45 protein-coding genes and 2 pseudogenes are annotated in these 53,528 nt (G+C 69.5%); 25 read left to right on the forward strand and 22 right to left on the reverse strand.

Translation table 11 applies throughout. From position 1 onward, the window contains the following. The first annotated feature begins 96 nt into the window (after window positions 1–96). On the forward strand, window positions 97–705 hold the full coding sequence (locus EAO75_RS09715) for a sigma-70 family RNA polymerase sigma factor (protein ID WP_222723934.1): 609 nt from the start codon (window positions 97–99) through the stop codon (window positions 703–705). A gap of 78 nt (window positions 706–783) precedes the next feature. Here EAO75_RS09715 and EAO75_RS09720 read toward each other — a convergent pair whose 3' ends face one another. The 5 genes from EAO75_RS09720 to EAO75_RS09740 form a co-directional block, all read right to left on the reverse strand. Next, window positions 784–1,530 carry an SDR family oxidoreductase gene (locus tag EAO75_RS09720; protein WP_147994662.1) on the reverse strand — a complete coding sequence of 249 codons (747 nt, stop codon included), beginning with the start codon at window positions 1,528–1,530 and terminating at the stop codon, window positions 784–786. A gap of 98 nt (window positions 1,531–1,628) precedes the next feature. Then, the gene (locus EAO75_RS09725) at window positions 1,629–3,329 is read right to left on the reverse strand and encodes an FAD-dependent oxidoreductase (RefSeq protein ID WP_187284377.1); all 1,701 of its coding nucleotides are present in this window, start codon (window positions 3,327–3,329) and stop codon (window positions 1,629–1,631) included. A 109-nt stretch (window positions 3,330–3,438) separates the two neighbouring features. Next, complete coding sequence (locus EAO75_RS09730; protein ID WP_147994664.1) at window positions 3,439–3,936, reverse strand: Ohr family peroxiredoxin; 498 nt, start codon at window positions 3,934–3,936, stop codon at window positions 3,439–3,441. A 261-nt stretch (window positions 3,937–4,197) separates the two neighbouring features. Continuing rightward, entirely contained in the window at window positions 4,198–5,094 is an 897-nt protein-coding gene (locus tag EAO75_RS09735; protein ID WP_147994665.1) for an RNA polymerase sigma-70 factor, read from the reverse strand. A 37-nt stretch (window positions 5,095–5,131) separates the two neighbouring features. Further along, the gene (locus tag EAO75_RS09740) at window positions 5,132–5,956 is read right to left on the reverse strand and encodes a class I SAM-dependent methyltransferase (RefSeq protein WP_261989221.1); all 825 of its coding nucleotides are present in this window, start codon (window positions 5,954–5,956) and stop codon (window positions 5,132–5,134) included. Between the two features lie 179 nt (window positions 5,957–6,135). Here EAO75_RS09740 and EAO75_RS09745 point away from each other — a divergent pair, with 179 nt between their 5' ends. From EAO75_RS09745 to EAO75_RS09760, 4 genes are all read left to right on the forward strand, one after another. Then, entirely contained in the window at window positions 6,136–7,065 is a 930-nt protein-coding gene (locus tag EAO75_RS09745) for a UTP--glucose-1-phosphate uridylyltransferase (protein WP_147994666.1), read from the forward strand. A gap of 485 nt (window positions 7,066–7,550) precedes the next feature. Further along, the gene (locus EAO75_RS09750; RefSeq protein ID WP_147994667.1) at window positions 7,551–11,834 is read left to right on the forward strand and encodes a type I polyketide synthase; all 4,284 of its coding nucleotides are present in this window, start codon (window positions 7,551–7,553) and stop codon (window positions 11,832–11,834) included. Beyond that, entirely contained in the window at window positions 11,831–12,877 is a 1,047-nt protein-coding gene (locus EAO75_RS09755) for a hypothetical protein (protein ID WP_147994668.1), read from the forward strand. The genes EAO75_RS09750 and EAO75_RS09755 overlap by 4 nt, the downstream gene beginning before the upstream one ends. A 380-nt stretch (window positions 12,878–13,257) precedes the next feature. After that, window positions 13,258–13,575 (forward strand): hypothetical protein, encoded by a 318-nt coding sequence (locus EAO75_RS09760; RefSeq protein WP_147994669.1) that lies wholly within the window; start codon window positions 13,258–13,260, stop codon window positions 13,573–13,575. A gap of 362 nt (window positions 13,576–13,937) precedes the next feature. On the opposite strand, the pseudogene EAO75_RS09765 reads toward EAO75_RS09760, so the two are convergent. Continuing rightward, window positions 13,938–14,231 (reverse strand): annotated as a pseudogene (locus EAO75_RS09765) (nitroreductase/quinone reductase family protein); the annotation flags it as partial. A gap of 368 nt (window positions 14,232–14,599) precedes the next feature. Here EAO75_RS09765 and EAO75_RS47150 point away from each other — a divergent pair. From EAO75_RS47150 to EAO75_RS09795, 5 genes and pseudogenes are all read left to right on the forward strand, one after another. Continuing rightward, a pseudogene (locus EAO75_RS47150) lies at window positions 14,600–15,496 on the forward strand (aldehyde dehydrogenase family protein); the annotation flags it as partial. A 185-nt stretch (window positions 15,497–15,681) separates the two neighbouring features. Further along, the gene (locus EAO75_RS47160; RefSeq protein ID WP_261989222.1) at window positions 15,682–16,023 is read left to right on the forward strand and encodes an aldehyde dehydrogenase family protein; all 342 of its coding nucleotides are present in this window, start codon (window positions 15,682–15,684) and stop codon (window positions 16,021–16,023) included. Between the two features lie 93 nt (window positions 16,024–16,116). Next, a complete protein-coding gene (locus EAO75_RS09785; protein ID WP_147994671.1) occupies window positions 16,117–17,673 on the forward strand; it encodes a GMC family oxidoreductase in 1,557 nt (518 codons plus the stop codon). Beyond that, window positions 17,670–19,151 carry an APC family permease gene (locus tag EAO75_RS09790; RefSeq protein WP_187284370.1) on the forward strand — a complete coding sequence of 494 codons (1,482 nt, stop codon included), beginning with the start codon at window positions 17,670–17,672 and terminating at the stop codon, window positions 19,149–19,151. Before EAO75_RS09785 ends, EAO75_RS09790 begins: the two co-directional genes overlap by 4 nt. A gap of 343 nt (window positions 19,152–19,494) precedes the next feature. Next, window positions 19,495–20,592, forward strand: a complete 1,098-nt coding sequence (locus tag EAO75_RS09795) for a MerR family transcriptional regulator (RefSeq protein WP_187284378.1) — start codon at window positions 19,495–19,497, stop codon at window positions 20,590–20,592. Window positions 20,593–20,694: 102 nt separating this feature from the next. On the opposite strand, the gene EAO75_RS09800 is transcribed toward EAO75_RS09795, so the two are convergent. Next, window positions 20,695–21,603 carry an NAD-dependent epimerase/dehydratase family protein gene (locus EAO75_RS09800; RefSeq protein ID WP_147994672.1) on the reverse strand — a complete coding sequence of 303 codons (909 nt, stop codon included), beginning with the start codon at window positions 21,601–21,603 and terminating at the stop codon, window positions 20,695–20,697. On the opposite strand from EAO75_RS09800, the gene EAO75_RS09805 reads away from it, so the two are divergent. Continuing rightward, window positions 21,592–22,500: a TetR/AcrR family transcriptional regulator gene (locus tag EAO75_RS09805; RefSeq protein WP_261989223.1), complete on the forward strand. Its 909-nt coding sequence runs from the start codon at window positions 21,592–21,594 to the stop codon at window positions 22,498–22,500. The genes EAO75_RS09800 and EAO75_RS09805 overlap by 12 nt on opposite strands. Window positions 22,501–22,828: 328 nt before the next feature. Here EAO75_RS09805 and EAO75_RS09810 read toward each other — a convergent pair whose 3' ends face one another. Then, entirely contained in the window at window positions 22,829–23,491 is a 663-nt protein-coding gene (locus EAO75_RS09810) for a response regulator transcription factor (protein ID WP_147994674.1), read from the reverse strand. Then, window positions 23,488–24,816, reverse strand: a complete 1,329-nt coding sequence (locus EAO75_RS09815) for a sensor histidine kinase (protein WP_261989224.1) — start codon at window positions 24,814–24,816, stop codon at window positions 23,488–23,490. The genes EAO75_RS09810 and EAO75_RS09815 overlap by 4 nt, the downstream gene beginning before the upstream one ends. 78 nt (window positions 24,817–24,894) lie before the next feature. Here EAO75_RS09815 and EAO75_RS09820 point away from each other — a divergent pair, with 78 nt between their 5' ends. Both EAO75_RS09820 and EAO75_RS09825 read left to right on the forward strand, forming a co-directional pair. Further along, a complete protein-coding gene (locus EAO75_RS09820) occupies window positions 24,895–25,503 on the forward strand; it encodes a DUF308 domain-containing protein (protein ID WP_147994675.1) in 609 nt (202 codons plus the stop codon). 99 nt (window positions 25,504–25,602) lie between these two features. Continuing rightward, window positions 25,603–26,196: a hypothetical protein gene (locus tag EAO75_RS09825; protein WP_147994676.1), complete on the forward strand. Its 594-nt coding sequence runs from the start codon at window positions 25,603–25,605 to the stop codon at window positions 26,194–26,196. A gap of 312 nt (window positions 26,197–26,508) precedes the next feature. Here EAO75_RS09825 and EAO75_RS09830 read toward each other — a convergent pair whose 3' ends face one another. From EAO75_RS09830 to EAO75_RS09835, 3 genes are all read right to left on the reverse strand, one after another. Continuing rightward, window positions 26,509–26,952: a nuclear transport factor 2 family protein gene (locus EAO75_RS09830; protein ID WP_147994677.1), complete on the reverse strand. Its 444-nt coding sequence runs from the start codon at window positions 26,950–26,952 to the stop codon at window positions 26,509–26,511. Window positions 26,953–27,443: 491 nt separating this feature from the next. Next, window positions 27,444–27,590, reverse strand: coding sequence for a hypothetical protein (locus tag EAO75_RS45700; protein ID WP_187284371.1), 147 nt, complete (start codon window positions 27,588–27,590; stop codon window positions 27,444–27,446). Between the two features lie 26 nt (window positions 27,591–27,616). Then, window positions 27,617–29,215, reverse strand: coding sequence for a glycoside hydrolase family 32 protein (locus EAO75_RS09835; RefSeq protein WP_147994678.1), 1,599 nt, complete (start codon window positions 29,213–29,215; stop codon window positions 27,617–27,619). A gap of 180 nt (window positions 29,216–29,395) precedes the next feature. Between EAO75_RS09835 and EAO75_RS09840 the strand changes: the two genes are divergently transcribed. Genes EAO75_RS09840 through EAO75_RS09855 form a run of 4 tightly spaced genes read left to right on the forward strand, consistent with a single transcriptional unit; the run spans window position 29,396 to window position 34,068 of the window. Next, window positions 29,396–30,805: an extracellular solute-binding protein gene (locus EAO75_RS09840; protein ID WP_147994679.1), complete on the forward strand. Its 1,410-nt coding sequence runs from the start codon at window positions 29,396–29,398 to the stop codon at window positions 30,803–30,805. Next, window positions 30,802–31,785: a carbohydrate ABC transporter permease gene (locus tag EAO75_RS09845; RefSeq protein WP_147994680.1), complete on the forward strand. Its 984-nt coding sequence runs from the start codon at window positions 30,802–30,804 to the stop codon at window positions 31,783–31,785. Before EAO75_RS09840 ends, EAO75_RS09845 begins: the two co-directional genes overlap by 4 nt. Window positions 31,786–31,807: 22 nt before the next feature. Next, window positions 31,808–32,680 carry a carbohydrate ABC transporter permease gene (locus tag EAO75_RS09850; RefSeq protein WP_147994681.1) on the forward strand — a complete coding sequence of 291 codons (873 nt, stop codon included), beginning with the start codon at window positions 31,808–31,810 and terminating at the stop codon, window positions 32,678–32,680. Next, window positions 32,677–34,068 carry a glycoside hydrolase family 32 protein gene (locus tag EAO75_RS09855; protein WP_147994682.1) on the forward strand — a complete coding sequence of 464 codons (1,392 nt, stop codon included), beginning with the start codon at window positions 32,677–32,679 and terminating at the stop codon, window positions 34,066–34,068. Before EAO75_RS09850 ends, EAO75_RS09855 begins: the two co-directional genes overlap by 4 nt. Here EAO75_RS09855 and EAO75_RS09860 read toward each other — a convergent pair. Next, on the reverse strand, window positions 34,031–35,095 hold the full coding sequence (locus EAO75_RS09860) for a LacI family DNA-binding transcriptional regulator (protein ID WP_147994683.1): 1,065 nt from the start codon (window positions 35,093–35,095) through the stop codon (window positions 34,031–34,033). The two genes, EAO75_RS09855 and EAO75_RS09860, sit on opposite strands and share 38 nt — an antisense overlap. Window positions 35,096–35,242: 147 nt before the next feature. On the opposite strand from EAO75_RS09860, the gene EAO75_RS09865 reads away from it, so the two are divergent. Beyond that, window positions 35,243–35,647, forward strand: coding sequence for a transposase family protein (locus EAO75_RS09865; protein ID WP_261989230.1), 405 nt, complete (start codon window positions 35,243–35,245; stop codon window positions 35,645–35,647). A 63-nt stretch (window positions 35,648–35,710) separates the two neighbouring features. Here the strand turns inward: EAO75_RS09865 and EAO75_RS09870 are convergent, their stop codons facing one another. Next, window positions 35,711–36,274 carry a DinB family protein gene (locus tag EAO75_RS09870; protein WP_147994684.1) on the reverse strand — a complete coding sequence of 188 codons (564 nt, stop codon included), beginning with the start codon at window positions 36,272–36,274 and terminating at the stop codon, window positions 35,711–35,713. 514 nt (window positions 36,275–36,788) lie between these two features. Between EAO75_RS09870 and EAO75_RS09875 the strand changes: the two genes are divergently transcribed. The 3 genes from EAO75_RS09875 (at window position 36,789) to EAO75_RS09885 (ending at window position 40,771) form a co-directional block, all read left to right on the forward strand. Continuing rightward, a complete protein-coding gene (locus EAO75_RS09875; protein ID WP_147994685.1) occupies window positions 36,789–37,763 on the forward strand; it encodes a serine hydrolase in 975 nt (324 codons plus the stop codon). A 393-nt stretch (window positions 37,764–38,156) separates the two neighbouring features. Then, complete coding sequence (locus tag EAO75_RS09880; RefSeq protein ID WP_147994686.1) at window positions 38,157–38,945, forward strand: SAM-dependent methyltransferase; 789 nt, start codon at window positions 38,157–38,159, stop codon at window positions 38,943–38,945. A gap of 641 nt (window positions 38,946–39,586) precedes the next feature. After that, window positions 39,587–40,771 carry a type III polyketide synthase gene (locus tag EAO75_RS09885; protein ID WP_147994687.1) on the forward strand — a complete coding sequence of 395 codons (1,185 nt, stop codon included), beginning with the start codon at window positions 39,587–39,589 and terminating at the stop codon, window positions 40,769–40,771. A gap of 94 nt (window positions 40,772–40,865) precedes the next feature. On the opposite strand, the gene EAO75_RS09890 is transcribed toward EAO75_RS09885, so the two are convergent. After that, complete coding sequence (locus EAO75_RS09890) at window positions 40,866–43,019, reverse strand: SpoIIE family protein phosphatase (RefSeq protein WP_147994688.1); 2,154 nt, start codon at window positions 43,017–43,019, stop codon at window positions 40,866–40,868. A gap of 380 nt (window positions 43,020–43,399) precedes the next feature. On the opposite strand from EAO75_RS09890, the gene EAO75_RS09895 reads away from it, so the two are divergent. After that, on the forward strand, window positions 43,400–44,284 hold the full coding sequence (locus EAO75_RS09895) for an NAD-dependent protein deacetylase (protein WP_147994689.1): 885 nt from the start codon (window positions 43,400–43,402) through the stop codon (window positions 44,282–44,284). 133 nt (window positions 44,285–44,417) lie between these two features. Here the strand turns inward: EAO75_RS09895 and EAO75_RS09900 are convergent, their stop codons facing one another. The 7 genes from EAO75_RS09900 to EAO75_RS09930 form a co-directional block, all read right to left on the reverse strand. After that, complete coding sequence (locus EAO75_RS09900) at window positions 44,418–45,083, reverse strand: dihydrofolate reductase family protein (protein ID WP_147994690.1); 666 nt, start codon at window positions 45,081–45,083, stop codon at window positions 44,418–44,420. Then, window positions 45,083–45,619: an SRPBCC family protein gene (locus EAO75_RS09905; protein ID WP_147994691.1), complete on the reverse strand. Its 537-nt coding sequence runs from the start codon at window positions 45,617–45,619 to the stop codon at window positions 45,083–45,085. Before EAO75_RS09905 ends, EAO75_RS09900 begins: the two co-directional genes overlap by 1 nt. After that, entirely contained in the window at window positions 45,603–45,965 is a 363-nt protein-coding gene (locus tag EAO75_RS09910) for an ArsR/SmtB family transcription factor (RefSeq protein ID WP_147994692.1), read from the reverse strand. The genes EAO75_RS09905 and EAO75_RS09910 overlap by 17 nt, the downstream gene beginning before the upstream one ends. A 136-nt stretch (window positions 45,966–46,101) precedes the next feature. Continuing rightward, window positions 46,102–46,587, reverse strand: coding sequence for a GntR family transcriptional regulator (locus tag EAO75_RS09915; RefSeq protein ID WP_147994693.1), 486 nt, complete (start codon window positions 46,585–46,587; stop codon window positions 46,102–46,104). Beyond that, a complete protein-coding gene (locus EAO75_RS09920; RefSeq protein WP_187284372.1) occupies window positions 46,580–47,374 on the reverse strand; it encodes a hypothetical protein in 795 nt (264 codons plus the stop codon). The genes EAO75_RS09915 and EAO75_RS09920 overlap by 8 nt, the downstream gene beginning before the upstream one ends. 194 nt (window positions 47,375–47,568) lie before the next feature. After that, the gene (locus tag EAO75_RS09925) at window positions 47,569–48,822 is read right to left on the reverse strand and encodes a low temperature requirement protein A (protein ID WP_147994695.1); all 1,254 of its coding nucleotides are present in this window, start codon (window positions 48,820–48,822) and stop codon (window positions 47,569–47,571) included. 376 nt (window positions 48,823–49,198) lie between these two features. Continuing rightward, a complete protein-coding gene (locus EAO75_RS09930; RefSeq protein ID WP_147994696.1) occupies window positions 49,199–50,041 on the reverse strand; it encodes a GntR family transcriptional regulator in 843 nt (280 codons plus the stop codon). 278 nt (window positions 50,042–50,319) lie between these two features. Here EAO75_RS09930 and EAO75_RS09935 point away from each other — a divergent pair, with 278 nt between their 5' ends. The 3 genes from EAO75_RS09935 to EAO75_RS09945 all read left to right on the forward strand — a co-directional run bounded on the left by EAO75_RS09935 (window position 50,320) and on the right by EAO75_RS09945 (window position 53,525). Beyond that, complete coding sequence (locus tag EAO75_RS09935) at window positions 50,320–51,576, forward strand: extracellular solute-binding protein (protein ID WP_261989225.1); 1,257 nt, start codon at window positions 50,320–50,322, stop codon at window positions 51,574–51,576. Window positions 51,577–51,660: 84 nt separating this feature from the next. Then, window positions 51,661–52,653, forward strand: a complete 993-nt coding sequence (locus tag EAO75_RS09940; RefSeq protein ID WP_261989226.1) for a carbohydrate ABC transporter permease — start codon at window positions 51,661–51,663, stop codon at window positions 52,651–52,653. Next, window positions 52,650–53,525: a carbohydrate ABC transporter permease gene (locus EAO75_RS09945; RefSeq protein ID WP_147994698.1), complete on the forward strand. Its 876-nt coding sequence runs from the start codon at window positions 52,650–52,652 to the stop codon at window positions 53,523–53,525. Before EAO75_RS09940 ends, EAO75_RS09945 begins: the two co-directional genes overlap by 4 nt. Window positions 53,526–53,528 lie beyond the last annotated feature (3 nt).

A 53,528-nucleotide genomic window follows, 5' to 3' on the forward strand; every position in this document is an offset into this window, starting at 1 on the left:
GGCTGTGGCGGGCGCGGACGATGCGGTGTCGTTGGTGGAGTTGCTGGATGAGCGACGGCCGTACGGGCGATTGCCGTACCGGACGAGGCGACGTCGGTGTTCGTCCAGGCCAGACCGGCGCTGCTCAAGATCGCCAACCGCATCGTGGGGGATACGGGCGAGGCGGAGGACGTCATCCAGGAGGCATGGCTGCGCTGGCAGCGGGCGGACCGCACGGTCGTCCGCAACCCGTCGGCGCTGCTCCGGAAGACCACCGTCCGGCTGGCCATCAACCTCGTCCAGTCCGCCTGGAAGCGCCGGGAATCCTGTGCCAGCCCGTGGCTCCCGGAGTCGACGGACATCGACGCCACACCGGAAGCCGTGGCGGAGCGGCACGACGCCGCCGACGGAGCGGTTCTGCTGCTGATGGCGACGCTGACGCCGAAGCAGCGCGCGGCGTACGTGCTGCGGGAGGGGTTCGGCTATCCGTACGGCCGGATCTCCGAGCTCCTGGGCATCGGGGTCGTCAACGCGCGGCAGCAGGTCTCACGGGCGCAGGAGCGTCTCGCGGCGCACCGGCCCAGGCAGCCCGTGGATGCTGTCGCGCACCGGCGGCTCGTGCAGGCCTTTCTCGCGGCGGCCGAGTACGGGGACCTCGCGCATCTGGAAGCGGCCCTCGTGACGGGCGTGGGCTGCGAGTCGATGCCGCACGGGGCGAGCGCGTAGACCGTACGGCCGCTTACGACCATGACCCGAATTCATGAACGAAGTGGCCCCTGCCGGCAGGGGCCACTTCGCCGCGTTCTACTGCTGTCGCGCGAGCCAGTCCGACAGCTTGGTCTCCGCGATCTGTGCGTCCGGCCCCGGCAGGAGCGTGGTCTCCTGGAGCTCGGCGCCGGAGTACGGGGCGTGCGGGTCCGTGACGACCGTGCGGGGGTCGTTCTCGGCGGCGAGCGTCTTGCGGATCAGCTCGTCGAGCTGGAAGACGTCGGGGCCCGCGGTCTCCACCACGCCGTTGACGGGCGAGCCGACCGCGGTGCGGCCGACGGCCGCGGCCACGTCGTCGGAGTACATGGGCTGGAACTTGGCGGCGGGCAGACGCACGGTGTCGCCGTCGGTCGAGATGTCCGCGATCCCCTTGATGAACTCGAAGAACTGGGTGGCGTGGACGATGGAGTAGGGCATGCCGGACGCCTTGATCAGCTCTTCCTGTGCCTGCTTGGCCCGGAAGTAACCGCTGTCCTGGAGGCGGTCGGTGCCGACCACGGACAGCGCGACGTGGTGCGTCACGCCGGCCTCGGCCTCCGCCTTGAGGAGGTTGGTCGTGGAGGTCCGGAAGAAGTTCATGACGGCGTCGTCCTCCCACGAGGGGGAGTTGGACACGTCGACCACGACCGACGCGCCCTTGAGGACCTCGGCGAGACCCTCACCCGTCAGAGTGTTGACGCCGGTGTTGGGCGCGGCCGCGACCGCCTCGTGCCCGTGCTCTTCGAGCTTGCCGACCAGCTTCGAGCCGATGAGCCCGGTTCCACCGATCACTACGACCTTCATGACGGATTCCTCTCGGAGAGAATTTCGATCTGCATTCGCTGCATTCGCTGTATTCGGTCTGCACTAGAAGAGACCGGGCAGAGGTTGTGGTTGTGACTTCATTCGACGAGCTTTCCCTCGGTGGAGACCTCCTGCATCAGAGAGGAAATCTCGTCCGGGACGTCCGGGATGCTCTCGCGGGTGACACCGGTCGTCGGGGACCACACGAGATTCACGCGCAGGGCGGGATCCAGGTCCGGGTGGTCGCTGCGGTTGTGACAGCCACGCGTCTCGCGACGCTCCAACGCCGATTCGAGCGTGGCCCGCGCGGCCAGTGCGGCCGACTTGAGATCGAAGGCGTGCGCGAGATCCTGATAGCCGGCGATGTCCGGGTGCACGCCGACGTCCGCCATCCGCTTCTCGATCACGGCGAGCTCCGCCAGCCCCGCACGCAGGCCCTCCTCGTCGCGTACGACGCCCGCGTGCTCCGTCATGGTGTTGCGGATGGCGCGTTGCAGCGCGCGCACGTTCTCCGGCCCGTCCGCCGTGAGCAGATCGTCGATCTCCGCGCGGGCCTGCGCTATGGCCGACGCCGAGCGCCGCTGCACCGTGAGGGACCGCGAGTAGGCCGCTGCCGCCTGCCCCGTGATGCGGCCGAAGACCAGCAGCTCGATGAGGCTGTTCCCGCCGAGGCGGTTGGCCCCGTGCAGGCCGCTCGACGCCTCACCGATGGCGTACAGCCCCGCCACATCGGTGCTGTGGTCCTGCGGCCGCACCCACACACCGCCCATCGAGTAGTGCGCGGTGGGCGCGATCTCGATCGGTTCGCGGGTGATGTCGAGCATCTGGAGATCGAGCATCGTCTGGTAGACGCGGGGGAGCCGAGTCATGATCGTCTGCCGGGGCAGATGGGAGACATCGAGCCAGACGCCGCCCTTGGGGGTGCCCCGCCCTTCCTTGATCTCCGTGTAGGAGGCCAGGGCCACGCGGWCGCGGGTGGACAGCTCCATCCGGTCGGGGTCGTAGCGGGCCATGAACCGTTCCCCGAGGGCGTTGCGCAGAATCCCGCCCTCGCCGCGGGCGGCCTCGCTGACCAGCGTGCCGGCCGCGTTCTCCGGCTCGATGATCCCGGAGGGGTGGAACTGGACCAGCTCGGCGTCACGCAGCCGGGCCCCGGCGTCCACGGCCAGACGGAAGGAGTCGCCGGTGTTCTCGTCGCGGCGTGAGGAGGTGCGCCGCCAGATCCGGGTGTGGCCGCCCGCGGCGAGGATGACCGCGTCCGCGTGGATCAGGTAGCGCCTGCCGCTCGCGAGGTCGAAGCCGTAGGCACCGAACACGGCGCCGTCATGCACCAGCAGCCGCGTGATGTAGACACCGTCGAGCACCGGAATGTCGAGCTGCTGGGCGCGCCTGACGAGCGTGCGCTGGATCTCCAGGCCGGTGTAGTCGCCGGCGAAGGCGGTCCGCCGGAACCTGTGCGCGCCGAAGAACCGCTGGGAGATACGGCCGTCCTCCTCCCGGGCGAAGGCCATCCCGTAGCGCTCCAGGTCGTCGATGCCCCGGGCGGCGCCCTGGGTGACGATCTCGACGGTGCGGGGGTCGGCGAGCAGATAGCTCTCCTTGATCGTGTCCGCCGCGTGCTGCTGCCAGCTGTCCTCGGGATCCATGGTGGCCAGGGCCGCGTTGATGCCTCCGGCGGCGAGTGCCGTGTGGGCGTCGTCCTTGGGGCGCTTGCCGACCGCGAGGACGTCGACACCGGCCTCGGCCAGTTCGATCGCCGCGCGCAGCCCGGCACCGCCGGTGCCGATCACCAGCACCATCGTGGACAGACGTTGTTCGGTGAGAGCCACGGTCGTCTCCGATCAGGGGGTTGTCACTCGTTACGACCGGGCTGCGGGCCGTTCTGTGACACGGCCCCGGCGCCGCCCGTCAGGGCGCGAGCGTGAGGGTCGTCGGTGTGCCCTGCCAGGCCATCCGCGCGTACGGGCACAGCGAGTCGGCCTTCTCCAGGAGCGGAGCGGCGATCTCGGGGTCGATGTCCGGCCACCTGACCACCAGGTCGATGTGCAGCAGGTAGCCGCCGTCGTCCGGATCCCGCCCGAAGGCCACGGTCGCTTCCACGCAGATCGGGGCGGGGTCGAGTTCCTCCTGGCGTGCCACCAGGCTCAGGGCACCGTGGAAACAGGCGGCGAACCCGGCCGCGAACAGCTGCTCGGGGTTCGTCCCGCGGCCGTCTCCGCCCAGTTCCGCAGGCATACGCAGGTCGATGTCGAGGACTCCGTCGGCCGAGCGCGCCCTGCCCGAGGCCCGCCCGTGACTGGCCGGCCCACCGCTCACCGTCACCGTGGTGGTGTAGATGGGGGCGAAGGACTCTCCGACGTAGTCCTTCTCGGTGGACAGGTCGGGCAACCGGAACGGCTCGCTCATCGGGCACCTCCCGCCGGGCCGTACGGCGGGACCGTCGAGCCGATCACTCCACACGCCATGTCCGATGCACCTTTGCCTCGTCGAGGTCTTCCCAGGCCGTCCGGGACAGCTGGTTGACCGACAAGTCACCGAACCTGTGACACCCGCCGAAGGCCGTCGACAGTCGCCGAAAGCCGCCGACACCCGCCGACAGTCGCCGAACGCCGTCGACAGTCGCCGAGGCGGCCGCCACCCGGGCACGGAAGCGGCGCGCGGCCGGCCTCAGCCGGTCAGGGACGCCACGTAGGGAGCCAGCTTGGCCGGATTCATGACCCACATGAGGCGTTCGATTCCCCGTGCGGATACGTCGACGCAGAGCAGGGCCACCGGGTTTCCCTCGGCCGACACGAGGACGGCCGGCCTGCCGTTGGCCTCGACCCAGCGGATCTCCGCCGGAGGCCAGAACCGCGGGGCGATGGCGGCGAGGAACTTGGACACGTGCGGACGTCCGACGACCGGGATCTTGGACGCCCCGCGGATCCCTCCGCCGTCGGAGTAGCTGACCACGTCCTGTGCGAGGACGTTCTCCAGCCCCGACAGGCTGCCGGTCCGGGCCGCGTCGAGAAAGACCTCCAGCAGGCGCCGGTGAGCGGTGGAGCTGACCGGCTCCTTGCGTTCCGCCGCCAGGTGTTTCCTGGCCCGGCTGACCAGCTGGCGCGTGTTGGCCTCGTTCGTCTCCAGGATCTCCGCGATCCGCTGGTACGGGTAGTCGAAGGCCTCCCGCAGCACGTAGGCGGCCCGCTCCACGGGGTTGAGCTTCTCCAGCAGGAGGAGCACCGCCAGGTCGAGGGCCTCGGCTCGTTCCGCACCCAGCTGCGGATCCGCACTGGTGTCGACCGGCTCCGGAAGCCAGGGCCCGGTGTACGACTCACGCCGCATCCTGGCGGACTGGGCGAGGTTGATCGCCAGCCGGGCGGTGACGGTCGCCAGGAACGCCGCCGGCTCCCGGATCTCGGCGCGGTCGGTCTTCTGCCACCGCAGCCACGCCTCCTGGACGATGTCCTCGGCTTCCACGGCACTGCCGAGGACGCGGTAGGCGATGCCGAACAGCTGGGGGCGCGCCGCCATGAACTGCTGGGCTGCCCGGTCGAGGGAGTCGGTGCCGTCCTCGGCGCGCATGGACGTCCTCCATGTCCTCCAGTCCTGGACGAACAGGCTACAAGCGGGCGCCGCCGGTCGCGGGGCCGGATTCGACTTCGCCCGGCGCCCGTCGATGCCGCCCGAGCCGCACCGCCAGCACCGCGGGATCGGCCCGCTCGGGCAGCGGAACGAACCCGGACCCCGCCAGCTCCCCGATCACCTCTGCGCGGGAGGCCGGCCACATCCAGAACGTCTCGGAGTACTCGCGCAGCACACCCCTCGCACCCCGCACCCAGTAGTCGAAGCGTGTCCGGATCCGGTCCGCGTCGGCCGACATCACCATGCGCCCTCCGTACACGTGCTGGCCGACCTTCTGGGCCGGGAGGACATGCGTGGCCTCGTCGTGGGGGAGGCGCTCGGGCGGGAGGTGGACGAGGAGCACCCCGCCGGGCACGAGCGCGCCGGCGACGGCGGGCCACAGGGCCCGGCGCGCGGCCGGGGGGAGACAGCCGATGGTGTTGTGGCATATCGCCACGTCGGCCACCGCGCGCAGCCCGGCCTCGTCGAGTCCCTGGGAGTGCACGGTGACGCGGGTCCTCAGGTCCACGGGCAGAGCCGCCAGGCGCGTCATCAGAAGGCACCGCATGGAACGCGTGGGCTCGACGGCGTGCACCGGAACCCGCGATTCGGCGAGGCTCATGAGTGTCACCCGCCCGGTCCCGGCGCCGACGTCCAGCACACCCCGGCGGGCGGTGCTCACGTCACGGCCGTAGAACCGGCGCACGCGGGCCCTGTCCCGGTCCGCCTGAAGGATGTCGTAGAACTCGGCACTGACCTCGTAGGCGTCCCGTGGCTCCGGGCGCGGAGCGTCAACGGTGACATCAGACAGCAAAGGGAGCATGTAGAGAAAGACAAGGCAGGTGGCTCGTCTGTGACAGTGGGTTCAAGGGCGGTGGAGATCACGTGCTGCCGTGACGGGCGCTCGCAGGAGCTCGCTCGGCAGGGCCACGACAGGCGTTGGTAGCGTCGACCACGCCGCGCCTGCCGGTGCGGTGCGTCCGATCGACCGAGAGAGATGCGATGTCCCCGACGATTCGCAGGGCTGTCATCCCCGCCGCCGGACTCGGCTCCCGTCTGCTGCCCCTGACGAAGGCGACACCGAAGGAGATGCTCCCGGTCGGCGACAAGCCGGTCATCGAGCACACCGTGCGCGAGCTGGTGGACTCCGGCATCACCGACATCACCATCGTGGTCTCCGGTGGCAAGAGCCTCATCCAGGAGCACTTCCGCCCCAACCCCGCCCTCGTCGAGCAGCTCCGCGAGGACGGCAAGGCGGCCTACGCCGACGCCGTCGAGGAGGTCGCGGAGCTGGCCCGCAAGGGCCACATCACCTACCTCGACCAGTACGGCCCGTACGGCAACGGCACCCCGGTACTGAACGCCGCCCGCTCCTTCGGCGACGAGCCCGTGCTCGTGCTGTGGCCCGACGACGTCTTCGTGGCCGAGGTCCCGCGCGCCCAGCAGCTGATCCGGGCCTACGAGCAGACCGGCTGCCCGGTGCTGGCCCTGTTGCCGATGGATCCCACCGAGTCGCAGCGCTACGGCGTCCCGATCGTCAAGGAGGACCTCGGCGGCGGCCAGCTGCGCATCACCGGTCTGGTCGAGAAGCCCGAGCCCGCCGCCGCCCCGTCGTCGTACGCGGCCATCGGCGGCTACGTCGTCACCCCCGGCATCATCGACGAACTGCGCGAACAGACCCGCCGCTGGTACGAGCACCGGACCGGCGAGGTGTATCTGACCGACGCAATCAACGCCTACGCCGCCACCCGCGCGGTGTACGGGCAGGTCATCAAGGGCCGCTGGTACGACACGGGCAACCCGGCCGACTACCTGGTCGCCCAGATGGCGTCCGCTCTCGCCCACCCCGAGTACGGCCCCCTGCTGCGCGGTCTGGTCGCCGGCCTCGACGACGACACCGCCGCCGCACACCGGCCGGAGAACGGCAGCTGACCCAGTCCCGTAGTCCCGTGGTCCCGCAGTCCCGTAGTCCCGTAGTCCCGTAGTCCCGAGAACTGAACCAGCCTCGCCCGCGTGAACTCTCCCGCGGGCGGGGCTTTCTGCTTCCGCCGCGTCTGCCGTGCCCCGCACCCGCCCGGTGTTCCGCCGCCCGGTGTGCCTCAACAGCCGTCCGCCACCGCGCGGTTACTAGGGTTTTTCCCGTCCCCTCGGATCGAGACTTTCGCCGTGCCGCATCCCAGAGAACCCGCAGAACACGCCGTCTGACCTGAGCCGACGCCCCGGCGTCCCGACCGGGGTCCCGGCCCGGGTCAATCCGACGGGGCGGCCGCCCATCCCCCGGGGCGGCCGCCCTCTGCGTGCACTCGCGTGCCCGCGCCCGTGCCCCCGAGCCGAGCGGACGCCCGGTCCGTGACCACACCGGCCCTGGCCCGGCCGACGACATCCCGCATCGGTAACCGCTGTCGAGGTGACTTGAGATGGACAACGAACACAAGCTCAGGGACTACCTGAAGCGGGCCACCACCGACCTGCGGCACAGCCGGCAGCGCGTCCAGGAACTCGAGGCCGCCGCCCACGAGCCCATCGCCATCATCGGGATGGCCTGCCGCTACCCGGGCGGGGTGAGCGACCCCGACGCCCTCTGGGACCTGCTCGTCGACGGCAGACACGGCATCGGGCCCTTCCCCGACGACCGCGGCTGGGACCTCGACGCGGTCTCGGCCGCCGCCTCCGGGGGCGGCTTCCTGCATGACGCCACCGACTTCGACGCCGAGTTCTTCGGGATCTCCGCGCGCGAAGCGGTCGCCATGGACCCCCAGCAGCGGATCGTGCTCGAATCCACCTGGGAGGCCATCGAGTCCGCGCACCTCGACCCCACCGCCCTGCGCGGCAGCGAGACCGCCGTGTTCATGGGCGCCATGGCCCAGGAGTACCGCGCCGGAGCGGAGGACGGCGCCCGCGGTCTGCACCTGACCGGCAACGCCGGCAGCGTCCTGTCCGGCCGTATCGCCTACACCCTCGGCCTGACCGGCCCGGCCCTCACCGTCGACACCGCCTGCTCCTCTTCTCTCGTCGCCCTCCACCTCGCCGCGCACGCCCTGCGCACCGGCGAGTGCACCCTCGCCCTCGCGGGCGGCGTCACCGTCATGTCCACCCCCTCCACCCATCTGGAGTTCGGCCGCCAAGGCGGACTCTCGGCCGACGGACTGTGCCGCTCCTTCGCCGACTCCGCCGACGGCACCGGCTGGTCCGAGGGCGTCGGCGTGCTGCTGCTGGAGCGGCTGTCCGACGCCCGCCGGAGCGGCCACCGCGTCCTCGCCGTCGTCCGCGGCTCCGCCGTCAACCAGGACGGCGCCAGCAACGGCCTCACCGCGCCCAACGGCCCCTCCCAGCAACGCGTCATCGAGCAGGCCCTGATCAACGCCCGCCTGTCCGCCGACCAGATCGACGCCGTCGAGGCCCACGGCACCGCCACCACCCTCGGCGACCCCGTCGAGGCCCAGGCCCTCCTCGCCACCTACGGCCGCGCCCGCACCGCCGAACACCCGCTGCTGCTCGGCTCGGTGAAGTCCAATCTCAGCCACACCCAGGCCGCGGCGGGCGTGGCCGGCGTCATCAAGATGGTGCAGGCCATCCGGCACGGCGTCATGCCCCGCACCCTGCACGTCGACGAGCCCAACACCCACGTCGACTGGTCGGACGGCACCGTACGCCTCGTCACCGGCAACACTCCCTGGCCCGACACCGGACAGCCCCGCCGCGCCGCCGTCTCCTCCTTCGGGATCAGCGGCACCAACGCCCACGCCGTCATCGAACAGGCCCCCGCCGACGACGCCCCCGACCCGGCACCCGTACCTCTCACCCCCGTACCGCTCGTGCTGTCCGGCCGTACCCCCCAGGCCCTCGCCGCCCAGGCGGCCCGTCTGCGCACCGCACTGGACCGTCCCGACGAAGCACCGCGCCTCGACGTCCTCGCCCGCGCCCTCGCCACCACCCGCACCGCCTTCGAGCACCGCGCCGCACTCGTCGCCGCCGACCCCGCAGCCGTCGAGGCCGCCCTCACCGCCCTGGCCGACAGCACCCCCGCGCCCGGTCTGCTGCGGCACACGGCGACCGACGCCCCCACCGCGTTCCTCTTCTCCGGCCAGGGCGCCCAACGCCTCGGCGCGGGCCACGAGTTGTACGACCGCCATCCGGTGTTCCGCACCGCCCTCGACGAGACACTCGCCCTGCTGCCGCCCGGCGTGCGGGACGCCATGTGGGGCACCGACGCATCCGCGCTGAACCACACCGGCACCGCCCAGCCCGCCCTCTTCGCCCTGGAGGTGGCGCTCTTCCGCCTCCTCGAATCCTGGGGCGTGCGGCCCGACTTCGTGGCCGGACACTCCATCGGCGAGATCGCCGCCGCGCACGTCGCCGGAGTGCTGTCCCTCGCGGACGCCTGCACCCTGGTCACCGCCCGCGCCTCGCTGATGGCCGGCCTCCCCGAGGGCGGCGCCATGACCGCCGTACGCGCATCCGAGGAGCAGGTGCGCCCGTACCTCACCACCGGCGTCGCCGTGGCCGCCGTCAACGGACCCGCCTCCGTGGTCCTCTCCGGCCCCGCCGACGCCGTGGCCGACATCGCCGCACGCCTCGCCGCCGACGGCCACCGCACCACACCGCTGCGGGTCTCGCACGCCTTCCACTCGCCGCTGATGGAGCCGATGCTCGACGAGTTCCGCGCGGCGATCTCGACTCTGCGCTTCCACGCGCCGCGCATCCCGCTCGTCTCCAACCTCACCGGCACCCTCGTCGCCCCGGACACGGCCGACTACTGGGTCCGCCACGTCCGCGAGACCGTTCGCTTCGCCGACGGCATCCGCACCCTCACCGAGCAGGGCGTACGCACCTTCCTCGAACTCGGACCCGACGCCGTTCTCACGGGCCCGGTCGCCGAGTCGGCATCCGACGACAGCGTCGCGCTCGCCACCCTGCGCAAGGACACCCCCGAGACCACCGCCCTCCCCACGGCCCTCGCCGCCCTGCACACCACCGGCGCCCACGTCGACTGGCAGCGCTACTTCGCCGACACTCCCGCCCACCCCGTCGACCTCCCCACCTACGCCTTCCAGCGCAGCCGGCACTGGCCCGCCGCGGGCGTCGGCGGCGCCGGGGACGTCCGCGCCATCGGTCTCGCCCCCGCCGAACACGGCCTCCTCGGGGCCGCCGTGTCCCTGGCCGACTCCGACGGCGCCCTGCTCGCCGGCCGCCTCTCCTTCGCCACCCACCGCTGGCTGGCCGACCACCGCATCGACGGCCGCGTCCTGCTCCCCGGTGCCGCCTTCGTCGAACTCGCCCTGCGCGCCGGCGACGAGTTCGAGGAAGGTGCGTACGCCCTGCTCGGTGAGGGTGCGGATGCCGTCGGCGAAGCGAACGGTCTCGCGGACGTGGCGGACCCAGTAGTCGGCCGTGTCCGGGGCGACGAGGGTGCCGGTGAGGTTGGAGACGAGCGGGATGACCGCTCGCTGCCCGTCGCCGTCAGCGTGCTGTGGCAGGGCGAACTGCGCGGCGCCATCACCATGGACCCGCCCTCGCCGCAGGCCGGCGAGAAGGTCACGGTGACCATGCGGCTGCAGACGCGTGAGGGCTACGAGATCAAGGACCCGCGCGACTACGAGGGACTGCGCGTACGCAGCGAGCTGACCGGCGACGGCTTCTCCCCGCTGGCCCTCGACCTCGCCGACAACGGCAAGGGGTCCGACCCCGACGCCAGCGACGGCACTTTCACCGGCACCGTAACGGTCCCTGAGGGCGCCGAGGGGACACTGCACGTAAGAGTCACGCTGACCGCTGCAGGGCTGAGCGCCGACACCCGCAGCGAGACCGGCCAGGTCGCACCCGGCGAACTGCCCGTCAGCGCCGCGTTCGAACTGCCCGGCGGGGACGCCCACCCCGGCGGCACGGTCACCGGCAGTCTCGCTGTCCGCAACACCACCGACAGCGAGCACACTCTGCGGCTGTCGGTCGCCGACGTGCAGGAGGGGCTCCTCTCTGTCGAGCCCGCCGAGATCACAGTGAAGCCCGGCGAGTCCGGCACCCGGAAGGTGACGGTACAGATCGCCCCCGCGGGTCTCTTCGGCGACCGCCTCGGCGACGGAGTGGACCTGACCGGCACGATCACCGTCACCGACACCACCGATCTCGACCGAACCCTCGAACGTTCGCCGCTCCCTGTGCGGGTCACACCCGAACCCGGGCTCTGGGAGGAGTACTGGTGGGGATTCATGTCCACGGCTGTCCTAGTCGCACTGGGCGGCGCAGTCGCACTTACCTGGGTACAGCAGCACAGCAGGCGCAGGGATCCGTTCGGGCTGGTGCTGCAGTTGGTCGCCGAGGACGGCCAGGTCCTCGACGAACACCGGGCCGGACACGGCAACAACAAGCAGTGGTACGAATTCACCGTCGTCGAGGCCCATGGCAGCCCGCGAATCGAACGGCGCGCGCACGGCCCGTACGCCGTCCGGCGCAGCCGCACGGGCGGAGCAGTGCTACGCAAGAGGGGCAACGGCCGGATTCTGCTCCCTGCCAACGGCGCAGTCCAGCTGACCGACACGCTCAGCCTCGCCCTCGTCGGCACCACGCTTCCAGGGCGACGCCCGCCATCGGCCGCCTACGCCCCAGGCGTTCTCCCAAGCCCCCCGGTCGGCCATACTCCGCCCGGCCCCAGTACCGGCTCCGACGACGACGAGTGGCCCGAGCCCACCAGTGAGTACCTGTGAGTGAGATCGCCAAAGGCGTGCTCGGCGGGGCCTGGACATTGCTGGTGGGATGGATCCTGCCTACCGCACTGAACCTGGCAGTCTTCCTGCTCGCTGTGGCCCCCAGTCTTCGCGGCATCACGCTCCTCGACCGGCTGCGCAGTGCGWGCGGTCTCACTGCTGGCCTTGTCCTCCTGACTGCCGCGCTCCTCCTCGGCCTCGTCGCCAATGCCTGCCAGAACGCGCTCTATCGGCTGTTGGAGGGATACTTGCTATGGCCAGCCCGAGCRTTCGAAGCGGGGTGCCGGCGTAGCCAGCGGAGGAAGAACTTCCTCGCTGACCGGCTGACCGTGCTGCGCTTGGAGCGTCGCGAGCACGAGCAGAGCCCCCTGCGAACCGAGGATGCGGAGCGGCTCACCCAATTGCTCTCCAACCCCGGCCTCGCCCGCGCCGCCGTCCGTGACCGGCGCCGAAGTACTACCCAACGCGCCCTACTGCGAGAGCTGCTTGCCCGCTTCCCGATCTCTGACGACCAGATCGCCCCGACCCGGCTCGGCAACGCCATCCGCCGCTTCGAGGAGTACGGCTGGGACCGCRACCGGCTCGATACGCAGCTACTGTGGAACGAACTCACGGGCTGCGTTCCGGACCAGGTCCGACGCCAGAGCGAACTCGCCAGGGTCAGCGTCGACTTCTTCGTAGCGCTGTTGTTCGGACATGTCGCCGTGGGCGCGGCCGCCGCGCTCGCCCTGCTTGGAAACCGGCCGGACAACCTGGTCCTGCTCAGCACGGCCGTCGTACTCACTGCTCTCGTGCCGCTTTGGTACCGGTCGGCGGTGACCGCGACCGACGAGTGGGCGGCCGCCGTGCGCGCCCTGGTCAACACCGGCCGCAAGCCCCTCGCGATCTCTCTCGGCCTCACGCTGCCGCAGTCGCTTGCCGAAGAGCGCGACATGTGGACGATGGTCTCGCGGCTGTCCCGCATCCCCTACCACGAGCGGGCTGCCGCCCTCGACCGCTATCGGGCAGAGCCCACCGCAGACCCGCCAGCCGCGGCGACCTAGGCTTGCTTTCCCTGCAGGGGGGCCGGACAGCAGCTGGCCGGACTCACCAGAACGACGTCGGCAAGCACACGGCGGCCGTTGTCTGCGGAGAGCAGCCCGGGGTGGCGTTTGAACGTCGGCAGCGACGGCACGGGCATGGCCGGTCAGCCGCAGGGCGATCGGCCGGTAGCCGCTGGCGGCGAGAAATCGTCACGCGAAATCAGCCCGCATATCACTGCGCTCAGGRGGTACGCGAACGGGACCTCTGAAGGGATCCGACCTGGAGAAAATGGGACTCGACTCTCTTCGGATAAGCCTCTCCCAGTCGGCCAATCGAGAGATAACTTTATGATCTACGGTATGGCGAAGATGCGATCGTAGACGATCTACAGGGAGCAACAGTGCCTTCTCGATTCACCCTATTTGGATCAAATGGATCCACCGTCGCCTATGTTGCACAGCTGATCGACGAGGCATTGGACACCGAACTCTCCCTGAGGGAGAGTTCGTTCAAGGGTGGAGAGTACTTCTTCAATCGCGACAACCAGGGGATGGAAATCTCTGTCGAGCGGCACATTCCTGACGAGGAGGGGGAATATGCGGAACCAGGATTTTCTGACTATGACGTCCTCGTCTACGTCAACTACGGAAGAAAGGCTACTGAGGAGAGAATCGCAGCACTCTCGGGCTTGCATCTTCTCCGTTTCGAAACCGTCTAAGCCTCAAAGGTAGGGCGGCTTCAACGAAAGCCGCAGGGCTTCCCCTCACCTGAGACTCACACTGCGGCGTCCGATCGCCGGCGGCGCCCTCGCGGCGCTTCGCCCGCTGGGGGCCAATTGAGACCTAGCGCTGCGCGCCCGACCCTGCTCACAGGCCGAGTTCGGTGAGTGCAGCCTGCCGTTCATGGCTGAGGCTGGAGCGACGGCCATGCTGGTTGCTTAGCCTCGCGCTTTCACGGAGTATGTTGTCCGACTAGTGGCCAGGCAAGCAGAGAGTGCCTCTGACCAGCGAGAACGAGGAATGTAGAGTCCTTGTTTGCGTACCAGCCGGAGGCACTTCCCAGGTGAAGAAGCGTCGGGTCCTACCCGCGCGCGGGCTCCAGCACGAAGACGGGGATCACACGTTCGGTCTTCTCCTGACATTTGGCGTACGGCGGATACGCGGCTGCCGCACGCTCCCACCACTCGGCTTTCTCATCCCCCGTGATCTCACGGACCGTCATGTCCCGGCGTACGGGCCCGTCCTGGAGCTCCACGTGCGGGTCGGACTTGACGTTGAAGTACCAGACCGGGTGACGTGGGAAGCCGCCCTTCGAGGCCACGGCCGTGTACCGCCCCTCGTGCTCCACGCGCATCAACGGGATCTTGCGGATCTTGTGAACGATCGAGGTTAGCCCGTGAACAAAACGAGGTGCATCGGGCGCCAGTCTTCCGCGTTGTGGCGTCGGCGTTCGAGTCGACTTCGTGGCGCGGACCCGCCGTGAACTCGCCTTCGCAGCGGCCCACCCCACGGATCAATTACCTGGTCACCATCCGAGCCGAGCCACTAGCCCACCCGAGTCCTCTGGGCCACCCGGACGCAATCCCCGCGGTGCGTCCCGCGGCCGCGGGCCGTCAGATGGGCCATGTTGTTGAAACGTCGAACTGATCGATCGGCCCCGGCCGGACGCGAAGGAGGCCCGCGGTGGGTGAGCTCTACATCGGCGGTGAGTGGACACAGGCTGCGGCCGGTGCGCGGCGGGAGGTGGTCAACCCCTACGACGCCTCCGTCGTCACCACGGTCGACGAGGCCGACGCCACCGACGTGGACCGCGCCGTGCGCGCTGCCCGGCGTGCCTTCGACGAGGGGGAATGGGCGAACGCACCCTCCCGGCGCCGGGCCGACCTCCTGCTGCGCGTCCGCGATCTGCTGCTGCGTGACAAGGAGGACATCGCCCGCACCGAGACACTCGACACCGGCAAGACGCTCACCGAGGGCCGGATCGATGTGGAGGACGTGGCGAATGCCTTCCGCTATTTCGCCGAACTCGCGGGCAAGGATGGCGGCAGGGTCGTGGACGTGGGCCCGGACGTCCTGAGTCGTGTCGTCTACCAGCCGGTTGGCGTGTGCGCGCTCATCGCCCCTTGGAACTACCCGCTGCTCCAGGCCTCCTGGAAGGTGGCACCGGCCTTGGCCGCCGGCAACACCTTCGTCCTCAAACCCAGCGAGATCACACCGCTCACCACGATCGCCATGGTCCGGCTCATCGAGGAGGCCGGCGCGCCACCCGGTGTCGCCAACCTGGTGCTCGGATCCGGTGCCACCGTCGGCGCCGCCCTCACCAGCCACCCCGAGGTCGACCTGGTTTCATTCACCGGCGGTCTGTCCACCGGGCGGTCCATCATGGCGAGCGCCGCCCAGGGGCCGAGGAACATCGCGCTGGAGCTGGGCGGCAAGAATCCCAACATCGTGTTCGCGGACGCCGACTTCGATGCCGCCGTGGACTATGCGCTGGACGCGGCCTTCCTGCACTCCGGGCAGGTCTGCTCGGCCGGTTCCCGTCTGCTGGTCGAGGACTCGCTGCACGACCGCTTCGTCGAGGCCTACGCCGACCGCGCGCGGGCGATCCGGCTGGGCGACGGCCTGGCGGAGGGCACCGAGAGCGGCCCGCTGAGCTCCGCCGAGCACCGCGWGAAGGTCGAGGGCTTCATCGCCGRCGGCCAGCCCGTAGCGGGTGTCGTTGGCCAGTTCGACGGCCTCGTCCTCGGTGCGGAAGCGCTCTACGGTCACCACCGGCCCGAAGACTTCCTCCTGGACGATGCATCTTCGCCGACTGCGACCGATCCATGCGCATCGTCCAGGAGGAAGTCTTCGGGCCGGTGGTGACCGTAGAGCGCTTCCGCACCGAGGACGAGGCCGTCGAACTGGCCAACGACACCCGCTACGGGCTGGCCGGCGGCGTGTGGACCTCCGACGCGAGCCGCGCCCAACGCGTCGCGCAGCGGCTGCGGCACGGCACCGTGTGGATCAACGACTTCCACCCCTACGTGCCGCAGGCCGAGTGGGGTGGCTTCGGCCGCTCCGGCGTCGGGCGCGAACTGGGCCCCACCGGGCTTCGCGAGTACCAGGAGGCAAAGCACATCTACCAGAACCTCGCCCCCGCTCGCTCCGGCTGGTTCAAGGGCTGACCTCGGGCTACTCAGCGCCCGTCCCTGGCGCGACGACCACCACAGACCTGCCGTGCGTCCCTTTGCGCGACAGCCGACGAAGAAGGGCACCGCATGGCCCCCACTACCGCGTACGGCGCCGAGTCCGCCTACGACTACGTCATCGTCGGCGGCGGCACCGCCGGCTGCGTGCTCGCCGCCCGCCTGAGCGAGGACCCCGACTGCCGAGTCTGCGTCATCGAGGGCGGCCCCAGCGACGTGGGCGACGAACGCATTCTGCGCCTGCGCAACTGGATCAACCTGCTCGGCTCGGAGTTCGACTACGGCTACACGACCGTGGAGCAGCCGCGCGGCAACTCCCACATCCTGCACTCACGTGCCCGCGTGCTCGGCGGCTGCTCCTCCCACAACACGCTGATCAGCTTCCTGCCGCTGCCGCAGGACCTGGAGGACTGGGTGAGCCGGGGCTGTGCCGGCTGGGACCCGGCGACGATCCTCCCGTACCGTGATCGGCTGCTGACCGAGATCGTCCCGGTGGCCGAGGCCGACCGCAATCCCATCGCCAAGGACTTCGTCACCGCGGCCGCCCGCGCTCTCGGCGTCCCCGTCGTCGACGACTTCAACGCCAAGCCCTTCGCCGACGGCGCCGGATTCTTCTCGTTGGCCTACCAGCCGGAGGGCAACCTACGCTCCTCCGCCTCCGTCGCCTACCTCCATCCCGTCCTGGACCGGCCCAACCTCACGCTCCTGCTGGAGACCTGGGCCCACCGACTCCTCACCGACGAGTCGGGACGGCTGACCCGCGTCGCCGTCCGGGGCGCCGACGGCGAGCCGGCCACCGTACGCGCCGAGCGTGAACTCCTGCTGTGCGCGGGCGCCATCGACACCCCGCGCCTGCTGATGCTGTCCGGTATCGGCCCGGCCGACGACCTGCACGGCCTGGGCATCGACGTACGGGCCGACGTGCCCGGCGTAGGCGAAAACCTGCTGGACCATCCCGAGTCGGTGATCATCTGGGAGACCGCCGACCCTCTGCCGCCCAACTCCGCGATGGACTCCGACGCCGGGCTGTTCCTGCGCCGCGACAAGGACCAGCCTCGCCCCGACCTGATGTTCCACTTCTACCAGGTGCCCTTCACCGTCAACACCGAGCGTCTGGGCTACCCCGTGCCGCAGCACGGAGTGTGTATGACGCCGAACGTGCCGCGTGCCCGCTCCACCGGCCGCATGTGGCTGCGCAGCTCCGACCCCGCCGAGCACCCCGCCCTGGACTTCCGGTACTTCACCGACCCTGAGGGCCATGACGAGCGCACCATCGTGGACGGACTCAAGACCGCCCGCGAGGTCGCGGCCACCGACCCGCTGAGCGACTGGCTGGTCCGCGAGGTCGCACCCGGCCCGGGCGTCGTCTCCGACGCCGACCTGTCGGAGTACGGCCGCCGTGCGGCGCACACCGTCTACCACCCGGCAGGTACGTGCCGCATGGGCGCTCCGGACGACCCGATGGCCGTCTGCGACCCGGAGTTGAGACTGCGCGGCGTCGAGGGCGTACGGATCGTCGACGCGTCGGTGTTCCCGACGATGCCCACCATCAACCCCATGGTGACCGTCCTGCTCGCCGCCGAACGCGCGGCCGACCTGATCACCGCGGGACAGGGGGCGCGGCCATGACCGGTACCCAACCCCCCGCACCCGCGTCCGGCGTCCCGACCGGGGAGCCCGGCTCGGAGTTCCGCAAGGACATGGGCCCCTGGGCCAACTTCGCCCTCGGCTTCACCTATCTCTCCCCGGTGGTGGGCACCTACACCCTCTTCGGCATCGCGATCGCCGACGGCGGACCGCCGATGATCTGGGCGTTCCTGATCGCCGGAGCCGGTCAGTTCCTCGTCGCGCTGATCTTCGGCGAGATCGTCGCCCAGTACCCGATCGCAGGCGGTGTCTACCCCTGGGCCCGGCGGCTGTGGGGCAAGCGCTGGGCGTGGATGACCGGCTGGGTGTACATGTGGGCGCTGCTGGTGACCATCACCTCCGTCGCCTACGGCGCCGGCCCTTACATCGCCATCCTCTTCGGCTTCAGAGCCACCGTGCACACCACCGTGCTGTGCACCGCCGTGCTCATCGTCGTCGCCATCCTCATCAACTACATGGGCACCAAGGCACTGTCGGCGGCGGCCCTCATCGGTTTCGCCGGCGAGCTCATCGGCGCCCTCGTCGTCGGCATCTACCTGCTGGCCACCCACCGTCACCACGGCCTCGGCGTCATCTTCGACACCTACGGCGTCGAGCAAGACGGCTCCTACCTCCCGGCGTTCCTGGCAGCCGCCATCATCGGCCTCTACCAGTACRACGGCTTCGAGGCGTGCGGCGACACCGCAGAGGAGGTCCCCCACCCCGGTCGGGTCATCCCCCGCGCGATGCGCCGCACCATCTACATCGGCGGCGCCGCAGCCACGTTCACCTGCATGTCGCTGCTGCTGTCGGTCACGGACTTCAACGCGATCATCTCCGGCGAGCAGGCGGACCCGGTGGTGGACGTGCTGTTCGACGCCATGGGCGAGACCGGGGCCCGACTGGTGATGGCCGTGGTACTGATCTCCTTCCTGTCCTGCACCATCAGCCTCCAGGCCGCCGCCGGACGGCTCATCTACTCCTACGCCCGAGACAAGATGATCGTCGGGCACCAGCTGCTACGTCGGTTCTCCCACGCCCGCGCGGTGCCGGGCTATGCGCTGTTCGTGTCCGCGGCGGTGCCGCTGCTCATCGCCTTCGCCTCACTGCTCTCCGAAGACGCCCTCACCAACATCGTCTCGTTCGCGATCCTCGGCATCTACGTCTCGTTCCAGATGGTCGTCCTGGCTGCGCTGCGCGCCCGGCTCAAGGGCTGGCGCCCGGCAGGAGAGTTCACCCTGGGCCGCTGGGGCCTCACGGTGAACGTCGCGGCGCTGGTCTACGGCATCCTCGCCATCATCAACATCTCCTGGGCCCGCAGCCCGGAGAAGGCATGGTGGGAAAACTGGATCGTCCTGCTGTGCGGCGCGGTCGTCCTGGTCACCGGCCTGCTGTACATGTTCACCACCCATCACTACGGCCGCGGGGACGCCCCCGCTGGTGACGCCGTACCGGAAAAGCGAGGGCTGTCCGCCGACTGACCTGCGGGGCGCCGGTTCAAGGCGATGGCGACCTCGTGCGAGGCAGGTCAGGTCGGAGAGGTTGTCGATGCTCCTCGCAGCGGCGCGCTGTTCATCGTTGACGTGCGAGCGTCTGGCCGGGTACTGCAAGATCTGCGGATGGTGGACAAAACTCCACTGCGGACGCCGGCGCGCCCCTGCGAAACTGAGATCAGGCCCCGTCGCGGAATCCCCCGTCGCGACGGGGCCGTCGTACGCCATCCTGAACCCATGCCTGCTGCTTCCCGCTTCACTGGTGAAGACAGGACTTGACCCTCACGTGGCGTCAGGCTGCACAGTCGCTCCCGTGGCGGATCACTGGACCGTGGGACGCGTAGCCGAGCTGGCCGGTGTCAGCGTCCGCACGCTGCATCACTATGACGAGATCAGGCTCGTTCGGCCGTCGGCGCGGACCGCGGCCGGGTACCGGGCCTATTCGGCGGGCGACGTGGAGCGGCTGCGGGAGGTGCTGGCCTATCGGCGGTTGGGCTTCGGGCTGCGGGAGGTTGCAGAACTGGTCGACGACCCGTCCACCGACGCGGTCGCCCATCTGCGCCGACTGCGCGGCCTGCTGCTGGAGCGGCGRGATCGCGCTGCCGCCATGGTCACGGCCATCGACCGGGAACTCGACGCACGGGCGAAGGGGCAGAACGTGACGCCGCAGGAGCAACTGGAGATGCTCGGTGCGCGGCTGTACGACGCGATCGGCGACGCTTACACCGCGACTCGGCATACCGACCCGCGGATCGCCGCGCAGATCTGGGACGCGCTCGGGGACGCGCAGGCGGTGCTGAACGTCGGGGCCGGCACCGGCTCCTACGAGCCTGCTGATCGCAACGTGACCGCGGTGGAGCCATCGGCGGTCATGCGGGGACAGCGGCCCGCCGGCTCGGCGCCGTGCGTGGCAGCCGCAGCGGAGAGCCTGCCGTTCGAGGATCGGTCCTTCGACGTCGCGATGGCCGTCTCCACCGTTCACCACTGGGAGGACCCGCTGGCGGGGCTGCGCGAGATGCGGCGCGTGGCCCGCCGCGTGGTGGTGCTCACGTTCGATACCGACGAGCCCGGATGGCAGGACCGATTCTGGCTTACCCGCGACTACCTGCCCGAGTTCACCGCAGTCCTCGCGGACTTTCCCTCACTTGCCGGGATGGCAGACGCGATCGGCGCCCGCGCAGAGCCGGTGCCCATCCCGTGGAACTGCGCTGACGGCCTGTTCGAGGCGTACTGGCGCCGACCGGGGGCGTATGTGGAGGATCACGTACGCCGTGCGATGTCGGTGTGGACGAGGGTCGGGCCGGAGGCCGAGCAGCGGGCGGTGCGAAGCCTCAGCGACGACCTCGAGTCCGGCCGGTGGACCGAGCGCAACAGCGATCTCACCGACCTCGACGCGGCAGATCTCGGCCTCCGCCTGCTCGTCGCTTGAACCGCGTCACAGTGTCACCGTCATGACGGCCTCCGGCCGACCCGCCGGTCATGTGCGGCGCTGAGGACTCGTACTCTCCTCGGCCGGTCAAACGCTGGGCAGTCAGGCGACCATCTCGCGAAGTGATTCTTCCAGCGGATTGGCCTCGATGCCGAAAGTGGTGGTCGTGGCCGAGGAGTCCAGTACGAACGGGCGGCGGAACTGGTATTGCGTCTCGCGGAGTTCGCGGACGAGCGGGTCGCGGAGCCCGCCAAGCCACAGCACGGCCTTGGGCATGGTGGACAGGCGCGGCGCCGGAGCTCCGGCCAGCGCGCAGGCCCTGGCGGCGAGTTCGCGCATGGACACCGGCGCTGCGCTGGGCACGTGCCACGGCCGGCCCCACGCCCGCCCGTCGGCGCCGGCGGCCACGAGGGTGCGGGCGACGTCTGCGGTGTAGGTCCAGCTGTGCGGGGCGTCCAGGTCTGCGGGGACGCTCACGCGGGCTCCGGCCAGCACTTTGGGCAGGACCAGCATGCTCAGCAGAGACTGGGTGTCGGCGCCGAGGTAGTCCGAGCCGCGGACCTCGGTCGCCCGGACCTCGCCGGCCTCGTGTGCCGCGAGGGCTTCGCGCCACAGCCGGGCTCGGAGTCGGCCCTTGACGCCCTTCGGGCGCTGTGGGGTTTGCTCGGTCATGGGGCCGTCGACCGGCCCGTAGCCGTAGAGGTTGCTCGTGGTGACCAGGACGGCGTCCGTGGCATGCGCGGCGGTCAGGCACGCCTCCGCCAGCGGCGGCAGATAGGTCGGCCACTGGTGATAGGGGGCGCCTGCGCAGTTGTACAGGACTGTCGCACCGCTGGCGAGCTTGGTGAGTGTGCTCGGGTCGGATGCGTCGGCCGCCACTTTCTCGATGGCCGCGTGGTCCGGTCCCGTACCCCGTCGCGTCACGATACGGACCTGCTCGCCCCGGTCGGCAAGCAGCCGCGCAGTTGTCGCGCCGACCGGCCCGGCCCCGACGATCACATGCAGAGACATGACAGCACACCCTCAAAGTACGGTGATCTAATTGGAGAACACTGTTCTCGCCTTTACTCCGAGGATGCGGCAGCGATCGCCCCATGTCAAGAACAGTGTTCTCCAATCGGTCGCTCGTTCTCGCGGCGTGCCAGAATCGGTGGGGTGACGGCAAAGACACTCCGCGAGCGCGTGCGCGCGGAAATGACCGAAGAGATCCGGGCGGTCGCCCGTCGGCATCTCGCGATCGACGGTGCGAACCTCTCCCTGCGGGCGGTGGCGCGCGATGCCGGCCTCGTCCCCTCCGCGCTCTACCGTTACTTCGCCAGTCGCGATGCCTTGCTCACCGCGCTGATCATCGAGGCATACGAGGCGCTGGCCGAGGCGGTCGAGAAGGCCGAGGCGGCCGTGCCGAGAGCGGACCTCGGTGGCCGGTGGCTGGCCGTGTGCCGGGCCGTGCGTGCCTGGGGGCTGGACAACCCCGCCGAGTACGCCTTGATCTACGGCAGCCCGGTACCCGGCTATGCCGCCCCGGAGGACACGGTGAGCCCCGCATCGCGAGTTCTCCTCACATTGAGCGCCATCCTGTTCGACGGTGCGGACGCCGGGCAACGCGCCGTGAGCCCTGCCAGACCGCTGCCGGCGGCGGTACGCGAGGACCTGGCCCGGCTGATGAACCACTGGCCAGGAGAACAGCCGCAAGAGCAGGAGCCGTCATCGCCCGAGGCTCTCCTCGCGATGGCGTTGACGCTGTGGACGCACCTGTTCGGCCTGGTCGGATTCGAAGTCTTCGGCAGGCTCAACACCATGATTGACGCACGCGAGGAGTACTTCGACCATCAGGCGCGGGTGATGGCGGACCTGGCCGGCCTCACCACTCCCACCGAACGCACCGACGGCGACACAGCGCCCGCCTGATCGCCGGCGCACGAGCGCTCTGCTCGGGCGGCCGTCTGATGTTGTGGGCAGCACCCGCGCGGCTCCGCTGCCCTCGAGGCACTCGCCGGATGCCCGCTGCCGCAATCCCTGCCGTGTTCGGGGGGCGAAGGCCTCGTCGACGATCCGCATGGCGCGCCGGCCCCTGCTCCAGGTCGTTGACGTACGCCAAGCGGGTGGCTGGGGTGTGCCCATGCAGTGCAGGGCCGTGAGGCGGGAGCTTCGTCCGCGTCGACGTACCCCATCCCGCCCGCCGCACCGCTCGGCATCGCCACGGCGGCCACCTGTTGCGAGGTTCTGCTCGGCAGACTCAGGGGTAGAGGCCGGCCCGGAAGGTGAACGAGACGAGTTGTGCTCGATCTCGTGCGCCGACCTTCGTCATGGCCCGCACCGCATGTGTCTTCACGGTGAAGGGCGACACGGACATCTGGGCCGCGATCTCGTCGTTGCCGAGACCGCTCGCGACGAGAACGACCACGTCCCGCTCCCTGGGTGTCAGTGCGTCGAAGCGTCGCAGCAGTTCCCGGTCGATCACCGGAGGCGGACTGTCGGTCATGTGACCGATGAGCGCGGCCGTCGCGGCGGCAGACAGCGCGCCGCCGCCGCCAACGACCTCGGTGATCCCGGCGACGAGTTCAGCCGGGCTCACGGTCTTGCTCAGGAAACCGTTGGCGCCCGCGCGAAGGGCGGCGAGAACGATGTCGTCCTGATCAAAAGTGGTCAGCACGATCACCCGCAACTCTTCGGGTGGGTGCTCTTTGCGGATCCGGCGGGTGGCTTCGACACCGTCGATGCCGGGCATCCGGATGTCCATCAGAACCAGGTCGACGGGATGGTCCCGGAGGAAGGGGATGACCTGGAGTCCATCGGAGAGATCACCCGCAACAACGAGACTCGGGTCGAGCCGAAGCATCGCTTTGATGCCGGCCCTTATCTCGTCCTGGTCGTCGACGATCAGAATCCGCGTCGTCATACGGCAGCGCCCAGGGGGCTGAATTCCGCGTGGACCCGGAATCGCCCATCGTCACTGTCGATCGTCAGCCGCCCGCTGGAGGACTCGACGCGTTCACGCATCCCTACAAGTCCGAGTCCGCTGCCGGAGCCGGAGCCGGAGCCGGAGCCACGTAGTGAGTGCCCGACGCGGTTCTCCACGGTGACGCAGACCCTGCCGTCGCGCTCGCGCACATCCACGGTCGCCGCACCTTCTCCGTGCCGATAGGCATTCGTGAGAGCTTCCTGAACGACTCGGTAGACCGTCACGCCGACGCTGGGCTCCACGAAACCTGCGGGGATGTCGATGGAGGGCCGCACGTCGAGGCCGATGCTCTCGAAAGAGGCGATGAGGCCTTCCAGACCGCTGAGCGCCGGGGTCGGCCGAAGCGCCTCGTCGTCGGAGATGTCGTCCCCGATGCGGAGGAGCGCGAGGATCCGTTGCGTTTCGACCACGACGGTGCGGGCGCTGGACCTGGCTGAGACGAGGGCCTGCCGGGAGGCCTCGGCGTCTTCGGGCAGCCCGATCTCCGCGGCACCGAGATGCAGGCTCAGCATCGCGACCTGGTGGCCGATGACATCGTGGAGGTCCCGGGCGATGCGCAGTCGCTCCTCGGTCACCCGTCGGGTGGCTTCGATCTCGCGGGTGGCGATGGCGCTTTCGGCCCGTTCCTCCAGGGTGCGCCAGTGCTCTCGATGGATGCGCAGCGCGGCCCCTGTCGCACCTCCTGCGATGGCTGAGAAGAGTGCGGCGGCTCCCACGATCGCGCCGCCCCTGAATCCTCCCAGCGTCATGAACGCCCCCAGGAAGAACGCCGCCACGATGCCGGTTCCGGCCAGCGGCTGCTTGCCGCCGAGGGTGACCGAGAACAGCACGAGCACCGCCATCATCCACACCGACAGGGGGTCGTGACCCACCGCTGTGACGGCGAAGGACGCCGCGCTCGTCACGACCAGTCCTGCCCACGGCCTCCACCACGACAGGGCGACACCGCCGCCGGCGAGGAGGACGGAGAGGGCCGTCGGCCAATCCGCCCCTCGCACAATCGCTGCCACGATCTGGCTGGTGAACACCAGCGCGGCCACCGAGTAGGCGACGAGGTGCAGTGCCTCGGGGCGGCGGACCCACAGGGGTGCCATGGGCCCGTCCTGATTGTTCTGCGCCTTGACCATGGCCTGATTCTCGTCCACGTGTGCGGCGGCCGTGTACTTCGAATGATGTAGACGGCGAGCCCGGGCCGGGCGATGGGGACGGCAGAACTCATTCGATTCGAAGTGGAGGGCAGAACTACTTCGCTCGAAGTACACGGCCCCTCCCGAGGCCGCTGAGACTCCTCATCGAGGCGACCGCCTCACACCGTCACGATCACAAAAACGGGACACCCGATGACTCAGACCACCCCGACTTCGAGCACGACCGCGACCACGACCACGCCGACGCCGACGCCATCCGGACTCCGATCGCTGCACCTGATCCGAGTCACCTTCTCCCTGATCTGGGCGGCACTCGTCGTCACGACCTCGGCCTCGCTCGTTTCGACGGACAAGCCCACAGTGATCGCGGRCGTGCTGCTGGTCATCTACCCCCTGTGGGACGTCATCGCCACGCTCCTCGAGCGTCGCATGACCGGCACCGGCTCCACGGACCGCGTCGGTACCACCAACATGGCTCTCGGCCTCGCCACCGCCGCCGGAATGATCATTGCCGTTTTCTCCACCATCGGGACGGCCCTGCTCGTGTTCGGCATCTGGGCCCTCCTTTCCGGAGCGATCCAGCTCGTCGRCGCGATCCGGCGCCGACGCACCGTCGGTGCCCAGTGGCCCATGGTCATCAGCGGCGGACTGTCCGTCCTCGCCGGTGCCTCCTTCGCTGCCATGTCCGCCTCGGCGACGAGCGGCCTGTCCTCCGTCGCCGGATACTCAGCCTTCGGTGCCTTCTGGTTCCTTGTCTCCGCCATCGCCCTGAGCGTCCGCGTCCGACACGAGCGGCGTTGACCACCGCCGCCGGAACCACCGCCTCTCCCTCCCGCCAGGCGCCGTCTTCACCAGAGGCCGGCCCACCCGGGCATTCGGCACGAATGACAGACTCGACCCATGTCCTCCTCAACATCCGCCCGCCTCAGGGCGCTTGCGGGAGCCGGCCTTGTGCTCGCGGGCGCGTTGACCCTCACTGCCTGCGGTGAGGTGCGCGCCCCGGGCTCAACGGCCGCAGCCACGCCTTCCGCTTCGGCGAGTGCCCGGGGAGCCTCACCGTACGTCGAGCCGGGGGCCGGTGACGGCGCTCCGCATTACAACGAGAACAACGCCTACCGCCAGTCCGGCGATATGTCGCCCGCGCATGCGAAGGACGCCGAGCGGGAGGCTGAGCGCATCAGGCCGGTGCTCAAGCAACTGTGGGAGCAGCGGAAGTGGGAACCCTCGGAAGTGCGCTCGGCCCTGCTGCGGCTCGGCTACGAGGAGGAACGCATCACGAAGGACGGCAAGCGGCTCGGCGGGACGCTCACCGTCCGGGATATGTTCTCGCGCTACAAGAACGACGGTTACGTCACGCCCGAGGGTTCCTTGGTCGCGCTGCGCGTCCATGACGACGCGTGCGTCTCTGCGTTCGTGCAGAAATCCAACTACGGCGTGGAGACCAACGGCCCGTACCCGGAGACAGGCTGCTTCGAGCCGCCCTACGGCCACTGAACGGCGTACCCGTCAGGTCCTTCTCCACCTCGTTTTCACCCTGCGGTGTTCCGGCCGGCCCGGGTCTCGGGGATGCACCGGGCCGTCCCACACCAATGCCACCCGTACCTGCTGATGGTCGTCACTCATGCCTGCGACTCTACGAACCTCCAGCGAACGCAACTGTGGCCCGTCCGTGGTCATGCCACTGCCGGCACTCGGGGCGGTGGACGTAGCCCTTCCACATGTGTATGGCCGCGCTGACGGCCCCTGGCTGCAGATGGTTGCGGGAACGTTCAAGACGGCGGACCTTCGCGACTGACCTGGTGCCCTTCACCGATTGTCCGCCTCGAATGCCTGGGCGACGGCCAGGCTGTCCTCGTAGACGTGGTGCCGGGTGACAAGTCCGTCTTCGACGGTGAGATGTAGAGCGAACCGCGCGTGATACGCACGTCCGGTGGGCCGTGCGGTCTGACGGATCTCGCCGAGCACGATCGCGTCGCTTCCGTCGATAAGGATGCGCTCGACCTCCGTCGCCACACACTCGGGCACGTGGTACTCGGCCAGCTCGCGATAGTGGGCGGCTGCGTCGGCCCGGGTGGACCGGTGACGGATCCACGGTGTGGCGCTGCGGCCGTGCTCTGCCTGCGGCCAGTTGAACTTCCAATCGCCCTGTTCGGCATACAGCTCGGCGATGCGCTCGGGGTCGCCCTTGCCAATCCTTCGCAGTAATTCCTCTACCGCAGTGCGCGTATTCGTAGGCGCGGCTGTTGACATGTCTGACCTCTTCGTCTGATCCGCGTCCTCTGACGCGGAGAGATCACCAAGCCTGCCAGTCCAGGCACCCCGAGACGATTACCACCGAGGTAAGACGTCATCCGCTTTCCGAACGTGATCGGTTGCTTCGGGGCGGGTGTAATTGAACTCCGGTCGGTGGCYGGAGAGATGGGCGTGATTCGTCCGCTCGTTTGGCTCGTGGAGGTGGCTGGTGACGTCGGTGCTCGGCCGGGTGGGCACGCACTGTCGGCAACTGGCCGTCGCGCTGGGACTGGAGGCCGTCCCGGCGAAGGTGGAAGGGACTGCGATCGAAGGCGAAGCGCCTGGTGGAGCGAGAGTGGGCACTCCAGGTGCGGTCGGGAGTGTTGGCTCGTGAACGGGGCTCGTACTCGCCCGCGGCGGATTCCCCTTCCCACGCGCAGGGGCTCCGCCGGGGCCAGGTCCGGGGAGAGCCACGTTCGCCCGGTTTGGTCTCGGAATGCGGTGGGAGGTCAGGACAGCGTCGTCGGCATGAGCCATACGACCCGGACGCGGAATACGTTCGGCTTCGCCGCGTCAGCGGGGCGGAGTGCGGATTCTTCCAGGACCGGGCGGCCCGTTCCGGTGTTGCCGATGTTGCCGATCGGGTTCACGCGCACGGTGTGCACCCGCGCCCTGGCCGGCCTCACACCGAGAACTCGCGTATCACCGTGTTGCGGAACACCGCGCTGCCGCCGATCGTGAACAGTGCGAGCCGGGTGTCCAGCAGGTACGGGAACACCTGGCTGGTATGCACGTAGCGGCCGTCGTCGACGAACATCTCCACCGACGTGCGGTCCACCAGGATGCGCAGCTTCACCGTGCCGGCGGACGGGTCGAACGGGGTGTGGCTCTCCTGCCACTTGCCGGACGTGTCGGCGTTCACCGTGTTGCGTCGGTTGAGGAAGGCGTAGTTGGTGTAGACACCGGCGTCGATGTGCCGACCGCCGCCGGGTGAGCGCCTCAACTGGAGTCCGGCGCCGGTGAGTTGGGACCAGGTGACCTCGGTCGTCACCTCGTAGGAGATACCGGTGTAGTCGAGCACCTTCGTGCCGTCCACGGTCACGTCGCCCAGGTTCACGGTGCGGGAGACATGCGAGTCGAGGCCGGCGACGGGCCGGGAGGCGAGGTAGTAGGTGGTGCCGTCGGATGCCTTCTTCAGGGTGATCTCGCGGACGATGGAGTCGGTGCCGTTGAAGCCGTCGCAGTCGATGGTGGGGGTGGTGTCGGCGTAGTCCCAGTTGTTCACCCAGCCGATCGCGTACCGGGCAGCCGCGTCCACCGCGCCGCTCGCGTCCCGCTTCTCGAAGGTGACGGCGCCGTACCAGTCCCAGCCGTGGTCGAGCCACTGCGGGTCACTCGCATCGGCGGTGAACGCGCTGCCGTCGAAGGAACCCGCCCAGTAGGCGTACGTGTTGGGCAGCCCCGAGCCCTTCCCATTGGCGCTCACGCCGAGCACCCATTTCACGGTGCCGTCCCCGGCGGTGATGCGGAACAGGTCGGGGCACTCCAGGACGCCGATGCCGTCGTGGACGAAACCGCTCACGTACGTCCAGGACTTGAGGTCGTCGGAGTGGTAGAAACCGATCTTGTCGTTCTCGGCGAGGGCCATCACCCAGCGGCCCCGGTCCTCGTCGCGGATCACCTTGGGGTCGCGGAAGTCGGCGACGCCAGGGTTGGGTAGGACGGGGTCGGTCCCGTAGTTGTCGAAGGTGAGACCGCCGTCGGTCGAGTAGTACAGGAACTGCTCCTGATGGTCGGTGCCGCCGCCGGGGGACATGGTGACGATGACGACCACCGCACCCGCACCGAACCCGGACGTGTTGCCGGTGTCGACCACCGCCGAACCCGACCAGAGATCGCCGTTGGGTGTGGTGTCCTTGGGCACGGCGACCCCGCGGTCGGTGAAGGAGACCAGGTCCTTGGTGGTGGCCAGGCGCCACGCGGTGCCGACGACGCCGGTGAAGTAGTCGGCGTTGTAGAGGTAGTAGTAGTGGTACTCGCCGTCGATCCAGACGGGCCGCTGCGGGTCGTTCTTCCACTGGTCGGGGACCGTGAAGTGGTACTCGGCGCGGTAACTCGCCCCGCTCGCCGCGGACTTGGTCCTGCTCTTGGCCGTGGCCCCGGGCTCGGGCTCGGGCTTCGGGGCGGCCGTGGCCGCCGCGGTGGGCAGCAGCGCGGCGGCGGTGCCCGCCGCCGATCCCGCGAACAGTGATCTCCTGGAAAGCCCCGATGTTCCGGGCATGACGCATCGTTCCTCTCGTGGCGGCTCACGACGCAGAGGGCGTGAAAAATCGGCTCAGGTGAACGAGGACTGTAGACCTAACTCGTTAAAGGTCAAGCGTTCCCGACCCTTGACAGGTCCGCTGCCCGGTTCCCATCATCTGGGGCATCACCCCTGAACTAACACGAGTTAGGCCCGTTGATGACTGACTCGCACCTCCCCCGCCGCACGCTGCTGCGGTACGGCGCATACGGCGCCGGAGCAGCCGCCCTGGCCGCGACCGCCGCGAGCTGGGACCGGCTCACGGGAGCCGACATCCCCGGCCGCGACGACGGCTCCCTCGTCGTCGCCACCCTCGGCTCGGCCTTCGACCCGGCCACCGTCGACGCCCTCACCAAGGGCTTCCACCGGCTCCACCCCGACATCCCACTGCGGGTGAACGCGGTGCAGGCCGTCGACTGGTCGGACTTCTTCGCGAAGATCCTCACCCAGATCGCCGCGGGCACCGCGCCCGACCTGGTGTATGTGGCCACCGAGGGCGTGCAGTTGTTCGCCCAGCGGCTCGGCGTGTCCCTGGACCGCTGGGTGCGGCGGGACGCGGCGGAGCTGCGTGAGTACTTCGCCGACGTCCACCCCTCGCTGGTGGAGTCGATGATGTACGAGGGCAACCTCTACCAACTGCCCATGGAGTTCAACGCCGCCGACATGTACCTCAACAAGCAGGTGCTGAAGCGGGCGGGCGCGGAGTCCCCGGCGGCCGACTGGAGCCGCGACGACTTCACCGCGCTGCTGCGGGAGTTGAAGCGTGCCGGCGGTGCGCACTTCACGCCGTACTTCTGGACCAACCGGCTGTGGGGCGGCGTGGTGCCCTGGCTCTTCGCGAACGGCACGAACCTGCTGAAGGAGTCGAAGGCGCCCGGCGGCTCCTGGCTGTGGGACACCTTCTACCCGGCCGCCGACCGGCAGGGGCGCGGCGGGGGCTTCCGCTGGACGACCCCGCAGGCCACCGCCGACCGGGTCGAGGAGGCGTACGACTATCTCGCCTCCCTCGTGCAGGAGAACCTGTGCAGCCGGCCCGAGGGCGGCAACGGCAACAACCTGGTCGGCGTGTTCTCCACCGGCCGCGTCGGCGTCACCCCGGCGGGCGGCTTCTGGGCGGGCGGCCTGCAGTTGGCCGGCATGCGGGCCGCCGACTACGACGTGCAGTACTTCCCGCGCTGGCGTACCCAGCGCCACCAGTTCGGCGCGGCGGGCTACGCGCTGCTGCGTACCTCGAAGAAGCAGGAAGCCGCCTGGGAGTTCATCAAGTACGCGGCCCGCAAGGACACCATGACCCGGCTGTTCCAGAGCAACCAGACCACCCCGGCCCGGCGTTCGATGCTGAACGCCGCACGCTACGCCGCGAGCGGCCCGGCGCACTGGCAGGTCTTCTACGACACCCTCGACCGGTTTCCCGACACCGGCCCGATCCCCGCGCCGCCGCAGGTCGCCGAGGTGACCGACGTCCTGCTCAAGTACACCGGCACCGCGCTGGCCTCACCGCGTGCGGTGGGTCCCGCGCTGCGCCGGATGCAGGGCGACCTGGAGCAGGCCATGGAGCGTGAGGTATGACGAACACCCAGGTCCCGAACTCCCAGGTCCCGAACTCCCAGGTCCCGGCCGTACGTCCGCGGCCCGCCACGCCATCCGCCGCCGCCGCAGTGCGGCCGTCCGTCCGCGACCGCGGCTCCCGGCTGCTGGCCGCGCTGTTCCTGGCGCCCACGGTCGTCGGCATCGTCGTCTTCACGGTCGTGCCGATCATCGGGTCCGCCGTGCTGAGCCTGTTCCAGTGGAACGTGATCGACCCGCCCCACTTCGTCGGCGGCGCCAACTACCGCACCACCTTCACGGATTCGACCGTCCTGGTCTCCTTCCGCAACACGCTCGTCTTCATGGTCCTCGCGGTCGCGCTGCAACTGCTGATCGCGCTGTCGCTGGCGCTCGCGCTGAACGGGCGGATGCCGGTGTGGCTGCGGTCGGTGTTCCGTTCGGCGTTCTTCTTCCCGCTGGTGCTATCCGCCGCTTCGATCTCGGTGGTGATGAAGTACCTGTTCAACCAGGACTTCGGGGTGGTGAACTGGCTGATCGGCCTGGTCGGCGTCGCGCCCGTGCCCTGGCTGACCTCGGAGCACGCGGCGATGGCCACGGTGATTCTGGTCTACGTCTGGCAGCAGTTCGGTTTCTCGTTCCTGCTGTTCGTCGGCGGTCTGAACAACATCCCCAAGGAGATCCACGAGGCCGCCGCCCTCGACGGCGCGACCGGCCTGCGCAAGCACCTCGGCATCACGCTGCCGCTGCTGTCGCCGACGCTGCTCGTCGCGTCGGTGGTCGGCATCATCAACGCCTTGCAGGTCTTCGAACAGCCCTACGTACTCACCGACGGCGGACCCGGCGACGCCACCCGCACCGTGGTGATGGTGATCTATGAGAGGGCCTTCGAGCAGCTCGACTTCGGCGAGGCATCCGCGGTGGGCGTGCTGCTCTTCGTGCTGATCATGGCGGTCACCGCCCTCCAGTTCCGGCTCAGCCGGCGTTTCGTCCACTACCAGTGAGCCGGTGAGCCGTATGAGCGCCATGAGCCAAGCAACCCCGCCCCTGAAAGCGACCCCGACTCTGAGTCGCGTACGTCACTCACTCGCCCCCTGGGCCAGGATCGCCGCGCTGACCGTGTGCGCCCTGCTGACGCTCGGCCCGGTCATCTGGACCGTCGCCACCTCACTGCGCACTCCGGCCGAGTCCTTCGACCTGCCCCCGCAGATCATCCCGACGCACCCGACGACCACGGCCTACCGCGGGGTCTTCCAGCAGATCGACGTGTGGCTGCTCGCCCTGAACTCCACGCTGGTGACGGCACTGATCGCCGTCGGCCAGATGATCACGGCGGGCCTGGCCGGATACGCCTTCGCGCGCCTGGAGTTCCGTTTCAAGAAGCCGCTCTTCGGCCTGGTCCTGGCGACCATGATGGTGCCGTTGCAGGTCACCATCGTGCCGGTGTTCCTGGTGCTGAAGTCGATGGGCCTCACCGACACGCTCCTCGGCCTGATCATCCCGGCCTTCCCGACCGCGTTCGGCACCTTCCTGATGCGCCAGTACTTCCTCGGTATGCCGAAGGACCTGGGCGAGGCGGCCATGCTGGACGGCGCTGGGCCCTGGCGGATCTTCCGCTCGGTGTACGCGCCGCTGGCCACACCCGGCCTGGCGATCGTCGGCGTGCTGGCCTTCAACTACCACTGGAACGAGTTCTTCCGCCCCTTGATCCTGGAGACCTCCGGCCAGAACTACACGCTTCCGCTGGGTCTGGTCTCCCTCCAGGGCAACCTCGGCACCGGGTCCATCTCGGTGGTCCTGGCCGGGGTCGTGCTCTCGATGCTCCCCGCCGTCGCCGTGTTCGTCGTCGGCCAACGCCCTCTGCGTGAGGGCATCACGTCCGCAGGAGTCAACCGTTGAGCAATGACCCCAACGTGCCGCGTTTCAGGGTCCGTCCGCCCGTCGGCTGGATCAACGACCCCAATGGGCCGTTCCGTTGGCGGGACCGCTACCACCTCTTCTACCAACACAACCCCGACGCACCGGTGCACGCGAACGTCCACTGGGGTCATGCCTCCAGCGCCGACCTCGCGCACTGGGAACACCACCCGATCGCGCTCACCCCGACACCGGGCGGCCCCGACGAGGCCGGTTGCTGGTCGGGCTGCGTGGTCGACGACGCCGGCACACCGACCGCCGTGTACACGGGAGTCGACCGTGCCCACGCCGGACTCGGCACTATCTGCCTGGCGCGGGCGGCGGACCCGGACGACGAGCGGCTGACCGAGTGGAAGCCGCTGCCGACGCCCGTGGTGGCAGGGCCGCCGCCGGGACTGGACGTGGTGATGTTCCGCGACCCGTTCGTCTTCCGCTGCGCGGACAGGCGCTGGGCCCTCGTCGGGGCCGGGCACGCCGACGGTACGCCGTCGGTCCTGCTCTACGACTGCGACGACCTGACCGAATGGCGGTTCGCCGGTGTGCTGCTGGACGGCAAGGACCCGGTGGCCGCAGGCGCGTTCGGCGACAAGGCGGTGGGCTGGGAGTGCCCGCACCTGTACCGGACAGCAGGCGGCGACCACGTACTTCTGGTGTCCCTGTGGGACGGGGATCCCTGCTCCACCGGATACCTGACGGGCCGTCTGGAGGCCGATGGCCAGGGCGGGTTGAGGTTCGCGCCGCGCGCCGGCGGCCGGCTCGACCAGGGGCGGGACTTCTACGCTCCCGCCGTGCTCCAGGAGCCGGACCGCGCACTGCTGTGGGGCTGGTCGTGGGAGGCCCGGCCGCAGGAGGAGATACACCGGGCCGGATGGGCAGGCGTACTCACCGCGCCACGGGTCGTCGACGTCCACCCCGACGGTTCACTGCGCGTGAGTCCGGCCCCGGAACTCGACCTGCTACGCCCGGCCGAGCCGTTCGTCACCGCGCCGGGCCGCGTTCCGCTTCCACAGGCCTACGACCTGACAGTCACCGCACGCGAACCGACCACGGTGAGCCTGCTCCGGGACGCGGCGGGCCGGGAGCTGACCGTCCGGGCGGACCCGGCCTCGGGGACCGTCGTCCTCGACCGCGGCGCCTGGCCCCGGACCGGCAGGGAAGGCTCCGCCCCGATCACCGTGCACGTGCCGAAAGCGCCGGAACTCACGCTCCGGCTGCTCGTCGACGGCTCGCTCGTCGAACTCTTCGTCGCGGAACGGGCCATGGTCACCGAACGCGTCTACCGGCGCCCCGGCGACATCGCCGAGCTGGTCGTCGACGGGCCGGGTGCCCGGGTCACCGGGTGGGCGCCGGACCCACGGAGGCCCGGCTGACCACAGGGCAGGCCAGGCGCCGGACGGTCGCGGGCGGCGTACGGCCGGCTTCGATGGCGTCCAGGAGCAGCCGGGCCGCCGCCTCGCCCATCGCCCGGTGCGGCAGCGCGACCGACGTGAGCGGCGGTGTGAGGAACGCGGCCATGTGCTCCTGGTCGTCGTAACCGACCACCGACAGATCGGCGGGCACGTCGATCCCGAGCCGGGTCGCGGCGTGCAGGACACCCGCCGCGACCCGGTCGTTGTAGCACAGGACGCCAGTGGGGCGACGGCCCGGCTCGACCCCGTCGAGCAGCCGCAGCGCCCCCGCGTATCCCGCGGAGATCTCCCCGCCGCCGCGCACGATCCACTCCGCGGGCACGGTGACGCCCTCGGCGCGCAGCGCGTCCCGGAAGCCGCGGGTACGTTCCACCGAGGCGATGTCGTCCAGACCGCCGATCACGGCGAGCCGGCGGTGGCCCGCACCGAGCAGCAGCCGGGCCGCGGTACGGCCACCGGCGCGCTCGGCAGGGACCACGGCGGGCAGGGAGTCGTCCTCGGGCAGGCAGTTGGCCAGCACGGAGTGGGTGCGGTGCAGGCCCTCGGGGACGCGGACCCGGCGCAGTGACATGGCCGCGTAGATGATGCCGTCCACGCGCCGGTCGAGCAGTTCCGCGACGGCCGCGTCCTCCTTGGCCGGGTCACCGCCGGAGTCGACGGTGAGGACGAGATGGTCCCTGTCCCAGGCGGTCTCCATGGCGCCGCGCAGCAGCCGACCGGCGAACGGTGAGGACGCGATCTCGTCGGTGACCAGCCCGATCACGGCCGTACGGCGACTGCGCAGCCCGCGGGCCACCGGATCGGGGCGGTAGCCCAGCTGGGCCGCGGCCTGCCGGATGCGTTCCTGGGTGGCGGGCGAGAGGTTGCCCTCGGCTCGGCCGTTGAACACGAAGGACACCGCGGTGTGCGACACGCCGGCGAGCCGGGCGACGTCCCGTGACGTCGGGCGCCCGGTGCCCGTGCTCCTGCTCTCCTCGGCACCGCCCACGCCGTCCGCCGCCCTCGCCCAGCCCGTCCCTGTCGATCACCGTCCACCCTATCCGCGGGGAGCGCCACGGCATACGGGAGATCCTCAGGGCGCCGCGGCGGGACGGCGAACCGGCCGAACTACTCCGGCAAACACCACCGCCACGGCCTGCACGTCCTCGCCCTCACCGACGAACGAGGCCGGATGATCTGGATCTCCGCGGCTCGGCCCGGCCGCACTCGCGACATCACCGCCGCCCGCCGTGACCGCATCCGGTCCCACCTACGCGCCGCCGGCCTAGGCGCCCTGGCCGATCTCGGCTTCCTCGGCCTGGACGACGACCCGGATGACCCCGTGGTCGTCGCCGGCTTCAAGGCCACCCGCGCCCGCAAGCTCACCACCAGCGAAAAGGAAGCGAGCCGGCGCTCGCCGCCGCACGCGCCCCGGTCGAGCACGGCTTCGCCCATCTCAAGAACTGGCGGATCCTCACCAAGCTCCGCACCGATCCCGCCCCGCGCGACCGCCCTGCTGTGCGCCCTGTTCGTCCTGACGAACCTCGAAGGAGCCCGCTGACAGATGATCTACACCCGAGCTCGATCGCCGGTCACCGGTCACCGGTCACCGGTCACCGGAAAGTCATATTCGGCGCGGTACGGCTCCGTCCTGCCAGCGGTAGAGGTCACGCAGCAGGGAAATCTCGGCGCCGTGATGGATCAGCTCCCTGTTGACGTGCAGGACCCTGTTCTCCATGGGAAACCGCTCGGGACCCACCGCGGGCGGATTCTCCAGGTCAGCGTCCGAGAGTTCGCGGACCCCCGCGTTCCATCTCCCATACATCTCATCGAGCTGCTTCAGCGCCTCGTCAGCGGTCCCCGCGTAGGCGAATGTCTCGGAGTCGACGTCCTGGCCGCCGAAGTACCATCCGACCCGATAGCCCAGGCACGAGACGATGATGTGCGCCAGCCGCCAGGCAATCGTGGTCACCGGCGCCGGCTCCGGGCCAGGAAACGCGAAGTCCAACGTCCATTCCCCCGAACCCTCCGACATCGGTGCGGCCGACGTGCCACGTGGGCGGATACTCCAGCAGCCGCGCACCGGCTCCCAGAAGTACTCCTCATCGGTAAGACCGTCCAACCGCGGCCGCAGGTTTTTGTGCCAGTACCAGTCCAGTTGCTCCGCGAGCCGCTCGCTTCTTGTCATTTCCGCACACTACATACAACGGAGACCTGGCTGCGCCCCTCGCGGACGCCGTCGCCGGCCGCGGGCCGCACCGGGAGGTGCCGATGGGGGCTGATGTGCCCTTCGGGCCGCACCGCAGCGAGCGGCTGTTTGACATTAACAACCCGGCTGGCTGGGTTGGGTTCATGAGCCGGAACAGGTCGCGGAGCGGTTGGACGGAGTCAGCGCACTCTGGTGCATCGCGGCCGGGTGGGCCTCGCCGCAGTGGACATGCACAGCCCTCCTGACGTTCGCGTGCACCGCCCGGAGTGTGGTCGGTGTCAGTCGCCGGCCGGTTTCCCTGAAGAACCACGCGGGACCGGGTCGGCATGAACTGGCTGGGCTGGGCTGGGGCCATATGTGTGAGGCTGCTCCGCCTTTCAGGTAACCGACCCGCCTGTCCGGGTGTCAGATCACCGCCTCCACATCCCGCTTGCCATATTTTCCAATTGCTCGCTGTCTTTCTCCCACAGAAATACCAAGGCCTGCCCCACCCATGCTCGACGGACCGAACCGGACGCATCCCAAGCGCGGCCTGCGCGCGCGCACGCTGAGGGTCTGCGCCGTGTGCGCCGCCGCCGCGGTTGCGGCGTCGCTCGTCGCCTGCTCCCCCACCGGCCCGCCCTCCCGGACACAAGACCCATCAGTACGCGCGGCGCCGCCGGCCCTGGGCCCGCCGCAAGGTGAGAGGCAGGGGCGGGGCGCGATGCTCGCGCGGGCGCTGAAGCCCCTCATGCCGGACGGTGACACGCGGCTGGCGGTGGCAGTGTTCGATCTGGACAGCGCCGACCAGGAGGTCGCCTCCTACGGGGCAAAAGACTCGTTCGTCACGGCCAGCATCAGCAAGCTGGGAATCCTCGCAGCGCTGCTGCTTCAGGCGCAGGATGAGGACCGTGCGCTGACGGCCGCGGAGCGCGGGTACGCCGAGGAGATGATCCGCACCAGCGACAACGAGGCAGCCAACTCCCTGTGGCAATCGATCGGCGAGGCGGTGGGCCTCGACGCGGCCCACGAACGGCTGGGACTGGAGGCGACCAAAGGCGGCCCCGGCACCAGTTGGGGCCTCACCCGGACCACCGCCAGAGATCAGGTCCAACTGCTGCGCGCGGTCTTCGCCCGGGGACCGGTGTCCACCCCGCGTCCGCCGAAGGGACTGAACCAAGCCTCCCGCGCCTACATCCGCCGACTGATGGGCCAGATCACCGACGAGCAGGACTGGGGGGTCTCTGCGGCCGGCTCCCCCGGCGACCAGTGGGCCCTGAAGAACGGCTGGATCCAGCGCAACACCACCGGCCTGTGGGTCATCAACAGCGTCGGCCAGGTCACCGTGCACGGCCACCACTACCTGGTCTCCGTCCTCAGCAGCGGCAACCCGTCGATGGAAAGCGGCGTCAAGCTGGTCGAACGCGCGGCGCGAGCAGCCATCGGCGCGGCCAGCGCCCACGTGCGGCCGTGGCCAGGTAAGCCCTGACAGAGTCTCGCCGGCCCACTGATGGAGGCAGCCCGCTGCGGACCCGACTGGCCGCGCACTTCCTACGTTCCCGCCCACGCGCCCTTGCCCCGGTGGCACCCGGGCCGACCGCCAGGCTCCAGCCGGCCCGGCCTTCACCGGCCTGCTGCGACAGACCAGCGGCTGGGTCCTCACCCCCGACCGGAACAACTGCGCCTCGTGGCGCACAGCACGACAGGCAGCGCGCTGTTGGGGGGCAGCGGGGACCACCGCCGCCGAGTCACGCTGAGCAGTCTGTCGGCGGTCGCAGCGAGTTGCGCTGTTCAACTAGGCCCGTGGGCAAGGAAGATGAGACACCCGAGTACGATCATGGCGAACTCCGACTGCATCTTTCACCTGCGCGATGGAGCTGTCATGACGACCAACCCACAGCCGTCTCTGCCGATCGACACCAGTAAGGCACACCCTGCGCGGGTCTATGACTGGCTGCTCGGCGGCAAGGACAACTACCCGGTCGACGAGGCGGTCGGTGAGATGCTGCCGCCCGAGGCGAGGGACGCTGCGCGGCAGAACCGGCAGTTCATGCACCGGGCGGCCGCGTGGCTCGCCGCGCAGGGCATCGATCAGTTCCTGGACATAGGCACGGGAGTTCCGACCGAGCCGAATCTCCACCAGATCGTGCAGAACGTCGTGCCGTCGGCCAAGGTTGTCTACACCGACAACGACCCGATCGTCCTGCGTCACGCAGAGGCGCTGCTGATCAGCCGCCCCGAGGGAGCGACCGACTACATCCAGGCCGATGTGCGCGACCCGGAAGCGATCGTCCAGCATGCCCGACACGTGCTGGAGTTCGACCGCCCCATCGCGCTGTCGCTCATCGCGCTGATGCACTTCATCACCGATGAACAGGACGCCCACGGCATCGTCCGCGCCCTGATCGACACGCTGCCGTCGGGTAGTTATCTGATCCTGTCGCACGCCGCGTCCGACCTGTTTCCGGAACTCGCCGAACAGGTCGTCGCCCAGTACGCCAAGGGCGGTATCCAGCTCGCCTTCCGCACACGCGGAGAGGTGGAGCGCTTCTTCGACGGCCTGGATCTCATGCCACCCGGCCTGGTGACGGCGACCGACTGGTTCTCCTCCACCCCGGCCCCGGAGGCGGAGGCGAGCGGCATCTACGCAGGAGTGGCCCGCATCCGCTGAACCAGGTCGTCCCAGTGGGCCTGGAAGTTCCGCCGGCCGCCAGGCAGCGTGTTGCATCGCGCCACAGGCCCAAAGCCAACGGACCAGCTGACCAATTGACCCATTGACCAACTGACCAACTGACCAACTGACCAACTGCAGCGCACAGGTTCGCGACGACGTCGCGACAGCCCCAGCCATGGCCCCGTAACCGATGGCCGGGGGCACTGGGGCGCCGGGGACATCCACGAGGCAGACCGAGACCTCCTGCCGCGCCGCCACGGTGCGAGATACGGGGATCCGTGCCGCCTCCTCCCCTGGAGGCCGAGCCGCATGCCCCCATCGGCGTTCTCCAGGACCTGCCGAAAGCCGGCCCGAGCACACACCTCGCGGACCCCTCAACTACGGACTGACGGTGCGCCAGGTAAGTAGGGCACCGCGTCAGGCTCCTGAGGCAACGATGCGCGCCGTGTCACGCATCACAAGGGCCACCCAAGTTGCCCAGATCACAGCGCAAATGTCCATTTAGCATCCATGCTCGAACCGGACACAGAGGCCCGAAGTAGAGCGCATGGGAAGTGACTTGGATGCGCCGTGCCGAAGTGATCCATGCCACAGCGTTCGTGACGTTCTACCTCTTTCCCCATAGAAAGGTGCCACCCATGGCCGCTTACCTGTGCCCGCCTGCCGTGATACACGGCCAGCACACCGTGAAGACCAGCGAGATCGTGGCGGAAGTACGCGGCCGGCACCCGCACGCGGCGTGGGCGCCGCGGATTGACGGCATCGCGGCCAGTACGGGCATCGAGACCCGCGGGTGGATGCTGCCGCTGGAGACCGCCGTCGCGCCTGGCAGCGGGAGCGGCATGCCGGCCGCCGGCATCGGGCCGACCCGAGAGGCACTGGCCGGCGACGGGTTCAGCGAGCAGGACGTGGACCGCGTGATCACCGCCCTTGAGTCGATACCCGCGCCGCAGACCGTCCAGGAACGCACCGCACCGGCCTGGGCAGCCGTGCAGTCCTACGGGGAGCATGCGGCGCGCGGGGCCCTGCAGATCGCCGGGCTGGACGCCGCGGACGTCGACTGCTTGATCACCAGCCACTCCACCACCCCGGCGCTGCCGGGGCTGGACGTCGCCCTCGCCAACAAGCTCCCGCTCCGGAGCGACGTGCTGCTGCTGCCGGCCACGCAGTGGGCCTGCATCGCCGGGACCCGCTCCCTGGCGCTGGCAGCGGATCTCGTGGCGGCGGACCCCGACCGGGTGGTCCTGGTCGTGATCGCGGAAGCACTGAGCACGACCTACCAGCCCGCGGACGACACTCTGGAGTCCTTGATCGTCCGGTTGCTGTTCGCGGACACCGCGGTCGCCGCGGTGGTCACGGGCCGCCCGAGGCCCGAGTCGGTGCTGCGACTGGACGCCGCCTGGAACCACACTCTGCCCGGCACCCAGGACCTGCACCGCCTGGAGACACAGGCGGACGGCACCCACTTCGTGATGGACCGGCGCGGGCCGCGCGCCGTGCAGGAGACGGTCACCGCGATGTGGGAGTGGCTGCGCCTGCGTCACCAGGACGACCCCGACTCCTGGCACCCCGATGTTCTGCTCGCGCACCCCGGCGGGACGCGAGTGCTGGAGTACATGGAGCAGACGATGCCCGACAGCTGGCCGTCGGGGCTGCTGGACTACAGCCGGGACAGCTACACCAGCGGCAACCGCGGTGGCGCCGCCGTGTTCGACATCATGCGCAGGGCGCACGACGCCGGGCAGGAGCCGGGCAGTCGTGCCGTGCTGTACGCAGCCGCCCCGGGCCTCACGGCCACCGCCCTGGCAGGGGAATGGCTGTAGCGCGAGCTCGTGTCATCCATGACAGCGGTCGCCGCCCGTTCCGCCGATGGTGGCGCCTGACGAGCGCACGCCACCCGACCCACCCGCAATCGCGTCACCTCGCGACTGACGCCCAGACCACCTTGCCGGTGTCCGTCCACCGCACCCCCCACCGGGTGGTGAGTCCATGCACGACGTGCAGGCCTCGGCCACCGTCGTCCATGAGCCCGCCCCGGCCCAGCCGCGGCCTGCCGTTGCCGGTGTCGCCCACCTCGCACAGCAGCCCGTCACCGGTCCTGATCAGCCGCAGCGTGATGGGTCCGGTGGCGAAGCGGACCGCATTGGCGACCAGTTCGCTGACCACCAGCAGCACGGTGTCCCGGGTGTCATCCCGGGTGCCCCATTGCCCCAGCAGCACGGAGACCAGCATGCGGGCCCGGGCGGCCGCGTCGATGCGGGCGGGCAGACGCCAGGTCGCGGTGTCCTCCTTGCGGTAGCCGATCATGCGCGCGAGCAGCAAAGTCACGTCGTCGCGTCGGTGCGCGGGCGCCAGCGCGGAGACCAAGCGCCGCGCGGCCTGCGGCAGGCCATCCCACGGGTGCACCGTGGACACCGCGTCCGCCAGCATGCCGATGCCCTCGTCGATCGGCAGGGCGGGATCCTCCACCAGGCCGTCGGTATAGAGGGCCAGCAGCGAGCCCGGGGGTGCTGCGAACGCGTGCACCTCGAACGGCTCCCGCAGTGCGAATTCGGCGCCCAGCCCGGGGTGAGGGCGTATTTCGACCGGGCCGCCGGGGCCGTCCGGGGGCACCAGGACCGGGGGGAGGTGGCCGGCGCTGGACAGCGCCACTTGGTGGCTGACCGGGTCGTATACGGCAATGCAGCAGGTCGAGCCGAGGGCGCTGTAACCGGCCGCCAGCCCGGACTCCGCGTCGTCCAGCAGCGTCACGGTCTCGTCCAGGTGCTCCAGCACCTCGTCGGGCGCCAGCCCCGCAGACAGCAGCGCGCGGGCCTCCATGCTCAGCTGTCCCATGGTCGCCGCTGCTCCCAGACCGTGCCCGACGACGTCACCGACCACCAGCGCAGTACGGCCGTCCGGCAGCGGAAAGCTGTTCACCCAGTCACCGCCGACGCCCGCGCTGTCGGGGGTGGCGGGCTGGTAGATGCTGGCAGTCTCGATGGTGTCGCCGCCGGACCGTGGCAGGAGTCGGCGCTGCAATGCCAGTACCTGTGTGTGCTCGCGCTGGTGCTGACGAGCCAGGTCGACGTGATGAGAGGTCCTGGCCACCAGCTCTTGCAGGTCGAGCAGCTCACTGTCGTGGAAGGGGCGGTCCGCCCGCCGCCAGATCTCTGCCACCCCCAGAACGACGGGCGGCGCACCGTCCAGGACCAGCGGTATGTACGCCACACCTGCCGCTCGGTCACTGGGCACCAGGGCCCGTACCAGCCGCGCGCTGCCGAGTACCCGCTCGATCGCCGCCCGGTCGGGTAGGACGATGGCCTGCGCGGCATCGTCACGCCGTATCGCCTGTGACAGCAAGCGACTCGCATCGCTGGGAAGATCGTCGCCCGGAGTCACGTAGCCGTCGGGCCACGCCCGGTCCGGGACCAGGGCCGCTCGCCGCAGCCGGATGCGCCGCTGCGGCTGCTCGGTGACCACCTCGCCCGTCCATACGGCGAAGTCGAGGTCGATGGCCGCCACGTCTCCCCAGGCCAGCAGCGACTCCGCCAGCGATTGCGCGGTCTCTCCGATGTCCAACGAGGTGCCGATCGCGGTCTCAGCGGCGTAAAGGTGCAGCCTCTTGGCCATGGCGATCACAGTGACAGTCAGACCCTCCTGAGGCGCTGCGGCGGCCAGGATGCTCATCGAGACCACCAGCTCCGACCCGTCGTCGCGCCGCAGGCGCTGGACCCGGGCGACGTGCGGCTCACCGGTCTCCAGGACCTGCCGCAACCGCCGCGTGACCGTCGGTACGTCCCAGGGAGGCAGAAGATCGACGAAAGGGCTCCCGGTCACGGCCTCGACCCCCGCGAAAACGGGGGCGTCCAGATTGCCGCCGGCGATTCTCAGCTCCCGGTCCAGGTTGACCACGCCGAGGATCTGCTCCTGACGGCCGGGGGGCGAATTGGCGTGGACGCGTTGGCGAGCCGCGCTGTCCCCCTGCGGGTCGGCTGCCGCTGCCGCTGCGCCGCGTGGGATGTACCGCCCCAAAGCGCTGCTGACCATGTCGAACGGCGACGAAGAGGAGGGGGAGGGACTGGATTCCATGCGGCTCTCTCAGCTCGCTCGCCAACCCCGGCACAGCGCCGGGGCCGTACCAGAACCCGGGCGACAGGGTCCCGAGATTCCTGACCGCACACCTCATTCAATAACACCCGGGGCTGCTTCGCCCACGCAGCGGACCGCACGCCTCACCGACACCCCTTGGACCTGTCCATCGCGCCGGTGGCTCGCCGCGCCCAGGTCAAGACCCGCCGCTCGGGCGAGCAGCAGAAGATCCGCACTGAGCCTGGCCTGGTGTGGCTCGGCTGATCGCAGCAGCGTGACCCCTTGGCCGTCGAGCACTGCTCTTCGTCCTCGGAGTCGGGGACGGAACCAGGTCAGCGTGCGCGTGAACCTCACGGCAACCCGCTGCGTACCCTGGCGGCATGCGCATGCGCCCCACTCTCGCCTGGACCCCGCCTCAGGACTGGCCGTCGGGCACCACGGATCTGGAGCCGGTCGCCGATGCGCTGAGCACCGGCGGTGTGCTGGTACTCAGCGGGGCGGGCATCTCCACGGAGTCGGGCATCCCCGACTACCGGGGCGAAGGCGGGAGCCTGAGCCGGCACACGCCGATGACGTACCAGGAGTTCACCGCCAGTGACCAGGCCCGGCGTCGGTACTGGGCACGCAGCCACCTCGGCTGGCGCACGTTCGGTCGTGCCCGCCCCAATGCCGGGCACCGGGCCGTGGCCGCGTTCGCGCGGCACGGCCTGGTCGCTGCTGTGATCACCCAGAACGTCGACGGCTTGCACCAGGCCGCGGGCAGCAAGGATGTCGTCGAGCTCCACGGAAGCCTGGGGCGGGTCGTCTGCCTCTCCTGCGGCACCTTCAGCCCGCGCAGTGAACTGGCCGAACGGCTTCAGGAGGCCAACGCGGGCTTCGATCCGGTGGCCGCAGCGATCAACCCGGACGGTGACGCCGACCTCACGGACGAACAGGTGGGGGACTTCCGAGTCGTGCCCTGCACGCTCTGCGGAGGCATCCTCAAACCGGACGTGGTGTTCTTCGGCGAGAACGTCCCCCCGCAGCGGGTCGAGCAGTGCCGCATGCTGGTGCGTGAGGCGGCCTCGCTGCTGGTCCTGGGCTCCTCACTGACCGTGATGTCCGGGCTCCGGTTCGTCCGTCAGACGGTCCAGTCCGACAAACCGGTGCTGATCATCAACCGGGATCCGACTCGGGGCGACCTCTACGCCGTCACCCGCGTCGCCCTCCCGCTGGGAACAGCCCTCACCACCATGGCTGAGCGGTTGGACATCCAGGTCGATTGAGGTCCGGCAGAGCATACGTCTGCAATCGCCTACGCCCCGCCACTCCCGCGGATACGGGTGAACCAGTCCCCCCCCCCGAAGGGCCGCGTGCCGCGTGCGACCTACGCCTCGGCTGGCCGGCATGGTGCGTCGGCTACCGCTTCCCGACGGTGTAGGTCAGGTGGGTCACCCGGGATGATGCGTCCGTGCGGGTCTGGTCGAGGGCGAGGCAGGCCGGGTCCACGCGGTCGAACAGGCGGATGCCGGTGCCGAACAGGACGGGCGCGAGGGTGATCGAGAACTCGTCGATCAGGCCGCTGTCCAGGTACTCCTGGATCGTCTCGGCGCCGCCGGCGATGCGGACGTCGCGGTCGCCGGCGGCCTCGCGGGCCTGGTCGAGGGCGCTGGAGATACCGTCGTTGACGAAGTGGAAGGTGGTGCCGCCCGGCCGCTCCCACGGGTCACGCTTGGTGTGGGTGACGACGAACACCGGGGTGTGGAACGGCGCCTCCTGCGGCCATGCCAGCTCGCCGGCGTCGAACATGCGCTTGCCCATGACGCTCACGCCGGTGCGCTCGTACGTCGCCCGTGCGATGTCGTTGTCGAGTCCTTCCTCGCCGCCCTCGCCGAGCCCCAGGTTCTCCCTGAACCACCGCTGCGGGAACGCCCACGCCTGCAGTTCCGACCACTTCGCCATCCAGCGCTGGACCCTCGGGTCGTTCTGACCTTCGGGCGAGAAGACGTCCTCGACGGGCACGGCCTCCGGCGCCATGAAGCCGTCGAGCGACATCGTCACGCTGAAGAACACCTTCCCGGCCATCAGCCCTCCGCTCCCTTCGGTCCGGTCTCGTTCCGGGCGGTCTCGTTCCGGTTGAGTTCGGCGACGTAGGCCGCCAGGTTGCCCAGCGTCTGCTCGCCGCCCTCGATCGCGTGGTACTTCTCCACCGCCTCGTCGCGCAGTTCCTTGGTGGGGAACACCGTGCGCATCACGATCCGGGTCTCCTCGCCGGCCGGCTCGAAGGTCAGGACCGACTCGAAGGCGTTGGGGTCGTCGCGGGACTCGCCGTGCACCAGCGCGATCCGCTCCGGCGGGACGATCTCGGTCCAGGTGATCCACTCCTGGTAGTCGGTCCCGTCCGGGCCGTGCATCACGAAGGCCCAGGCGCCGCCCGCGCGAAACTCGAAGGACCGCGTCGTGGTGGTGAACCCTTCCGGTCCCCACCACCGCGACAGGTGCCGGACCTGCGTGAACGCCTCGAAGACCAGCTCCCGTGGGGCGCCGATGGCCCGGGAGATCACGATCTCGCGGTCCGCGGTCGTGTGGTCAGGTTCGCCGCCGCTACTGGTCGTCGTCATCCGGTGGTTCCTCCTGCCTTGCCTGTTTCAGATCTTGCACGTACTCGTCCAGCCGGTCGAAGGTCGCGTTCCAGAACTGTTCGAAACCGCCGACCCACTCGTGGACCGGCCGCAGCCCGCGGGCGTCCAGGTCGTACAGCCGCTGCTTACCCGCGCCGCGGACCCGAACCAGCCCGACCTCGCGGAGCACCCGCAGGTGCTTGGACGCCTGCGGCTGGGTCATCCCCAGGTCCCGCGCCAGTTCGGTCACGGGCCGCTCACCGCCCCGCAGCAGCGCCAGGATCTCCCGCCGCTGCGGCTCGGCGATCGCGTTGAACGCGTCCGAGGTCGTCGCCGCTCGTGCCATGGCGCCATCGTATGCCTATATCGGAATGCGTTTCAATGCGAGGAGTGTGTGACCAACGACCGGCTCGGACTGATCGGCACGTGGAAGGCCGGGTGGCACTACCGCAGCTTGCCCCGCGGCTTACAACGTCCGTCGACTACGTCTGCTGCTCAAGCCTGTTCCGCACGCCTGTGACTTTCACCGACGCCTCGGTCGTCTTGGAGCCACCCGCTCCGCTGCCGGCGGTGGCCGAAGCGGGGGCGGGGTCCGAGTTCAGGGCGTTGCGGACGGCGGTCAGGATGTCCTCGGTGTCGGCGCCGAGCGCTCGGGCGGCGGAGGTGAAGTCCCGGGCCAGAGTGCCGAGTTGGTGGGCATCGGGCGCCTGCGGCCCGGACGGGAGCGCCGCCACCCGGGTGCCCGCGCCACGGCGAGTGCGGATCAGTTCGGCGGCCTCCAGCTCGCGGTAGGCGCGGGCCACGGTGCCCGGCGCCAGACCGAGGTCGGCAGCGAGCTGGCGCACGGTCGGCAGGCGCTCGCCCTCTGTCATTTGGCCGGTGCGAATCAGCGCGGCGAGCTGGGCGCGGATCTGCTCGTACGGCGGTACCTGGCTGGTGGTGTCGACACGGACTGCGCGGTCACTCATCGTCGAACGTCCCATCGTCTGCTGCCTCGTCGTCAACCGCCCGCGGTGCCACCACGGTTACCACGGACCACCCGAACGTGAACACGCTCAGCAGACCCAGGGGACAGATCGCCACGATGGTGACGGCGCCCAGCACGCCGGCACAGGCCCTCTCGGTGAGTGCGATGAGAAGCATCAGAACGACGAGGAGCACCTGACTCGACACCAKCAGCCCCCAGGCTCCCGTAATCGCCCACGCACGGTCGCGGCGCTGCTGGTAATCGCCCGGCCCGAAGGCGATACGGCGCAGGGCCCAGACGCAGGCGGGGGTTCCGACCGTGAGGGCGGCGAACATCGGGCCGCTGTAGTACAGGCCGGGCCAGGGACCGAGGGATGCGCTCATCCCTTCGCACGCGACGGTCATGACACGCCCCGCTCCGCCTATCCGGTCGGGGCCGGAGGAGGCCGTGACGGCGCCCATGACCAGCAGAGCGACGAGGGAGGCCGCCTGCAGCAGAAGCAGGGGTCCCATGCGGGGCGGCACGTGGTCTCGGACCAGACGCGGGGCGAGACTCGCGGTGCGTACCGCTTCCTGGGGACGCAGGGTCAGGGCGTCGCCGAGCAGGACACCGCCCACCGCGCACAAGCCGAAAGCAGTGATGGCGAGCACGAGGGGGATGGTGATGTCACCGCTCTCCATCGTGAGCAACTGCTGCGCGGCCACGATACCGATGGCCAGGCCGGACCAGCGGGCGTAGTGGTCGGCGTGGTCGAGAAGCCGGGACTGGAGCGGGACGGTGTCGAGCACGTGGAGATCCCCCAGATCATCTTGTACCAAGCAGTGGGTACAAGATGCCCTGGTCGGAATCTTGTGTCAAACGCTCGATACAAGGAGACGCGGCCAATTGCCCGGTGCGGTCCGGTTCTTGGGCGTGAGGGCAAAGCCGGTGAGGTCAACCTGCTCCTCCCCAATGCGGCGTGCGCGTCGATGTCGGCACGGTGTCAGTCGGCTGACCGCTCGTTGATCAGGGAGCCTTGGCTCAGCCATCGAACGAATGCGAAAACCCAGGTCGCGGAGAGGAGGAGCAGCAAGATGAGAGCCAGGAGCCAGGGGGCGGGGCGGGACCAGCCGACGAGGAGGGCGACGACGGCTGCTGTGACGAGCACGGCTTGCACCGACTTGTAGACGGACGGATAGCGGTCGTAGTCCGCCAGGGTGGGCAGAAGCACCACGGTGGTGAGCAGCATGACGGCTACGGACCCACCCATCAGCCAGCTGATGGCGACTGGTGTCCGGTGATCGGTGGCGTGCTCCACGAGCCCGACCGTGCCCGCGCCTGCTGCCGCCACCGCCATGGCCATCGGCAAGTGAGTGAAGATCCACGTCGCCAGGAAGTGGCCGGTCTCGCGGGGCAGCCGTCCGGACACCAAGTCGGCGTAGTTCCACCAGAAGCCGAAGCCGATGGCGAGCCCGAGCAGACCCGTCGTCGTGACGAGGGTGCTGCGTTCGGTGTCTGTCAGGCCGTTCACGACACCGATGACGACTTCGCCGAGCACGATGATGATGAACAGTCCGAAGCGCTCGACCATGGGGTCGGTCACGACGCCATAACTCGGCGTTCGGCGCCAGAAGATGAGAATGACGCACTCCACGCTGCACCACGCGACGACGAACACCGCCCAAACGGCGAGACGGGCGTCGGCCGACAGCGGCACCGAAGCCGCGATCACGATGATGCCCGCGACCATGACGATCAGATAGCGACGCGGCGTCCTGCGCAGCTCCGGCGGGTCCTGCCGGTACACGGAGTACCACTGGTAGGTCAGCAGGGCCAGTAGCAGTGCGTAGAGTGCCGCCAGGGTGCGGCCGTCGTCGCCGTCGGCGTGGCCGACGTAGACCGCCATGAGGGACAGCAGCAGCATCTGCACGAAGATCAGCAGGCGGGTGTGACCGTCTTCGCGACCGTGCAGCTCGTAGAAGAGTGTGCCGTTCAGCCAGGCGATCCAGATCAGCCCGAAGACCACTGCGAAAGTCGCCGTGCCTCGCCAGGTGAAGTCCTCCGCGAGGGTGTGGGCCGCCTGCCCGACCAGGACGACGTAGACCAGGTCGTAGAAGAGCTCCAGGAAGCTGACGCTGCGACCGGTGTCGACCTCACCGTGGCGCCGCGGCGGGCGGAACAGCCATCGGCGGGTACCTGTGCCCAGGGGGACTGCCTCTGCGGTGACGGGACGTGGCTCGGGGGCACTGTCGGACATGTGAGGCTCCTGTAGGGCGCGGCCGAACGTGTAGCGCAGCGATGGTGACGGCTGCACTGCCGCCGTAACCGCGGGCACGCCGCAGTATGTCGGACTGCTGTCGGTATTTCGGCAGGGCGGAGCAGCGAGGGTTGCGGCACCGGATCCGCGCGGCTGCCGAGCCAAGGAGTTCGTCCGCGCCGACCGAGGCAAGGCCGCGCTGGCGCGCCGGAAAGGATCCGGTACGGGCTGCGGTCCTGGTTCGAAGTCGTCGGCGAGCAGCTGGGCAGGGGCGTGCACGGCGGAGCGCCGGCCTCCGCGCCGATCCCTGCTGATCCGGGCCCCCGGCGGGCCCACCTGAACCCTTCAATCTCCAGGAACTCGCCTCCCCCTGCCGTCACCGGTCAGCGTGGACGTCCCCCTGAGCCGTCAGGACGACGGCTTCCTGCTGGGGGAAGACACCGGGCGGGATGCCCGGGATGGATTCCGCCGGGGTCGCTTGCTCGTCACCGGCCGACAGACCCAAGGTCAGGCGGGTGACGATGCGGTAGCGGTCGCCGCGGTAGAGGGAGTGGACGTACTCGACGGCCTGGCCGTTGGTGTCGCTGGTGAGGCGCTCGAAGAGGAGCGCCGGCGACAGGTGCGGCACCCCGAGGATCTTGGCCTCGGCCTGACTGACGACGGTGGGCTCGATCGTCTGCACGGCTTCGCTCACCCGGACTCCATGGCGGTCGTGAAGGTGCTCGTACAGGTCGCCCGTTTCCAGTTCCTGCGCGGTCAGCGCGGGCACCAGGCTCGCGGGGATGTGCAGGTGCTCGATGGCCATGGGGGCGCCGTCGACGAGCCGTAGCCGCGCCACGTAGACGATGTCGGCTGCGGGTGACAGGTGCAGTTTGCGGCCGACCCGGGCCCCGGCGGCGATGGTGGTGAACTCCAGCAGGCGACTCGTCCAGGCGCCGGATGCCCTGGGGACGACCAAGGCCTGGTGGTCCGACACCAGCTCCTGTGTGATCTTCTCCGGCGCCACGAACATGCCTCGGCCGTGCTCACGCACGAGACGTCCTGCGGCGACCAGTTCGTCGACGGCTGCCCGCAGGGTCGGCCTGGAGACCTGCAGAGCGGCGCACAGGGACCGCTCGGAGGGGATGGCGTCGCCGGGTTGGAGCGATTCCATGAGTTCGAGGATGTGGTCCCGGACGCGTTCTCGTTTGAGAACCGTGCCCGACTCGCCAGCGTTCATGCTGCTGCTCCCGCCCCGCCGTCCGTGACTTCACCTGACCAGTCCTCATTCCTTCTTACCACTGGTCGAGTACTGGTCAGGTGGAGTGTAGCCATCGATCGTCCACCACGGCACGGCTCAATGTGAATCATTCAACCAACAGCCTGGCCAACAGGGAGGGTTGACGCTTCGATTGGTCTATGCCACCTTCATCGACCAACAAGAGGTCACCTGACCAGTCGATGAACTGGTCAGGTGCCGTGGTGCTTTCCTCTCAGGGGTGAACTGTGAAGCTCCGCATGCTTGCTGGTGTTTCCGCGCTGGTGATCGCCGGCGGCCTCAGTGGCTGCGGCGGCGATTCGGAGTCGTCCGGCGATTCCGCCGACGGCCGGACGACGATCGATGMCTGGCTCATGCGCGACAGCGTCTCGGCGCAGTTCCAGAAGGAGTTCGTCGCGGGCTTCGAGGCAGCTCACGCGGACATCGACGTGAAGGTCCAGATCCAGGAGTGGGACGGAATCGGCGAGAAGGTGACCGCCGCCCTCGCGAGCAATGACGCTCCGGATGTCATCGAGACGGGCAACACCCAGGTCGCCCAGTTCGCGCAGAGCGGCGGCCTGCTCGACCTCAGTGACAAGGTCGTCGAGCTCGGGGGCGGCAACTGGCTGAAGGGGCTTGCCGAACCGGGCGCGTACGAGGGCAAGCAGTACGGCATCCCGTACTACGCGGCCAACCGAGTCGTGATCTACCGCACTGACCTGTTCAAGAAGGCCGGCGTCGACGCCGCTGCCATCAAGACCCGCGACCAGTGGATCGCCGCGACCGAGAAGCTCAACGCGGGCGGGACACAAGGCGTCTACCTGCCGGGGCAGACGTGGTACGCGCTCGCCGGGTTCATCTGGGACGAGGGCGGCGACCTCGCCACCCGGTCCGGCGACACCTGGAAAGGCGCACTCGACACCCCGCAGGCCATACGCGGCGTGAACTTCTACAAGCAGCTGCAGGGCCTCGGCAAGGGCCCCAAGGACTCCGACGAGGCGCAGCCCCCGCAGGCCGAGGTCATGGCCAAGGGGCAGGTGGCGCAGATCATTTCGACGCCCGGCGGGGCCAACGTCGTCATCGCGAACAATCCCGGCCTCAAGGGCAAGCTCGGCTTCTTCCCGATCCCGGGCAAGACCGCCGAACGGCCCGGTTCGGTCTTCATCGGCGGTTCCGACCTCGTCATCCCGGCGGCGTCGGGCAAGCAGGACGCCGCCTTCACGTTCATCAAGGAACTCACCGGTGACGCCTGGCAGCGCAAGCTCGCCGCGGCCATGAGCTACGTACCGAACAAGACGACCCTGGCCGACGCGGTCGCCGCCGACCCGGGCGCCTCCGCGATGGCCGTGGGCGCCGCCGTCGGCCGGGCAACACCCAACACCCCCGGCTGGGCCGCCGTCGAGGCGAAGAACCCCATCAAGGACTACATGACCGCGGTGCTCACCGGCGCCGACGCCCGGGCCGAGGCCGCGAAGGCGTCCGCATCGATCACTGCGGCCATGGCGACCGGCTCCTGAGCCGTGATCGACGCCGGGCTCGGCGCGCCCGTGTCCTTGGACCCACCGCACATTACGAGCCGCACACCGAGAGGAGAGGACATCGTGACCGTCGTCCGTGAAGCCGGCGCGCCACCCACCTCGCTCCCCCGGCCGGCCGACGGCTCCGCCCGGCCGGGCCGCGGGGGCAGGCGCGGGCGCGGGCTCGTCGGGAGCGGAGCCTGGCCCTAWCTACTGGTCGCCCCCGCGGTCCTGGGCATGCTGTATCTGCTCGCCTACCCCCTGGTGCGCACGGTGCTGATCTCGCTCCAGGACTTCCGCTTGCGTCAACTCATCCAAGGCGACGCCCGGTTCGTGGGCCTGCGGAACTACGAGGCCCTGCTGACGGATGCCCACTTCTGGCAGGTCGTGCGCCGCACGTTCCTCTTCATGGCCGTGAACGTCGCCCTGATCATGCTGCTCGCCACCCTGGTCGCCCTGGTGATCGAGCGGTTGGGCCGCGTGGGCCGCATCGCCGTACTCAGTGCGCTCGTGCTGACCTGGGCCATGCCGGTGATCGCCGCCACGACGGTCTTCCAGTGGCTGTTCCACTCGGAGTTCGGCATCGTCAACTGGGCCTTGCGGCAGCTGGGGTTCACGTCGTTCGACCGCTACCCCTGGTTCGCCCACGGCACGGCCGCCTTCACCATCCTGGTCGCGCTGATCGTCTGGCAGTCGGTGCCGTTCGCGGCCATCACCCTGTACTCGGCCCTGGTCACCGTGCCGACGGAACTGTACGAATCGGCACGCATCGACGGCGCCTCGGCACGGCGCATCTTCCGCGCCATCACGTTTCCCATGATCCGGCCGATCTTCATGCTGGTGTTCTCGCTGGAGGTCATCTGGACCTTCAAGGCGTTCGTACAGATCTGGGTGATGACCAACGGCGGGCCCGGCGACGCCACCACCATCCTGCCCGTCTACGCCGTGCAGACCGCGCTGTCGAGTCAGCGCTACGACCTCGGCTCGGCCGCCTCGATGGTCACCGTGCTGATGCTGGCCGGCGTGCTCGTCTTCTACTTCCGTCAGATGTTCCGCCAGGAGGGCGAGGCCCTATGAGCATCCCGCGAGGCGTCACCAGGAGCACGTCGCACCTGCGGCTCCGGCTGCGACTGCGGCGCATTCCGCTGCACATCGCCGCCGCAGTGATCGTCGTGGTCTGTCTCTTCCCCGTCTACTGGATGGTCGCCACCGCGTTCAAGCCCAACCGGGACATCCAGTCCGCCAGTCCCCAACTGCTGCCCCAGACCTGGACGCTGGACCACTTCCGTGCCGCTGTCGACGCCGACGGCTTCGGATTGTTCTGGCGCAACAGCATCCTCGTGACCCTGGGCGCCGTCCTGCTCTCCCTGCTTGTCGCACTGGGCGCGTCGTTCGCCGTGGCACGCATGCGCTGGCGCGGCAGACGGCAGTTCATGCTCATGGTGTTCATCGCGCAGATGGCGCCGTGGGAGGCGCTGATCATCCCGGTGTACATCATCTCCCGCGACACCGGCATGCTCGACCGGCTGCCCACCCTGACGCTGGTCTACTTCATGATGACGCTGCCGTTCACCATCGTGGTGCTGCGCGGGTTCATCGCCGCCATCCCACCGGAGCTGGAGGAGGCGGCACAGGTCGACGGCTGCACACGCCTGAGGGCCTTTCGTCACATCGCCTTCCCACTGCTCGCCCCCGGGCTGATGGCCACCTCATTGTTCGGCTACATCACCGCCTGGAACGAGTTCACGTACGCCAACTTCCTGATCATCAAGCACCAGGACAGCCGCACCCTGCCGGTATGGCTGTCCTCCTTCCAGAACGTCTTCGGCACGGACTGGGGCGCCACCATGGCCGCCTCCACGCTCTTCGCCCTCCCCGCGCTGGCCGTGTTCCTGCTGCTCCAGCGCCCTGTGACGGCCGGCTTCGCCGCCGGCGCCGTCAAGGGCTGACAC

This window comes from Streptomyces sp. UW30 (genome assembly GCF_008042075.1).
Taxonomy (GTDB): Bacteria; Actinomycetota; Actinomycetes; order Streptomycetales; family Streptomycetaceae; genus Streptomyces.

Coding starts and splice junctions, on each gene's coding strand:
- EAO75_RS09800 (WP_147994672.1), bottom strand. CDS start 21,603: ATGTCTCTGCATGTGATCGTCGGGGCCGGGCCGGTCGGCGCGACAACT.
- EAO75_RS09905 (WP_147994691.1), bottom strand. CDS start 45,619: ATGACGACGACCAGTAGCGGCGGCGAACCTGACCACACGACCGCGGAC.
- EAO75_RS09925 (WP_147994695.1), bottom strand. CDS start 48,822: ATGTCCGACAGTGCCCCCGAGCCACGTCCCGTCACCGCAGAGGCAGTC.
- EAO75_RS09900 (WP_147994690.1), bottom strand. CDS start 45,083: ATGGCCGGGAAGGTGTTCTTCAGCGTGACGATGTCGCTCGACGGCTTC.
- EAO75_RS09930 (WP_147994696.1), bottom strand. CDS start 50,041: ATGAACGCTGGCGAGTCGGGCACGGTTCTCAAACGAGAACGCGTCCGG.
- EAO75_RS09850 (WP_147994681.1), top strand. CDS start 31,808: ATGAGCCAAGCAACCCCGCCCCTGAAAGCGACCCCGACTCTGAGTCGC.
- EAO75_RS09880 (WP_147994686.1), top strand. CDS start 38,157: ATGACGACCAACCCACAGCCGTCTCTGCCGATCGACACCAGTAAGGCA.
- EAO75_RS09835 (WP_147994678.1), bottom strand. CDS start 29,215: ATGCCCGGAACATCGGGGCTTTCCAGGAGATCACTGTTCGCGGGATCG.
- EAO75_RS09805 (WP_261989223.1), top strand. CDS start 21,592: ATGCAGAGACATGACAGCACACCCTCAAAGTACGGTGATCTAATTGGA.
- EAO75_RS09730 (WP_147994664.1), bottom strand. CDS start 3,936: ATGAGCGAGCCGTTCCGGTTGCCCGACCTGTCCACCGAGAAGGACTAC.
- EAO75_RS09945 (WP_147994698.1), top strand. CDS start 52,650: ATGAGCATCCCGCGAGGCGTCACCAGGAGCACGTCGCACCTGCGGCTC.
- EAO75_RS09825 (WP_147994676.1), top strand. CDS start 25,603: ATGTCCTCCTCAACATCCGCCCGCCTCAGGGCGCTTGCGGGAGCCGGC.
- EAO75_RS09830 (WP_147994677.1), bottom strand. CDS start 26,952: ATGTCAACAGCCGCGCCTACGAATACGCGCACTGCGGTAGAGGAATTA.
- EAO75_RS09745 (WP_147994666.1), top strand. CDS start 6,136: ATGTCCCCGACGATTCGCAGGGCTGTCATCCCCGCCGCCGGACTCGGC.
- EAO75_RS09810 (WP_147994674.1), bottom strand. CDS start 23,491: ATGACGACGCGGATTCTGATCGTCGACGACCAGGACGAGATAAGGGCC.
- EAO75_RS09720 (WP_147994662.1), bottom strand. CDS start 1,530: ATGAAGGTCGTAGTGATCGGTGGAACCGGGCTCATCGGCTCGAAGCTG.
- EAO75_RS09785 (WP_147994671.1), top strand. CDS start 16,117: ATGGCCCCCACTACCGCGTACGGCGCCGAGTCCGCCTACGACTACGTC.
- EAO75_RS09885 (WP_147994687.1), top strand. CDS start 39,587: ATGGCCGCTTACCTGTGCCCGCCTGCCGTGATACACGGCCAGCACACC.
- EAO75_RS09910 (WP_147994692.1), bottom strand. CDS start 45,965: ATGGCACGAGCGGCGACGACCTCGGACGCGTTCAACGCGATCGCCGAG.
- EAO75_RS09895 (WP_147994689.1), top strand. CDS start 43,400: ATGCGCATGCGCCCCACTCTCGCCTGGACCCCGCCTCAGGACTGGCCG.
- EAO75_RS09875 (WP_147994685.1), top strand. CDS start 36,789: ATGCTCGACGGACCGAACCGGACGCATCCCAAGCGCGGCCTGCGCGCG.
- EAO75_RS47160 (WP_261989222.1), top strand. CDS start 15,682: ATGCGCATCGTCCAGGAGGAAGTCTTCGGGCCGGTGGTGACCGTAGAG.
- EAO75_RS09740 (WP_261989221.1), bottom strand. CDS start 5,956: ATGCTCCCTTTGCTGTCTGATGTCACCGTTGACGCTCCGCGCCCGGAG.
- EAO75_RS09750 (WP_147994667.1), top strand. CDS start 7,551: ATGGACAACGAACACAAGCTCAGGGACTACCTGAAGCGGGCCACCACC.
- EAO75_RS09840 (WP_147994679.1), top strand. CDS start 29,396: ATGACTGACTCGCACCTCCCCCGCCGCACGCTGCTGCGGTACGGCGCA.
- EAO75_RS09735 (WP_147994665.1), bottom strand. CDS start 5,094: ATGCGCGCCGAGGACGGCACCGACTCCCTCGACCGGGCAGCCCAGCAG.
- EAO75_RS09915 (WP_147994693.1), bottom strand. CDS start 46,587: ATGAGTGACCGCGCAGTCCGTGTCGACACCACCAGCCAGGTACCGCCG.
- EAO75_RS09890 (WP_147994688.1), bottom strand. CDS start 43,019: ATGGAATCCAGTCCCTCCCCCTCCTCTTCGTCGCCGTTCGACATGGTC.
- EAO75_RS09845 (WP_147994680.1), top strand. CDS start 30,802: ATGACGAACACCCAGGTCCCGAACTCCCAGGTCCCGAACTCCCAGGTC.
- EAO75_RS09870 (WP_147994684.1), bottom strand. CDS start 36,274: ATGACAAGAAGCGAGCGGCTCGCGGAGCAACTGGACTGGTACTGGCAC.